The organism is Nocardioides lacusdianchii, assembly GCF_020102855.1.
Taxonomy (GTDB): Bacteria; Actinomycetota; Actinomycetes; order Propionibacteriales; family Nocardioidaceae; genus Nocardioides; species Nocardioides lacusdianchii.
The window spans coordinates 111,836-167,221 of record NZ_JADHZD010000002.1; the positions used below are offsets into that span (position 1 = coordinate 111,836).

58 protein-coding genes (2 of these 58 only partly in view) are annotated in these 55,386 nt (G+C 72.1%); 21 read left to right on the forward strand and 37 right to left on the reverse strand.

Translation table 11 applies throughout. From position 1 onward, the window contains the following. From IRX98_RS03215 to IRX98_RS03250, 8 genes are all read right to left on the reverse strand, one after another. On the reverse strand, nt 1-177 hold the 5' end (the start) of the coding sequence (locus tag IRX98_RS03215; RefSeq protein ID WP_224273803.1) for a hypothetical protein. 255 nt of this gene lie to the left of the window's left edge; 177 of the gene's 432 nt are visible here — the first part of the coding sequence; it begins with the start codon at nt 175-177; its stop codon lies beyond the left edge, outside the window. After that, complete coding sequence (gene pyrF, locus IRX98_RS03220) at nt 174-998, reverse strand: orotidine-5'-phosphate decarboxylase (protein WP_224273804.1); 825 nt, start codon at nt 996-998, stop codon at nt 174-176. Before pyrF ends, IRX98_RS03215 begins: the two co-directional genes overlap by 4 nt. Further along, nucleotides 995-1,831, reverse strand: a complete 837-nt coding sequence (locus IRX98_RS03225; protein ID WP_224273805.1) for a nitronate monooxygenase — start codon at nt 1,829-1,831, stop codon at nt 995-997. Before IRX98_RS03225 ends, pyrF begins: the two co-directional genes overlap by 4 nt. Further along, complete coding sequence (locus IRX98_RS03230) at nt 1,828-2,637, reverse strand: iron-sulfur cluster-binding protein (RefSeq protein ID WP_224273806.1); 810 nt, start codon at nt 2,635-2,637, stop codon at nt 1,828-1,830. The genes IRX98_RS03225 and IRX98_RS03230 overlap by 4 nt, the downstream gene beginning before the upstream one ends. 5 nt (nt 2,638-2,642) lie before the next feature. Beyond that, nucleotides 2,643-3,695 carry a quinone-dependent dihydroorotate dehydrogenase gene (locus tag IRX98_RS03235; RefSeq protein ID WP_224273809.1) on the reverse strand — a complete coding sequence of 351 codons (1,053 nt, stop codon included), beginning with the start codon at nt 3,693-3,695 and terminating at the stop codon, nt 2,643-2,645. Nucleotides 3,696-3,697: 2 nt separating this feature from the next. Then, nucleotides 3,698-7,075, reverse strand: a complete 3,378-nt coding sequence (carB, locus tag IRX98_RS03240; protein WP_224273811.1) for a carbamoyl-phosphate synthase large subunit — start codon at nt 7,073-7,075, stop codon at nt 3,698-3,700. Continuing rightward, nucleotides 7,076-8,263, reverse strand: a complete 1,188-nt coding sequence (gene carA, locus IRX98_RS03245; RefSeq protein ID WP_224273814.1) for a glutamine-hydrolyzing carbamoyl-phosphate synthase small subunit — start codon at nt 8,261-8,263, stop codon at nt 7,076-7,078. An 80-nt stretch (nt 8,264-8,343) separates the two neighbouring features. Next, a complete protein-coding gene (locus IRX98_RS03250; RefSeq protein ID WP_224273816.1) occupies nt 8,344-10,011 on the reverse strand; it encodes an ATP-binding cassette domain-containing protein in 1,668 nt (555 codons plus the stop codon). Between the two features lie 168 nt (nt 10,012-10,179). Here IRX98_RS03250 and IRX98_RS03255 point away from each other — a divergent pair, with 168 nt between their 5' ends. Further along, complete coding sequence (locus IRX98_RS03255) at nt 10,180-11,418, forward strand: acetyl-CoA hydrolase/transferase family protein (RefSeq protein WP_224273818.1); 1,239 nt, start codon at nt 10,180-10,182, stop codon at nt 11,416-11,418. 3 nt (nt 11,419-11,421) lie between these two features. On the opposite strand, the gene IRX98_RS03260 is transcribed toward IRX98_RS03255, so the two are convergent. Then, the gene (locus IRX98_RS03260) at nt 11,422-12,270 is read right to left on the reverse strand and encodes a VOC family protein (RefSeq protein ID WP_224273821.1); all 849 of its coding nucleotides are present in this window, start codon (nt 12,268-12,270) and stop codon (nt 11,422-11,424) included. Nucleotides 12,271-12,302: 32 nt separating this feature from the next. On the opposite strand from IRX98_RS03260, the gene IRX98_RS03265 reads away from it, so the two are divergent. Both IRX98_RS03265 and IRX98_RS03270 read left to right on the forward strand, forming a co-directional pair. After that, entirely contained in the window at nt 12,303-13,028 is a 726-nt protein-coding gene (locus IRX98_RS03265) for a VOC family protein (protein WP_224273823.1), read from the forward strand. Between the two features lie 86 nt (nt 13,029-13,114). Then, on the forward strand, nt 13,115-13,765 hold the full coding sequence (locus tag IRX98_RS03270) for a hypothetical protein (protein WP_224273825.1): 651 nt from the start codon (nt 13,115-13,117) through the stop codon (nt 13,763-13,765). Nucleotides 13,766-13,767: 2 nt separating this feature from the next. Here the strand turns inward: IRX98_RS03270 and IRX98_RS03275 are convergent, their stop codons facing one another. Genes IRX98_RS03275 through pyrR form a run of 3 tightly spaced genes read right to left on the reverse strand, consistent with a single transcriptional unit; the run spans nt 13,768 to nt 16,549 of the window. Then, the gene (locus IRX98_RS03275; protein WP_224273826.1) at nt 13,768-15,036 is read right to left on the reverse strand and encodes a dihydroorotase; all 1,269 of its coding nucleotides are present in this window, start codon (nt 15,034-15,036) and stop codon (nt 13,768-13,770) included. Beyond that, on the reverse strand, nt 15,036-15,974 hold the full coding sequence (locus IRX98_RS03280; protein ID WP_224273827.1) for an aspartate carbamoyltransferase catalytic subunit: 939 nt from the start codon (nt 15,972-15,974) through the stop codon (nt 15,036-15,038). Before IRX98_RS03280 ends, IRX98_RS03275 begins: the two co-directional genes overlap by 1 nt. Then, nucleotides 15,971-16,549, reverse strand: a complete 579-nt coding sequence (gene pyrR / locus IRX98_RS03285; RefSeq protein ID WP_224273828.1) for a bifunctional pyr operon transcriptional regulator/uracil phosphoribosyltransferase PyrR — start codon at nt 16,547-16,549, stop codon at nt 15,971-15,973. The genes IRX98_RS03280 and pyrR overlap by 4 nt, the downstream gene beginning before the upstream one ends. Nucleotides 16,550-16,705: 156 nt before the next feature. Here pyrR and IRX98_RS03290 point away from each other — a divergent pair, with 156 nt between their 5' ends. After that, the gene (locus IRX98_RS03290) at nt 16,706-17,305 is read left to right on the forward strand and encodes a class I SAM-dependent methyltransferase (protein WP_224273829.1); all 600 of its coding nucleotides are present in this window, start codon (nt 16,706-16,708) and stop codon (nt 17,303-17,305) included. A 102-nt stretch (nt 17,306-17,407) separates the two neighbouring features. Here IRX98_RS03290 and IRX98_RS03295 read toward each other — a convergent pair whose 3' ends face one another. Next, complete coding sequence (locus IRX98_RS03295; protein ID WP_235744734.1) at nt 17,408-18,688, reverse strand: acetyl-CoA C-acetyltransferase; 1,281 nt, start codon at nt 18,686-18,688, stop codon at nt 17,408-17,410. Nucleotides 18,689-18,829: 141 nt separating this feature from the next. Between IRX98_RS03295 and IRX98_RS03300 the strand changes: the two genes are divergently transcribed. After that, nucleotides 18,830-20,164, forward strand: coding sequence for a 3-oxoacyl-ACP reductase (locus IRX98_RS03300; protein WP_224273832.1), 1,335 nt, complete (start codon nt 18,830-18,832; stop codon nt 20,162-20,164). Then, the gene (locus IRX98_RS03305) at nt 20,164-21,045 is read left to right on the forward strand and encodes a MaoC/PaaZ C-terminal domain-containing protein (RefSeq protein WP_224273833.1); all 882 of its coding nucleotides are present in this window, start codon (nt 20,164-20,166) and stop codon (nt 21,043-21,045) included. Before IRX98_RS03300 ends, IRX98_RS03305 begins: the two co-directional genes overlap by 1 nt. A 2-nt stretch (nt 21,046-21,047) precedes the next feature. On the opposite strand, the gene IRX98_RS03310 is transcribed toward IRX98_RS03305, so the two are convergent. Both IRX98_RS03310 and IRX98_RS03315 read right to left on the reverse strand, forming a co-directional pair. After that, on the reverse strand, nt 21,048-21,911 hold the full coding sequence (locus tag IRX98_RS03310) for an acyl-CoA thioesterase (protein WP_224273834.1): 864 nt from the start codon (nt 21,909-21,911) through the stop codon (nt 21,048-21,050). Further along, nucleotides 21,911-22,855 carry a PAC2 family protein gene (locus tag IRX98_RS03315; RefSeq protein ID WP_224273835.1) on the reverse strand — a complete coding sequence of 315 codons (945 nt, stop codon included), beginning with the start codon at nt 22,853-22,855 and terminating at the stop codon, nt 21,911-21,913. The genes IRX98_RS03310 and IRX98_RS03315 overlap by 1 nt, the downstream gene beginning before the upstream one ends. Before the next feature lie 117 nt (nt 22,856-22,972). Here IRX98_RS03315 and IRX98_RS03320 point away from each other — a divergent pair, with 117 nt between their 5' ends. The 6 genes from IRX98_RS03320 to IRX98_RS03345 all read left to right on the forward strand — a co-directional run bounded on the left by IRX98_RS03320 (nt 22,973) and on the right by IRX98_RS03345 (nt 29,852). Then, nucleotides 22,973-24,184, forward strand: coding sequence for a thiolase family protein (locus tag IRX98_RS03320; RefSeq protein ID WP_224273836.1), 1,212 nt, complete (start codon nt 22,973-22,975; stop codon nt 24,182-24,184). Continuing rightward, a complete protein-coding gene (locus IRX98_RS03325; RefSeq protein WP_224273837.1) occupies nt 24,181-26,268 on the forward strand; it encodes a 3-hydroxyacyl-CoA dehydrogenase NAD-binding domain-containing protein in 2,088 nt (695 codons plus the stop codon). The genes IRX98_RS03320 and IRX98_RS03325 overlap by 4 nt, the downstream gene beginning before the upstream one ends. 230 nt (nt 26,269-26,498) lie before the next feature. Continuing rightward, entirely contained in the window at nt 26,499-27,032 is a 534-nt protein-coding gene (locus IRX98_RS03330) for a SigE family RNA polymerase sigma factor (protein ID WP_224273839.1), read from the forward strand. Further along, nucleotides 27,029-28,096: a WD40 repeat domain-containing protein gene (locus IRX98_RS03335; RefSeq protein ID WP_224273841.1), complete on the forward strand. Its 1,068-nt coding sequence runs from the start codon at nt 27,029-27,031 to the stop codon at nt 28,094-28,096. Before IRX98_RS03330 ends, IRX98_RS03335 begins: the two co-directional genes overlap by 4 nt. Nucleotides 28,097-28,176: 80 nt before the next feature. Next, on the forward strand, nt 28,177-29,724 hold the full coding sequence (locus IRX98_RS03340) for a sodium-dependent transporter (protein WP_224273843.1): 1,548 nt from the start codon (nt 28,177-28,179) through the stop codon (nt 29,722-29,724). Next, entirely contained in the window at nt 29,724-29,852 is a 129-nt protein-coding gene (locus IRX98_RS03345) for a methionine/alanine import family NSS transporter small subunit (protein WP_224273844.1), read from the forward strand. The genes IRX98_RS03340 and IRX98_RS03345 overlap by 1 nt, the downstream gene beginning before the upstream one ends. A gap of 32 nt (nt 29,853-29,884) precedes the next feature. On the opposite strand, the gene dxs is transcribed toward IRX98_RS03345, so the two are convergent. Genes dxs through IRX98_RS03380 form a run of 7 tightly spaced genes read right to left on the reverse strand, consistent with a single transcriptional unit; the run spans nt 29,885 to nt 35,774 of the window. Further along, on the reverse strand, nt 29,885-31,789 hold the full coding sequence (gene dxs / locus IRX98_RS03350) for a 1-deoxy-D-xylulose-5-phosphate synthase (protein WP_224273845.1): 1,905 nt from the start codon (nt 31,787-31,789) through the stop codon (nt 29,885-29,887). 16 nt (nt 31,790-31,805) lie between these two features. Further along, entirely contained in the window at nt 31,806-32,744 is a 939-nt protein-coding gene (locus tag IRX98_RS03355) for an SMP-30/gluconolactonase/LRE family protein (protein ID WP_224273846.1), read from the reverse strand. Beyond that, nucleotides 32,741-34,021 (reverse strand): NUDIX domain-containing protein, encoded by a 1,281-nt coding sequence (locus IRX98_RS03360; RefSeq protein WP_224273847.1) that lies wholly within the window; start codon nt 34,019-34,021, stop codon nt 32,741-32,743. Before IRX98_RS03360 ends, IRX98_RS03355 begins: the two co-directional genes overlap by 4 nt. A gap of 20 nt (nt 34,022-34,041) precedes the next feature. After that, nucleotides 34,042-34,458 carry a hypothetical protein gene (locus tag IRX98_RS03365; RefSeq protein WP_224273848.1) on the reverse strand — a complete coding sequence of 139 codons (417 nt, stop codon included), beginning with the start codon at nt 34,456-34,458 and terminating at the stop codon, nt 34,042-34,044. A gap of 31 nt (nt 34,459-34,489) precedes the next feature. After that, a complete protein-coding gene (locus IRX98_RS03370) occupies nt 34,490-35,071 on the reverse strand; it encodes a GNAT family N-acetyltransferase (RefSeq protein ID WP_308044397.1) in 582 nt (193 codons plus the stop codon). Nucleotides 35,072-35,074: 3 nt separating this feature from the next. Further along, the gene (locus tag IRX98_RS03375) at nt 35,075-35,479 is read right to left on the reverse strand and encodes a YjbQ family protein (RefSeq protein WP_224273850.1); all 405 of its coding nucleotides are present in this window, start codon (nt 35,477-35,479) and stop codon (nt 35,075-35,077) included. Continuing rightward, nucleotides 35,469-35,774, reverse strand: coding sequence for a thiamine-binding protein (locus IRX98_RS03380; RefSeq protein WP_224273852.1), 306 nt, complete (start codon nt 35,772-35,774; stop codon nt 35,469-35,471). The genes IRX98_RS03375 and IRX98_RS03380 overlap by 11 nt, the downstream gene beginning before the upstream one ends. A 163-nt stretch (nt 35,775-35,937) precedes the next feature. Between IRX98_RS03380 and IRX98_RS03385 the strand changes: the two genes are divergently transcribed. Beyond that, nucleotides 35,938-36,774, forward strand: a complete 837-nt coding sequence (locus IRX98_RS03385; RefSeq protein ID WP_224273854.1) for an alpha/beta fold hydrolase — start codon at nt 35,938-35,940, stop codon at nt 36,772-36,774. 67 nt (nt 36,775-36,841) lie between these two features. Here the strand turns inward: IRX98_RS03385 and IRX98_RS03390 are convergent, their stop codons facing one another. The 5 genes from IRX98_RS03390 to IRX98_RS03410 all read right to left on the reverse strand — a co-directional run bounded on the left by IRX98_RS03390 (nt 36,842) and on the right by IRX98_RS03410 (nt 42,902). Beyond that, nucleotides 36,842-37,486 (reverse strand): thioredoxin-like domain-containing protein, encoded by a 645-nt coding sequence (locus IRX98_RS03390; RefSeq protein WP_224273856.1) that lies wholly within the window; start codon nt 37,484-37,486, stop codon nt 36,842-36,844. Between the two features lie 9 nt (nt 37,487-37,495). After that, nucleotides 37,496-37,996, reverse strand: a complete 501-nt coding sequence (locus IRX98_RS03395) for a SigE family RNA polymerase sigma factor (RefSeq protein ID WP_224273858.1) — start codon at nt 37,994-37,996, stop codon at nt 37,496-37,498. Then, nucleotides 37,983-39,356 (reverse strand): hypothetical protein, encoded by a 1,374-nt coding sequence (locus IRX98_RS03400; RefSeq protein ID WP_224273860.1) that lies wholly within the window; start codon nt 39,354-39,356, stop codon nt 37,983-37,985. The genes IRX98_RS03395 and IRX98_RS03400 overlap by 14 nt, the downstream gene beginning before the upstream one ends. Before the next feature lie 104 nt (nt 39,357-39,460). Then, entirely contained in the window at nt 39,461-40,066 is a 606-nt protein-coding gene (locus IRX98_RS03405) for a hypothetical protein (protein ID WP_224273861.1), read from the reverse strand. Nucleotide 40,067: 1 nt separating this feature from the next. Continuing rightward, complete coding sequence (locus IRX98_RS03410) at nt 40,068-42,902, reverse strand: aconitate hydratase (RefSeq protein ID WP_308044391.1); 2,835 nt, start codon at nt 42,900-42,902, stop codon at nt 40,068-40,070. A 140-nt stretch (nt 42,903-43,042) separates the two neighbouring features. On the opposite strand from IRX98_RS03410, the gene IRX98_RS03415 reads away from it, so the two are divergent. Beyond that, on the forward strand, nt 43,043-43,576 hold the full coding sequence (locus tag IRX98_RS03415) for an AAA family ATPase (protein WP_224273863.1): 534 nt from the start codon (nt 43,043-43,045) through the stop codon (nt 43,574-43,576). 12 nt (nt 43,577-43,588) lie between these two features. Here the strand turns inward: IRX98_RS03415 and IRX98_RS03420 are convergent, their stop codons facing one another. After that, nucleotides 43,589-43,945, reverse strand: a complete 357-nt coding sequence (locus tag IRX98_RS03420; RefSeq protein ID WP_224273864.1) for a hypothetical protein — start codon at nt 43,943-43,945, stop codon at nt 43,589-43,591. A 25-nt stretch (nt 43,946-43,970) separates the two neighbouring features. On the opposite strand from IRX98_RS03420, the gene IRX98_RS03425 reads away from it, so the two are divergent. Next, nucleotides 43,971-44,273, forward strand: a complete 303-nt coding sequence (locus IRX98_RS03425) for an MmcQ/YjbR family DNA-binding protein (RefSeq protein ID WP_224273865.1) — start codon at nt 43,971-43,973, stop codon at nt 44,271-44,273. A 124-nt stretch (nt 44,274-44,397) separates the two neighbouring features. Next, on the forward strand, nt 44,398-44,763 hold the full coding sequence (locus IRX98_RS23315) for a DUF5655 domain-containing protein (RefSeq protein ID WP_224273868.1): 366 nt from the start codon (nt 44,398-44,400) through the stop codon (nt 44,761-44,763). On the opposite strand, the gene IRX98_RS03435 is transcribed toward IRX98_RS23315, so the two are convergent. Continuing rightward, nucleotides 44,745-45,962 carry a class I SAM-dependent RNA methyltransferase gene (locus IRX98_RS03435; RefSeq protein ID WP_224273870.1) on the reverse strand — a complete coding sequence of 406 codons (1,218 nt, stop codon included), beginning with the start codon at nt 45,960-45,962 and terminating at the stop codon, nt 44,745-44,747. The two genes, IRX98_RS23315 and IRX98_RS03435, sit on opposite strands and share 19 nt — an antisense overlap. Beyond that, complete coding sequence (locus tag IRX98_RS03440; RefSeq protein ID WP_224273872.1) at nt 45,959-48,010, reverse strand: APC family permease; 2,052 nt, start codon at nt 48,008-48,010, stop codon at nt 45,959-45,961. Before IRX98_RS03440 ends, IRX98_RS03435 begins: the two co-directional genes overlap by 4 nt. Before the next feature lie 56 nt (nt 48,011-48,066). Here IRX98_RS03440 and IRX98_RS03445 point away from each other — a divergent pair, with 56 nt between their 5' ends. Both IRX98_RS03445 and IRX98_RS03450 read left to right on the forward strand, forming a co-directional pair. After that, the gene (locus tag IRX98_RS03445) at nt 48,067-48,729 is read left to right on the forward strand and encodes a potassium channel family protein (RefSeq protein ID WP_224273874.1); all 663 of its coding nucleotides are present in this window, start codon (nt 48,067-48,069) and stop codon (nt 48,727-48,729) included. Between the two features lie 32 nt (nt 48,730-48,761). Beyond that, nucleotides 48,762-49,427: a potassium channel family protein gene (locus IRX98_RS03450; protein ID WP_224273876.1), complete on the forward strand. Its 666-nt coding sequence runs from the start codon at nt 48,762-48,764 to the stop codon at nt 49,425-49,427. A 42-nt stretch (nt 49,428-49,469) separates the two neighbouring features. On the opposite strand, the gene IRX98_RS03455 is transcribed toward IRX98_RS03450, so the two are convergent. From IRX98_RS03455 to dut, 4 genes are read right to left on the reverse strand one after another with little or no spacing between them, the layout of a single operon-like run. Further along, the gene (locus IRX98_RS03455) at nt 49,470-50,198 is read right to left on the reverse strand and encodes a DUF3159 domain-containing protein (RefSeq protein WP_224273878.1); all 729 of its coding nucleotides are present in this window, start codon (nt 50,196-50,198) and stop codon (nt 49,470-49,472) included. Beyond that, a complete protein-coding gene (locus IRX98_RS03460) occupies nt 50,195-50,557 on the reverse strand; it encodes an OB-fold nucleic acid binding domain-containing protein (RefSeq protein ID WP_207085251.1) in 363 nt (120 codons plus the stop codon). Before IRX98_RS03460 ends, IRX98_RS03455 begins: the two co-directional genes overlap by 4 nt. A gap of 8 nt (nt 50,558-50,565) precedes the next feature. Next, complete coding sequence (locus tag IRX98_RS03465) at nt 50,566-51,204, reverse strand: DUF3710 domain-containing protein (protein WP_224273880.1); 639 nt, start codon at nt 51,202-51,204, stop codon at nt 50,566-50,568. 39 nt (nt 51,205-51,243) lie between these two features. Further along, a complete protein-coding gene (dut, locus tag IRX98_RS03470; protein ID WP_372456010.1) occupies nt 51,244-51,681 on the reverse strand; it encodes a dUTP diphosphatase in 438 nt (145 codons plus the stop codon). 84 nt (nt 51,682-51,765) lie between these two features. Between dut and IRX98_RS03475 the strand changes: the two genes are divergently transcribed. Continuing rightward, complete coding sequence (locus IRX98_RS03475; RefSeq protein WP_224273884.1) at nt 51,766-52,212, forward strand: DUF3093 domain-containing protein; 447 nt, start codon at nt 51,766-51,768, stop codon at nt 52,210-52,212. A gap of 21 nt (nt 52,213-52,233) precedes the next feature. After that, entirely contained in the window at nt 52,234-52,560 is a 327-nt protein-coding gene (locus tag IRX98_RS03480; protein ID WP_224273886.1) for a DUF4235 domain-containing protein, read from the forward strand. A gap of 76 nt (nt 52,561-52,636) precedes the next feature. Here the strand turns inward: IRX98_RS03480 and IRX98_RS03485 are convergent, their stop codons facing one another. The 3 genes from IRX98_RS03485 to IRX98_RS03495 form a co-directional block, all read right to left on the reverse strand. Next, nucleotides 52,637-52,927 carry a DUF4193 domain-containing protein gene (locus tag IRX98_RS03485; protein ID WP_056600397.1) on the reverse strand — a complete coding sequence of 97 codons (291 nt, stop codon included), beginning with the start codon at nt 52,925-52,927 and terminating at the stop codon, nt 52,637-52,639. Between the two features lie 230 nt (nt 52,928-53,157). Next, complete coding sequence (locus IRX98_RS03490; RefSeq protein ID WP_224273887.1) at nt 53,158-53,967, reverse strand: inositol monophosphatase family protein; 810 nt, start codon at nt 53,965-53,967, stop codon at nt 53,158-53,160. Then, on the reverse strand, nt 53,964-55,076 hold the full coding sequence (locus IRX98_RS03495) for a ferrochelatase (protein WP_224273888.1): 1,113 nt from the start codon (nt 55,074-55,076) through the stop codon (nt 53,964-53,966). The genes IRX98_RS03490 and IRX98_RS03495 overlap by 4 nt, the downstream gene beginning before the upstream one ends. Before the next feature lie 33 nt (nt 55,077-55,109). On the opposite strand from IRX98_RS03495, the gene IRX98_RS03500 reads away from it, so the two are divergent. Then, a protein-coding gene (locus IRX98_RS03500; protein ID WP_224273889.1) for an MFS transporter crosses the window boundary here: on the forward strand, nt 55,110-55,386 show its 5' portion. It continues 920 nt past the right edge of the window; 277 of the gene's 1,197 nt are visible here — the first part of the coding sequence; its start codon is at nt 55,110-55,112; its stop codon lies beyond the right edge, outside the window.

Below are 55,386 nucleotides of genomic sequence, written 5' to 3' on the forward strand. Positions count from 1 at the left end.
CTCGGCCAGGTCGTCGTAGGCCTCGAGCGCGTCGAAGATCGCCGCCATGTCCTCGGAGGCGGCCACCTCGGTCAGCGCCGCCTGGTGTCCCTCGACCCGCTCGCAGTAGTCCTCCTGCGGGTCACCGGAGCATCCCGCGGCGAGCGGGAGCAGGAGGAGCACGGCGAGCAGTCTCACGCCCCCAACCCTTGCACGGCGTCGGTGCCGCGCAGGGCGGCCTCGCGCAGTGCGCCGACCTCGGGTCCGGCAGCCAGGACCTCACGCGACGAGCTGGGCAGCGCCCACCTCGCGGAGTCGCCGAAGATCCGGAGCAGGTCGGCGACCGTGCCGCCCTGGGCGCCGTAGCCGGGCACGAGGAACGGACCGTTGATGTCGAGGTCCTCGTCGGTCGCACCGATGGTGGCGCCGACGACCGCGCCGAAGGAGCCCACCGGCTCGACCCCCGCGTTCAGCCCACGGAGGTGGTCCAGGACGGTCCCGGCCACCGTGCGCCCACCGGCGCCGGCGTGCTGGACCTCGGGACCCTCCTTGTTGGAGGTCAGGGCCAGGACGAACAGCCCGCCGCCGTGGCGGTGGCACGCCTCGACCATCGGGTCGAGCGACCCGAAACCGAGGTAGGGACTGGCGGTGATCGCGTCGGAGCCGAGCGGCGAGGCCGGGTCGAGATAGGCATCGGCGTAGGCCTGGCTGGTCGAGCCGATGTCGCCGCGCTTGACGTCGAGCAGCACCAGCGCGCCGGCGTCGCGGGACTCGGCGATGACGCGCTCGAGCACCGCGATCCCCCGGCTGCCGAAGCGCTCGTAGAACGCGCTCTGCGGCTTCACCACGCTGACCACCGGTGCCACGGCCTCCACGACGGTCAGCGCGAAGCGCTCCAGGGAGGCGACGTCGTCGGTCAGGCCCCACTGCTCGAGCAGCGCCGCGTGCGGGTCGATGCCGACGCAGAAGCGGCCGCGCTCGTCGATCGCGCGGGCGAGGCGGGTGCCGAACGGGGTCATGCGTCCTCCTGGGGGTCGGCTGCGAGGTCGGCCCGCAGCCGGGCGACGGTGGTCGGGTCGTGGAGCAGGGCGGTGCCGACCTGCACGGCGGTGGCGCCGGCGGCGAGGTAGGTGCGGGCGGAGGCGAGGTCGCGTACGCCGCCGCAGGCGATGACGGGCATCGCGGGCAGCGACCGGTGCACCTCCGCCACGCAGCGCAGCGCGACGGGGCCGACAGCGGGGCCGCTGAGTCCGCCGGCCCGTCCGTCGGGGAACGCGGCGGGGACGGCGTTGCCGACCACGACGGCCGTGGCGCCCGCCTCGTGGCACGACCGCGCGCCCTCCACGATCCGCGAGACGTCAGGCCGCAGCTTGGCGAGCACCGGCCGGTCGGAGGGGAACTCGCGCCGCACCGCCGCGATGACGCTGGCCGCGTGGTAGGGCTCGCGCACCTCGAAGAGCCCGGCCCCGACCTCGTCGGGCGCGCCGACGTTGACCTCGAGGCCGGCCACGCCGGGGGCCCGGCTCAGGCGCCGCGCCAGGTCGGCGTACTCCCCCATCGTCGCGCCGGCGATGGACACCAGGACCCGCGCGCCGGCCCGCACGAGCCACGGCAGCTCGGTGGCCAAGAAGTGCTCGAGACCGGGATTGGGCAGGCCGACGGCGTTGACCAGCCCGCCCGGCACCTCGACGAGACGCGGGCCGGCGCCGCCCGCGCGCGGGTCGAGTGTCAGCGAGCGGGTGACGAAGTCGAGGCCGGCGAGGCCATCGGGGCCGGAGAAGGGCTCGAGCTCACGACCCGTGCCACCGCAGCCGGCGGCGACCATGACCGGTCCGGGGACGTACGCACTCACAGCGCATCCCACCGCACGCGGTCGCCCCTGATGACGGGACCCTCGGTGCAGGCGCGCACGACGCGGTCCACGCCGTCCTCGCCGGCCACCGGGAGCGGGCAGCCGTGGCACAGCCCGGTGCCGCACGGCGTCGGGGACTCCAGGGCCACCTGGCTCCACGCACCTGCCCGCTCGGCGGCCGCGGCGCAGGCGCGCAGCACGTCGGTGGGGCCGGCGGCGTAGACGACGTCGGCGCCGGCGCGGCGCAGCAGGTCGTCGACGTGGTCGGCGACCTGACCGCGCTGTCCGACCGATCCGTCCGCGGTGACGACGGTGACGGACCGCACCGCCCGGCGTGCCTCCAGGGCCGACAGCAGGTGGGACTCGTCCGTAGCCGAGACCACGAGGGACACCGCGCACCCCCGCTCGCGCAGGCGCTCGGCGAGGGGGAAGAGCGGCGCGGCGGCGTAGCCCTCTCCGACGAGGAGGCAGGAGACCGCGTCCTTCGGCAGCGCGAACGCGCGTCCCAGTGGACCGGTGATCGCCACCTTCGCCCCGACGGGCTGCGCCGCCAGCCAGGAGGTGCCCTCCCCGCGAGGCTCGAGCACCACGTCGAGGGTCGGGCCGAAGGCGCTCGAGGCGCGCACCCGGTGGATCCACAGCGCCCGGCGGGCGACGTGGCCCGGGACGCTGACCGCGACGAAGTTGCCCGCCCGGAACCGCTCGGGCACCCCCGGCGCCGTGAGGGTCAGGTGGCGGTGCGCGCCGACGCGCTTGGTCACCACCACCTCCCCCTCGACGTGGACGGGAGTCCTCACCTCAGCCACGGGCATCAGTCATCCGAGGCGAGTCCCCGCACGATCCGACGCGGCCACAGCGGGCCCTCGTAGACGAAGGCGGTGTAGGCCTGCAGGAGGTCGGCGCCCGCGTCGAGGCGCCGCCGGGCGTCGTCGACGGTCGTGATGCCACCGACACCGATGAGGGTGAGGTCGCGACCCACGCGACTGCGCAGGAGACGCACGACGTCCTCCGAGCGCTGCGTCAGCGGCCGACCGCTCAGCCCGCCGGCACCCACCCGCTCCACGTCGGCCGCGCTGCTCGCGAGGCCGTCGCGGCTGATCGTGGTGTTGGTGGCGATGATGCCGTCGAGACCGCTCGCGAGCGCGAGGTCGGCGACGGCGAGGACGTCGTCGTCGCTGAGGTCCGGGGCGATCTTGACCAGCAGCGGCACCCGGCGCGCGGGGCTGACCTCGTCGGCGCGACGGCGTACGGCGGCGAGCAGGGGCTCGAGCTTCTCGACGGCCTGGAGGTCGCGCAGGCCCGGGGTGTTGGGCGAGGACACGTTGACCACGAGGTAGTCGGCGTGGGGCGCCAGCAGCCCGGCCGACTTCTCGTAGTCACCGACGGCCTCGTCCTCGGGGACGACCTTGGTCTTGCCGATGTTCACACCGAGGACCGTCGACCCGCCGGCTGCCCGCCACGCGGCGAGGCGCTTCGCGACGACCTCGGCCCCGTCGTTGTTGAAGCCCATCCGGTTGACGATCGCGCGGTCGGCGGTGAGCCGGAACAGGCGCGGCTGCGGGTTGCCCGGCTGCGCCTCCCCGGTGACCGTGCCCACCTCGACGTGGCCGAAGCCGAGCGCGGCCAGCCCGTCGATGCCCACCGCGTTCTTGTCGAAGCCGGCCGCCAGGCCGAGCGCGTGCGGGAAGGTGATCCCCATCGCCTGCACCTGTGCAGACGCGCCCGCTCGACCCTCCTGACGAGCACCGATGATCCTGCTCGTGACGGGTCGGGCCACCCGGATCGCCCGGAAGGCCGCGTGGTGGATGCGCTCGGCGTCGAAGCGGGTCAGGCCCCGCTCGAAGAGCACGTCGTAGGGACGCACCCTCACGCCTCCCCGGCCGGGGCCGACGGGCGCAGCTGCGCGGCCCAGTCCTGCAGGGAGCGCACGCCGATGTCGCCGCGCCGCATCGCCTCCAGGCCCTGCACGGCTGCCCCGAGGCCCTGGATCGTGGTGATGCAGGGGATGTCGGTCGACACCGCGGCGGTGCGGATGTCGTAGCCGTCCATGCGCGGGGAGCCACCGCTGGTCGCGCCGTGGGGCGTGTTGATGACCAGGTCGACCTCGCGGGCCCAGATGCGACCCACGATGGTCGGCTCGCCGTCGGGGCCCTCGCCCTCGGAGTGCTTGCGCACGACCGTGGCCGTGACGCCGTTGCGCCGCAGCACCTCGGCGGTGCCGGCCGTGGCGAGGATCTCGAAGCCCATGTCGGCGATCTGCTTGACCGGGAAGATCATGTGGCGCTTGTCGCGGTTGGCGACCGACACGAAGACCTTGCCCGACAGCGGGAGCGAGCCGTAGGCCGCGGCCTGGGCCTTGGCGAAGGCGGTGCCGAAGAACGCGTCGAAGCCCATCACCTCACCGGTCGAGCGCATCTCGGGACCGAGCAGCGCGTCGACGGTGCGGCCGTCGGCGGTCTTGAAGCGGTCGAAGGGCATGACCGCCTCCTTGACCGCGATGGGCGAGCCGTCGGGCAGGTGCCCGCCGTCACCGGTGGCCGGGAGGACGCCGATCGCGCGCAGGTCGGCGATCGACTCCCCCAGCATCACCCGGGCCGCGGCCTTGGCGAGCGGGGTGGCGGTCGCCTTCGACACGAACGGCACCGTCCTCGACGCACGCGGGTTGGCCTCGAGGACGTAGAGCACGTCGGAGGCCAGGGCGAACTGGATGTTGAGCAGGCCGCGGACGTCGAGCCCGCGGGCGATCGCCTCGGTCGAGCGGCGGATCCGGTCGATCTCCTCGCGCCCCAGCGTGATCGGCGGCAGCGCGCAGGACGAGTCGCCGGAGTGGATGCCGGCCTCCTCGATGTGCTCCATCACGCCGCCGAGGAAGAGCTCCTCGCCGTCGAAGAGCGCGTCGACGTCGATCTCCACCGCGTCGTCGAGGAAGCGGTCGACCAGCACCGGCTGGCGCTCGTTGATGAGCCCGTTGGCGACGTACTTCTCCAGGTAGGCCTCCAGGGCGGCGTCGTCGTAGACGATCTCCATGCCGCGCCCGCCCAGGACGTAGGAGGGGCGCACCAGGACCGGGTAGCCGATCTCGTGGGCGATGCGCTGCGCCTGGGGGTACGACGTCGCGGTGCCGTGCTTGGGCGCCGGCAGGTTGGCGTCGGCCAGAACGCGGCCGAAGGCGCCGCGCTCCTCGGCGAGGTGGATCGACTCCGGCGAGGTGCCGACGATCTTCACGCCTGCGTCGGCGAGGCCCTGCGCGAGGCCGAGCGGCGTCTGGCCGCCGAGCTGGCAGATCACTCCCGCCACCGGTCCGGCCTGCTGCTCGGCGTGGACGATCTCCAGCACGTCCTCGAGCGTGAGCGGCTCGAAGTAGAGCCGGTCGGAGGTGTCGTAGTCGGTGCTGACGGTCTCCGGGTTGCAGTTGACCATGATCGTCTCGTAGCCCGCGCCTCCCTCCTCGCCGCCGAGGGCCAGCGAGGCGTGCACGCAGCTGTAGTCGAACTCGATGCCCTGGCCGATGCGGTTGGGCCCCGACCCCAGGATGATCACGGCCTCCTTGCCCTCCGCACGCGGCTGAACCTCGCTCTCCTCGTCGTAGGACGAGTAGTGGTAGGGCGTGCGGGCGGCGAACTCGGCGGCGCAGGTGTCGACGGTCTTGAAGACCGGCCGGATGCCGAGCGCGTGGCGCACACCGCGCACGACGTCGGCGCTCAGGCCGCGGATGCGACCGATCTGCTCGTCGGAGAAGCCGTGGCGCTTGGCCAGGCGCAGCAGGTCCGGCGTGAGCTCGGGGGCGTCGATGAGCTGCACCGCGACCTCGTTGATGAGCGCGAGCTGGTCGACGAACCACGGGTCGATCGCGGTCGCGTCGAAGATCTCCTCCGGCGTCGCGCCGGCCCGGATCGCGTCCATGACCTTCTTGAGCCGGCCGTCGTGCGGGACGCTGATCTCCTCGAGCAGGGCCGCCTTGGTCGTCTCCGAGGCGAGGTCGTCGTCGAAGTGCTTGTGCCAGTCGAAGGGCGCGTGCTTGCTCTCCAGCGAGCGCAGGGCCTTCTGCAGCGCCTCGGTGAAGTTGCGACCGATCGCCATCGCCTCGCCGACCGACTTCATGTGCGTGGTCAGCGTCGGGTCGGCCTCGGGGAACTTCTCGAAGGCGAAGCGCGGGACCTTCACCACGACGTAGTCGAGCGCGGGCTCGAAGGAGGCAGGCGTGCTCTGCCCGTCCTCACGCGCGGTGATGTCGTTGCGGATCTCGTCGAGGGTGTAGCCGATGGCCACCTTGGCCGCGATCTTGGCGATCGGGAAGCCGGTGGCCTTGGAGGCCAGCGCCGACGAGCGCGAGACGCGGGGATTCATCTCGATGACGATCAGACGGCCGTCGGCGGGGTTCACGGCGTACTGGATGTTGCAGCCCCCCGTGTCCACGCCCACCGCGCGGATGATGCCGATCGCGAGGTCCCGCATCTTCTGGTACTCGCGGTCGGTGAGCGTCATGGCCGGCGCGACCGTGATCGAGTCGCCGGTGTGCACGCCCATCGGGTCGAGGTTCTCGATCGAGCAGACGATGACCGTGTTGTCCGCGCTGTCGCGCATCACCTCGAGCTCGTACTCCTTCCACCCGATGATGGACTCCTCGAGGAGCACCTCGGTGGTCGGGCTGGCCGCCAGGCCGGAGCCGCCGATGCGGCGCAGGTCGGCCTCGTCGTAGGCCATGCCCGAGCCGGTGCCGCCCATCGTGAAGGAGGGGCGTACGACCATGGGGTAGCCGAGGTCGTCGGCGGCGGCCAGCAGGTCGTCCATCGAGTGGCAGATCATGCTGCGGGCGGACTCGCCGCCGAGCTGCTCGACGATCTTCTTGAACTGCTGCCGGTTCTCGCCGCGCTCGATCGCCTCGATCGAGGCGCCGATCAGCTCGACGCCGTACTTCTCGAGGATGCCGGCCTTGTCGAGGGCCATCGCACAGTTGAGCGCGGTCTGGCCGCCGAGGGTCGCCAGCAGCGCGTCGGGGCGCTCCTTGGCGATGACCTTCTCGACGTACTCCGGGGTGATCGGCTCGACGTAGGTCGCGTCGGCGAACTCGGGGTCGGTCATGATCGTGGCCGGGTTGGAGTTGACCAGGACGACCCGCAGACCCTCCTGGCGCAGCACCCGGCACGCCTGGGTGCCGGAGTAGTCGAACTCGCAGGCCTGGCCGATGATGATCGGCCCGGAGCCGATGACCAGGACGCTTTTGATGTCGGTGCGCTTGGGCATCTACTTCTCCTCGGTCGTCGAGTAGCCGTGAGGAACGAGCGGCGTATCGAGACGCCTCTCGGTCATGAGGTCGCAGAAGCGGTCGAAGAGGTACGCCGCGTCGTGCGGGCCGGCGGCGGCCTCCGGGTGGTACTGGACGGAGAAGGACGTCAGCGCGCCGGAGGCGTCACGGAGCTCGAGGCCCTCGACGACGTCGTCGTTGAGGCACACGTGGCTCACCGTGGCCTCGCCGAACTCGGTGGTGGTCGAGCCCTCCAGCGGCGCGTCGACCGCGAAGCCGTGGTTGTGCGCGGTGACCTCGACCTTGCCGGTGGTGCGGTCCATCACCGGCTGGTTGATGCCGCGGTGGCCGTACTTGAGCTTGTAGGTGCCGAAGCCGAGCGCGCGGCCGAAGAGCTGGTTGCCGAAGCAGATCCCGAAGTAGGGGATGCCGGCGCGCAGCGCGCCCCGGAGGAGCTCGACCTGCGCGGTCGTGGCCGCCGGGTCACCGGGGCCGTTGGAGAAGAACAGGCCGTCGGGGGCGACCGCCTGCACGTCGGCGAGGCTCGCGGTCGCGGGCAGCACGTGCACCTCGATGCCGCGCTCGCTCATCATCCGCGGGGTGTTGGCCTTGATGCCGAGGTCGACCGCGGCGACCGTGAAGCGCTTGGTGCCCTGTGCCGGGACGACGTACGCCTCGGCGGTGGAGACCGACTCGCTCAGGTTCAGGCCCGTCATCTCCCCCGACTCCCGCACCCGCTCGAGCAGGCGCTCGGGATCGGTCTCGAGCGTGGAGATGCCGACCCGCATCGCACCGCGCTCGCGCAGGTGGCGGGTCAGCGCGCGGGTGTCGACACCGCTGATGCCGACCACGCCCTGGGCGCGCAGGTCGTCGTCGAGGGTGCGCTGGCTGCGCCAGTTCGACGGCACCCGGGCGGGGTCGCGGACGACGTAGCCGGCGACCCAGATGCGCGAGGACTCGCGGTCCTCGTCGTTCATCCCGGTGTTGCCGACGTGCGGAGCCGTCATGACGACGACCTGGCGGTGGTAGCTGGGGTCGGTGAGCGTCTCCTGGTAGCCGGTCATGCCGGTCGAGAAGACCGCCTCGCCGAAGGTCTCACCCTCGGCACCGAAGGACTCACCGCGGAAGGTGCGCCCGTCCTCGAGGACCAGGAGCGCTGCGGTCAGATTCTTGGCAGGCAGAGCCATGCCGTACCTCCTTCTCCGCCTCACGGGACGGATCGTTAAAGGATGTTCGAGCCGCCGCCGACCTTACCAGCGAGGCGACGTCACGACGGCATCGTGTCCACGCCCGCGAGGCGTCGGCCGAGCGTGCCCGGCCACGCCGTCAACGCCAGCTCCGGTCCCTCCCACCGTCGCCGCAGCCAGCGGTCGTGCGAGGCGACCACGATCCCTCCCGGAGACGTCGCCAGCGCCTGCTCCAGCTCGCCGGCCAGGGCCAGCGACACGTGGTTGGTCGGCTCGTCGAGGAGCAGCAGGTCCGGCGACGCGGCGATCGCGACGGCCAGCGCGAGCCGGCGCCGCTGGCCCACGGACAGGTGGCCGACGGCGGTCCGGTGGTCGCGCGGGTGGAGCAGCCCGAGCTCGCGCAGAGGAGGTGGGTCGACGAGTGCGCGCACCGCGTCGTCGTACGCCGCCCGCGCGGAGCGCGCCGGGTCGGCGACCTGCGGGTCCTGGGTCAGCTCGCGCACCGTGCGGGCGGCCACGTCGACCGACCCTGCCGTCAGCGGGAGCCGACCGGACAGGACCCCGAGCAGGGTGGACTTGCCCGACCCGTTGGCGCCCGTGACGAGCAGGTGCTCCCCCGCTGCGAGGTCGAGGCGCTCGAGCCGGAGCCGTCCGGCGACCTCGACGTCGCGCGCGTGCACGAGCCGTCCGGTGGCGCCCGTGGCCAGGTCGCCGCGGAAGACCAGCGGAGCCGGAGGCTTGCGCACCTGGTCGCGCTCGGCCTCCTCGAGGCGGCGGTGCGCGTCCCTCCTGCGCCGTGCCAGCGTCCGGTCGACCCGGCCGCCCTTGAAGGAGTAGATGAACTTGTCGCCGTCGCTGGGACCACGGTCGTGGGCGATCGCGTCCGAGCCGATCCGTGTGCCGGCGCGCAGCCGGTGCAGCTCCTCCTGCTGGGCGGCGTACGTCTCCTCCCAGCGGCGGCGGGCCTCGGCGCGAGCGGCTTCGTAGGCGCTCCACCCGCCTCCGAAGCGTCGACCGCCCGCGCCGTCGGTGCCCAGCGCGCCGGCATCGAGGTCCACGAGGTCGGTGCACACGTCGTCGAGCAGGACCCGGTCGTGGCTGGCCAGCAGGACCACGCCGGGCAGCTCGCGCAGGAAGGTGGTGAGCACCTCGATCGCGTCGTCGTCGAGGTGGTTCGTCGGCTCGTCGAGCAGCAGGCAGCCCGGGCGGGTCGTCATGATCGTGGCGAGGGCGAGGCGGGTGCGCTGGCCACCGGACAGGGTGCGCACCGGCCGTGCGGGGTCGAGGCCGTCGAGCCCGAGGCGGGCTGCTGCCTGCGCCGCCCGTCGGTCGGCGTCCCACGCGTCGTGGGCCAGGGCCAGCTCGAGCGCCTGCTCGTAGGCCCGAGCACCCTCGACCGTCGTGACGTGAGCGGCGAGGCGCTCGACGTCGGCCACGGCCGTGCGGAGCGGCGCGAGCGTCATCGCGAGGACCCAGGCCACCGTCGCAGAGCCACGGAACGGCGCCTCCTGGCCGAGCAGCACCAGGTCGTCGGGCGCGGCGATGCTGCCGGACACCCGCGCACGGGCGGGCAGCCGTCCCGCGACGGCGCGCAGCAGGGTCGACTTCCCGACGCCGTTCTCGCCGACGAGGCCGATGCGCCGACCGGGCTGGGCGACGAGGTCGATCCCCGACAGCACCGCGCGGTCGGGGTAGGTCACCGACAGTCCGGAGACGACGAGGGGGGCGAGCAGGGTGCGGGCAGGCATGCGGGACGACCTTCGGGCAGGAGGGTGACTCGCCGGGCCTCTGGCGCACTGGTGCGCCGCCGCGGACGCGAGTCGGGTCAGTCCTGGATCCACATGATGACCAACAGCCTACGGCGGAAGGGCCGGAGGTCCCACTGGTTTTCCGCCCCGGGCTGGCACGCTGGGCCCATGCGTGTCGTCGAGATCGACCAGGCCGTCCGTGAGGTGCGTGAGCACTGCGCCGCCCTCTCCCACTCCCCGCGGGTGGTCACCAGCGGCAACTTCGCGACGCCGGTGACCGTGCTCGGCCCGGTGCTGGCCGAGCTGCCCGAGGCACGCCTGCACGCCCTCAACGCCCAACGCGACCTGCCCGTGCACGACGGCATCGTCCCGGAGACGACCTTCGTCGGCCCGGGCTTCCGCCGTCATCCGCGCCTGTCCTACGTGCCGTGCCGGCTCTCCATGGTCCCGCGCCTCTTCCACGGCCCCCTCGCGCCCGACGTCGTGGTCGTGCACACGACGCTGCCGCACAACGGGCGGGTCTCCCTGGGCCTGGAGGTCAACGTGCTGCCCGCAGCGATCGAGGCCGCCCGCGAGCGCGGCGCCCTGGTCGTCGCCCAGCTCAACCCGCGGATGCCGTGGACCTTCGGCGACGCCGAGATCTCGATCGAGGACGTGGACCTCGGCGTCGAGGTCGACGCGGCCCTCACCACCCACGTCGCCCGCGCCCCCAGCGACGACGCCCGCCTCATCGGCTCGCGCGTCGCCGCGGAGATCGGTGACGGCGCGACGCTCCAGGCAGGCATCGGGGAGGTCCCGGACGCCACCATCGCCGGCGTCCTCGACCGACGCGACCTGCGGATCTGGACCGAGATGTTCAGCGACGGGGTCCTCACCCTCGAGAAGGCAGGCGCGCTCGACCGCGGCACCCCGGTGCGTACGTCGTTCGTCTTCGGCAGCCAGGAGCTCTACGACTGGGTCGACGACAACCCGCGGGTGCGGATGCTGCGCACGGAGACCACCAACTCCCCGGCCGCCATCGCCCAGCAGCCGGCGATGACCTCGATCAACACCGCGCTCCAGGTCGACCTCTTCGACCAGGCCAACGCCTCGCGGATCGGGGCCCGGATCTACAGCGGCTTCGGCGGCCAGACCGACTTCACGGTCGGCGCCAGCCACTCCCCAGGCGGCCGGGCCTTCATGGCGCTGCGCAGCTGGCACCCGCGTGCCGACGTCTCGACGATCGTGCCCCTGGTGGACGAGCCGGTGACGTCCTTCCAGCACGGAGCCGTCGTCACCGAGCAGGGCGTGGCGTGGATGTGGGGCCGGAGCGAGCGCGAGCAGGCGCACAACCTCATCGAGCACGCCGCCCACCCGAGCGTGCGCGACGACCTCTGGGAGGAGGCGCGGGAGCTGGGCCTGGCGTGAGGCTCAGGTCCAGCGGGCGCGCATCACGTCGTACGGACCTGCGGGCTCGTCCTGGTCCTCGGGGACGACGTTGCGCATGACCATCCCGACGCCCGCCGGCGCGTCGAGCACCACGTCGACCTCCCAGCGCCACCCGGGCGCGTAGTCGTAGCCGACGGTGGTCGCCGGGCCGCGCGTCGCGCCGGTGAGCAGGGTCAGGTCACGCTGGTGCCAGGTGTCGGTCCACGCGGCAGTGACGGCGCCGTCCGGCGCGGGGGCGCCGAGCAGCAGGCTGCCGGCCTGCTCGCCGTCCTCGGGGTGCAGCCAGGTGTAGGTCAGCAGCTGCGCGCCCCCGGCCGCGGCGTCGAGGGCGAGCGTGGACGGCGCGGCGACGAGGTCGTCGGTCGGCATCATCCGGAAGGCGCAGGTCCCGGTGAACCTGCCGCGCGGCGCGTCCGCCGACGGCGCCACGAAGACGCAGAAGACGTGACCGGCGGGGCTGGCGTAGGCCCGCAACGGCTCGTCGGGGTCGTCGGTGCGGTCGAGGCGGAGCTCGCCGCCCAGCGAGAGGACCCGCTCGTGGGCCTCGTCGAGCTCCTCGCGCGTCGCCACGATCGTGTCGAGGTGGCTCACCGACGGGTGTCCGGGCTCCGGCCAGCGGGTGGGCGTCATCGCGTCGACCTCCTGGATCGCCAGACCGCGGCCGCCGTCGGCGTCGAGGAGCACCAGCCAGTCGGCGTCGTCGCCCCCGTCGTCGGGCACCTCGTCGCCGGCGCGGTAGGCGAGCCCGAGCAGCCGGCGCCAGAACTCCGCCTCCGCACGCACGTCGACCGCGTCGAGGACGGTGTGGAGCAGGTTCGGGACGTCACTCATCTCGTGACTGTACGACGTGTGAGGATCGGCCCATGGTCCCGTGGATCCAGCTCTTCCTCGACACCCCGGCTGCCTCCTTCGACGAGGCCGTGGACTTCTGGGCCGCGGTCACCGGCTGGCAGTCCTCCGAGCGGCGTGGCGAGGACGGGCAGTTCCTCACGCTCCTCCCGCCGACCGGAGCGGCGTACGTCAAGCTGCAGGCCGTGGACGAACCGGCCGGGATCCACCTCGACCTGGACACCCACGACCGCCCGGCGAGCGTCGCGCTGGCCCGCGACCTCGGCGCGACCACCGCCTGGACCTACCACGACGTCGAGGTGATGCGCTCGCCCGGCGGCTTCGTCTTCTGCCAGACGCTGGTGGAGGGCGACCCGGTGCTCGCGCGCGACGGCGCCACGATCCTCGACCAGGTCTGCCTCGACATCCCTGGCGAGCACTGGGACACCGAGACGGCCTTCTGGAGCGAGCTGACCGGTCGCGAGCTGCAGGAGGCGTCGTCGTCGGGCTTCGCCCGGCTCGTCGCCCCCGACCAGCCGCGGATCCTGCTCCAGCGCCTCGACGAGCCCGAGGGCCCGGTGCGCGCGCACCCCGACCTCGCCACCGCCGACCGGCCCGGCGACACCGACCGGCACGTGGCGCTGGGCGCGAAGGTCGTCGCCGTCCACGACCGGTGGACCGTGCTCCGGGCCCCGGGAGGGCAGGTCTACTGCCTCACCGACCGGGATCCCTCGACCGGCATGGTCCGGCCTCGGGTGTGACCCGTCCCACGTCCCGTGGTGTCGTCGTGCGAACCCTCGGTATGTAACTCTGAGTTGCACCAGCCCCGACCCGGACGAGGACACCCGTGACGCGAACGACCGGCGCGCTGCGCCTCCTGCTCCTGGCGCTGCTCCTCCTCGCACCGCCCCTCGCCGCCGCACCCGCGCAGGCGGACGGCCTCGCGCTCCCGGTGCAGTGCGAGACCGGCGAGGAGACGGTGCTGGCCTGGGACGACCTCGCCTACGACCTGCGCGGCACCTGCGGCGTCGTACGCGTCACCGCCGACGGCGCCACGGTCACCATGCCGTCGGCCACCCGTCTGGTCGTCGAGGGCGCCGGCAACGCCGTCACCGCCAAGCCGCTGGCCGACCTCGAGGTCGTCGGGGCAGGCACCACGGTCACCACGCCGAGCGTGCAGCACCTGACGGTGTCGGGGTCCGGCTCGAGCGTCGACGTGGCCGGCCTGGTCGAGCACGCCGAGCTGACGGGCAGCTCGTCGGTCCTCTCCGCGGACACGATCAACCTCCTCCGCCTGCGCGGGTCGGACGCGGTCAGCGCGCGCAAGGCGTTCCGCACCCGCATCACCGGGTCGGACAACGTGCTGCGGCTGAACCGGTCCGACCGGCTCGTGCTCACCGGGGACCGCAACGCGGTGACCGTCGCGCGCGGGCGTACGACGCTGCGCGACCGTGGTGCGGACAACGTCCTCGACCTGCGGCCGCGACGCCGCCGCTGACGTCAGGCCAGGTGGCCGTCGCGGACCGTGACCCGACCGCCGTAGACGGTGTGCACCACCCGTGACCTCAGCGTGCGCCCGTGCCACGGGTTGTTGCGAGACAGCGACGCCGATGCCTCCCGGTCGACAGTGACCTCGGCATCGGGCTCGACCAGCACGACGTGGGCGGGAGCCCCCGTTGCCAGCGCCCGGCCCTGGTCGGCCAGGCCGGCGATCCGTGCCGGTGTCGTCGACATGACCCGCGCGACGTCGGCCCACGAGAGGTCCGGCATGGCGGTGCGCACGACCGCGAGCGCCGTCTCGAGGCCGACCATCCCGAAGGCGGCGTCGACGAAGGCGTGCTCCTTGTCGTGGCGCGCGTGCGGCGCGTGGTCGGTGGCGACCGCGTCGATGGTGCCGTCGGCCAGCGCCGTGCGCAGCGCCTCCACGTCCTCCTGCGGTCGCAGTGGCGGGTTGACCTTGAAGGTCGGGTCGTAGCCGGCGAGCAGGTCGGTGGTCAGCAGCAGGTGGTGAGGCGTGACCTCCGCGGTCACCGAGATGCCTTGCGCCTTCGCCCAGCGGAGCACCTCGACCGAGCCTGCGGTCGAGACGTGGGCGACGTGGACGCGCGACCCGGTGTGCCGCGCGAGCATCACGTCGCGGGCCACGATCACCTCCTCGGCGATACCGGGCCAGCCCGGCAGCCCGAGGCGGCCCGACAGCTCGCCCTCGTGGCAGCACGCGGACGGTCCGGCGAGGGCCGGGTCCTGCGAGTGCTGCGACACGACGCCGCCGAACGCCTTGACGTACTCCAGCGCCCGCCGCATCACGCGGGCGTCGTGGACGCACTTCCCGTCGTCGGAGAACACCGTGACGCCGGCGCGCGAGCGGTGCATCAGGCCCAGCTCCGCGAGCTCCTCGCCGGCCAGTCCGCGTGTCACCGCGCCGACGGGCTGCACGTGGACGAGACCGGCCTCCCGGCCGAGCTCCCAGACCCGGGTGGCGGCCTCGGCGGTGTCAGTCACCGGCGAGGTGTTGGCCATCGCCAGGACGGCGGTGTAGCCGCCCAGCGCCGCGGCCTGCGAGCCGGTGAGGATCGTCTCGGCGTCCTCGCGTCCCGGCTCGCGGAGGTGGGTGTGGAGGTCGACGAGCCCGGGCAGCGCGACGAGCCCGTCGGCGTCGATCACCTCGGCGCCGTCCGGCGCGGAGTCGACGAGGACGCCCGCGTCGTCGACGTAGAGGTCCGTGGTCTGCTCGCCGAGCAGCGAGGCTCCCTTGATCACCAGCGACATCAGGCAATGCCTCCTTCGGACTCTCCTGCGAGCAGGTGGTAGAGCACGGCCATCCGGATCGCCAGGCCGCTGGAGACCTGCTCCAGCACGGCCGACTGGGCCGCGTCGGCGGCGTCGGCGGCGATCTCGAGACCGCGGTTCATCGGACCGGGGTGGCAGATCGGGACGTCCGGCCCGAGCAGCGCGAGCCGGTTGCGGGTGAGTCCGTAGCCGACTGTGTACTCCCGCGCGCTCGGGAAGAACGCCCCCGACATGCGCTCGCGCTGGACCCGCAGCATCATCACCGCGTCCGCCTCCGGCAGCACGGCGTCGACGTCGTACGACGTCTCGAAACCCGCCGCGGCCGACCACGCCGCGATGCCGCTGGGCATCAGCGTCGGCGGAGCCACGACCGTGACACGCGCACCGAGCTTGGTCAGGCACTGCACGTTGGACCGGAAGACCCGGCTGTGGGTCAGGTCGCCGATGATCGCGACGTGGCGTCCCTCGAGCGACCCGAGCCGGCGCTGGAGCGTGTAGGCGTCGAGCAGGGCCTGGGTCGGGTGCTCGTGCATGCCGTCGCCGGCGTTGACCACCGACGCGTCGACCCACTCGCTCACCTGGAGCGCGGCGCCGCTGGCGGGGTGGCGGATGACGAGGCCGTCGACGCCCATGGCGCAGACCGTGAGCACGGTGTCGCGCAGGCTCTCGCCCTTGGACGCGCTCGAGCCCTTGGCGCTGACGTTGATGACGTCGGCGGACAGCCACTTGCCGGCGATCTCGAACGACGACCGCGTGCGGGTGGAGTCCTCGAAGAACATGTTGACGACCGTGCGCCCGCGCAGCGCGGGCAGCTTCTTGACCTCGCGGTTCTGCACGTCGTGCATGTCGGCCGCGGTGGCGAAGAGCATGTCGATGTCGTCGCGCGACAGGTCGTCGACGGAGAGCAGGTGCTTCACGAGATCGTCACCTCGTCGGTGCCGTCGACCTCGCTGAGCCGGACGCTCACCCGCTCGGCCAGCGCGCTGGGCAGGTTCTTGCCGACGTGGTCGGCGCGGATCGGCAGCTCGCGGTGGCCACGGTCGACGAGCACCGCGAGACGTACGGCGGAGGGTCGGCCGAGGTCGGCGAGGGCGTCGAGCGCAGCGCGGATCGTGCGACCGGAGAACAGCACGTCGTCGACCAGGACGACGACCTTGCGGTCGATGCCGCCGGGCGGGAGCGCGGTCTTGTGGGCGCGACGGGTGGGCTGTGAGCGCAGGTCGTCGCGGTACATCGTCACGTCGAGCTCGCCGACGGCCACGGGGGTTCCCTCGACCGCGGCGATCCTCTCCGCGATGCGGCGCGCCAGCGGCACGCCACGGGTGTGGAGCCCGAGCAGGACCAGGTCGGTGGCGCCCTTGTTGCGCTCGAGCAGCTCGTGGGAGATGCGGGTCAGCGCCCGGGAGATGTCACGGGCGTCGAGGACGGTGCGATCCGCCCTCTCGGGACTGGTGTCGCGGGCCGGGTGGTCGGCCTTGTCGGGGGCAGGCATCTGCGCGCCGGACCTCCTTCTCCGCCTCACGGGACGGCTCGTTAAAGGATGTCGATCGGCTCAGACCCTAGCAGCCGGAAGCAGTGCATCGGCTGCGGCAGGAGTACCGTCGGGAGGGAGCGGTACTTTCCGTCTCACGCAGGTCAGGAACTGAACATGGGCATCGGCTACGCCACCGCATACCGCACGGGGATCATCCCCTGGGAGAAGGCAGGCCGTACCGGCCGACCGACCCTCGAACGACTCCTCGACCGCGAGGAGGCCGACCGCCCCGACGGGATCCGCCGCGCCATCGACCTCGGCTGCGGCCGCGGCGCGCACACCAAGCTGCTGCTCGACCGCGGCTGGGACGCGATCGGCGTCGACGACGTACGCCAGGCAGTGGACACCGCCGTCCACCGCAACGGCCTCGACGACGCACGCTTCGTGATCGGCGACGTGCGGCACCTGGTCCACTCCGGGGTCGGCTCCGGCTTCGACCTCTTCCTCGACGTCGGCTGCTTCCAGGGACTCGACGACCCGGGCCGAACCCTCATGGCCGGCGGCGTCACGGCGCTCGCGCTGCCCGGCTCCACCGTGCTGGTGCACGCCGCCCCTCCGCGGCCGTGGCCGTTGAAGTCGCGGGGCGCCACCCGGCACGACCTCGAGGGTGCCTTCCGCGGTTGGACGGTCGCGGCTGTGCCGGACGACCCCGCGGCCCCCGACGGCTCGAACGCGCGCGGCCGCACGAGCACCTGGTTCCGCCTCACCCGCTGACCGGGCGCTTCCTCGCGCTGGACATCGCCGACCGGGCACCTCCTTCCGCTGCAGTGGAAGGAAGCGCCCGGTCGGTGCTCCGTGGCGGAACGAAGTGCCCGCTCAGCGCTCGAGGATGGCGACGACGCCCTGCCCGCCGGCGGCGCAGATCGAGATCAGCGCTCGCCCCGACCCCTTCTGGGCGAGCAGCTTCGCAGCCACCGGCAGGATCCGGCCGCCGGTGGCGGCGAACGGGTGTGCTGCGGCGAGCGACGAGCCGGTGACGTTGAGCTTCTCGCGGTCGATCGAGCCCAGGGGCGCGTCGAGGCCGAGGCGCTCCTTGCAGAACACCGGGTCCTCCCATGCCGCCAGCGTGGAGAGCACCTGCGAGGCGAAGGCCTCGTGGATCTCGTAGTAGTCGAAGTCCTGGAGCGTCAGCCCGTTGCGCTCCAGCATCCGGGGGACGGCGTACGCCGGTGCCATGAGCAGGCCCTCGTGTCCGTTGACGTAGTCGACGGCGGCCGTCTCGGCGTCCACGAGGTGTGCCAGCACCGGCAGGCCGCGCTGCTCGGCCCACTCGTCGCTCGCCAGGAGCACCGCCGAGGCGCCGTCGGACAGGGGCGTGCTGTTCCCTGCGGTCATCGTCGCTGCCGCTCCGCGACCGAAGACCGGCTTGAGGGTCGCGAGCTTCTCGACCGAGGAGTCGGGGCGCAGGTTGTTGTCGCGCTCGACGCCGCGGAAGGCGGTGATGAGGTCGTCCTGGAAGCCCTCGTTGTAGGACCGGGCGAGGTTGTGGTGCGAGCGCGCGGCGAGCTCGTCCTGCGCCTCGCGGGTGATGCGCCACTCGAGGGCCGTCAGGGCGGCGTGCTCGCCCATCGAGAGGCGGGTGCGGGGCTCGCCGTTCTGCGGGATGTCGAGGCCGATGTCGCCGGGGCGGATGGCGCCGAGGGCCTTGAGCCGGCTGGCGGTGTCCTTGGCGGAGTTGACCCGCATCAGCTTCTTGCGCAGCTTGTCGCTGATCGCGACCGGGGCGTCGGAGGTGGTGTCGGTGCCTCCGGCGATGCCGGCGTCGATGACGCCGAGGGCGATCTTGTTGGCGACCTGGATGGCGGCCTGGAGGCCGGTGCCACACGCCTGCTGGATATCCGTGGCGGGGGTCTCCGGCGCGAGCGCGGAGCCGAGCACCGACTCGCGGGCCAGGTTGAAGTCGCGCGAGTGCTTCAGCACGGCGCCGGCGACGACCTCGCCCAGGCGCTCGCCGCGCAGGTCGAAGCGGTCCACGAGTCCGTCGAGGGCGGCGGTGAGCATCTCCTGGTTGCTGACGCCGGCGTAGACGGTGTTGGAGCGGGCGAAGGGGATGCGGTTGCCGCCGACGACGGCGACGGGGCGCGTGGTGGTCTGCATGTCCATATCCTTGCCGGTGCGGCCCTCGGCGCCAACCGCGTGAGGGCCACGTCACGAAAAGTGGACGACGAGTTGCACAACCAGTTACATGTCGTCTGCCCACCCGAGCACCCGCACCCAGCGAAGAGGGATCCCGCCACCATGAGCGACCGCTACCAAGGCTTCGTGTCCACCTCGATCGGCCAGCTGTTCGTCAAGAACCTCGGCCTGCCCAACCCGACCGCGCTGGAGCGCTGGAGCGACGGCGCCGCCCTCGTCGACGGGCTCGTCGTGCGCGGTGGTGCCGGACGCCTGGCCGAGGTGCTCCCCACCACCCTCGACGGCCTCGGCATCGCCTCCGCGACCGAGCTCGCCGACGGCGCCCGCGCCAAGGCCCTCGTCTTCGACGCCACCGGCATCACCGACACCACTGGGCTGCTCGCGCTCCAGGAGTTCTTCACCCCGCTGATGCGTCGGCTCGAGTCGTGCCCCCGCGTGGTCGTGATCGGTACGCCGCCGGAGCTGGCGTCGGGCTCCGAGCGCGTCGCACAACGAGCGCTGGAGGGCTTCACCCGCTCGCTCGGCAAGGAGATCGGCCGCGGCGGCACCGTCCAGCTCGTCTACGTCGCGCCGGCCGCCGACGGGGCGATCAGCTCGACCCTCGCCTTCCTCCTGTCGCCCAAGTCGGCGTACGTCTCCGGCCAGGTCGTGCGCATCGGCGCCCACGGCGCCACCGCGGCCGACCAGGTCGACGACTGGACCCGGCCGCTGGCCGGCAAGGTCGCGGTCGTCACGGGCGCGAGCCGCGGCATCGGCGAGGAGATCGCCCGCGTGCTGCACCGCGACGGCGCCACTGTCGTCGGTGTCGACGTGCCGCAGGCCGCCAGCGAGCTCCAGACCCTGATGGCCGAGCTCGACGGCGACCACCTCGTCCTCGACATCACCGCCAAGGACGCGCCGCAGCGCATCGCCCACCACCTGCGCGAGCACCACGGCGGCGTCGACGTCGTCGTGCACAACGCCGGCATCACCCGCGACAAGAAGCTCGCCAACATGGCCGAGGACCGCTGGAGCAGCGTCGTCGCGGTCAACCTCACCGCTCCCGAGCTGATCACCCGCGAGCTCCTCGACACCGGCGTGCTCAACGACGGCGGCCGCATCATCGGCGTCGCGTCGATCGCCGGCATCGCCGGCAACGTCGGCCAGACCAACTACGCCACGTCCAAGGCGGGTGTGATCGGCCTCGTGGAGAGCCTGCGCGACGAGCTCGACCGCGGCATCACCGTCAACGCCGTCGCACCCGGCTTCATCATCACGCAGATGACCGCGGCCGTGCCGTTCGCGACCCGCGAGGTCGGCCAGCGCCTCAACGCCATGTCACAGGGCGGCCTGCCGGTCGACGTCGCCGAGACGATCGCCTGGTTCGCCAGCACCGGCTCGGGCGCGGTCAACGGCAACGTGGTCCGCGTGTGCGGCCAGATGATGCTGGGCGCCTGATGGTCGCCGCCAAGGAGCTCACCGGCGAGCCCGGTCGCGTCGGCACCCTGCTGCGCGCAGCGCTCCCCGTCGTTCCAGGCGCCAACCTGCTGCCCGGCGTGCGCAAGGCACCCGCCGCCGACTTCACGGGGCTGGCCTACCGGCGCGAGGGCGTCGTGGCCGAGCGCGCCCGCGTCGACGCGTACGCCGCCGTGTGCGGCTTCCCGCGCAAGGACGTCGTGCCGCTGACGTTCCCGCACATGCTCGCGTTCCCGCTGCACATGGCGATCATGAGCGACGCAGCCTTCCCCTACCCCGCCATCGGCATGGTGCACGTCGAGAACGCGATCACCGCCCATCGCGCCATCGGCGTCGGCGAGGCGCTCGACGTGACCACCGAGGTGGGCACTGCACGCCCGCACGCCAAGGGCGTGCTGCTCGACTTCGTCACCACCGCCTCGACCGACGGGGGCACGGTGTGGGAGTCGACGTCGACCTACCTGCGCCGCGGACGGTCGGTCGACGGCGACGCGGCCCCCGGCCTCGTCGTCACTGATCCGCCCACCGGTGGCATCGAGTGGCGTCTGCCGGGCGACTTGGGCCGCACCTATGCAGCGGTCTCGGGCGACGCGAACCCCATCCACCTCTACCCCCTGACCGCGAAGGCGCTGGGCTTCCCGCGGCAGATCGCCCACGGCATGTGGACCCTGGCGCGGAGCGTGGCGGCCATCGAGAACCGTCTCCCCGACGCGGTCACGGTCGAGGTGGCCTTCAAGAAGCCGGTCTTCCTGCCGGGCACCGTCAGGTTCGCGGCCCGGCAGGACGAGCCCGGGTGGACCTTCGGGCTGACCAGCCCGAAGGACGGCTCACCGCACCTGGTGGGGCGTACGACGACGCCCTGAGCTCAGCGGCCGTCGCGCAGGCGGATGAGGCCCTCCTGGGCCACCGTCGCCACGAGCTCGCCGGACTGCGAGAAGACCCGGGCGAGCGCCAGGCCGCGGGCGCCACCGGCGAACGGGGAGAACTGGTCGTAGAGCCACCACTCGTCGGCCCGGAACGGCTTGTGGAACCAGATCGTGTGGTCGAGCGAGGCCGGCTGGAGCCGGGGCGAGGCGATGTGGATGCCGTGCGGCACCAGCGCCGCTCCGAGCAGCGTCAGGTCGCTGGCGTAGGTGAACGCCGCCGTCTGGGTGGTCGGGTCGTCGGAGAGCGCTCCGTCGACCTTGATCCACAGGCGCGCCCGCGCCGGGGCCTCGGGATCGTCGGCGATCCCGTGGCCGGTGATGCCGACATGGCGAATGTCGAGGGCGGACCACTCGCGCTCCCAGTGTGCCGCCGCCTCGTCGCCGCGCTGGCGTGCCAGCTCGACCAGGGGCATCCCCTCGTCCGGACCGACGACCTCGGGCATCCGGTCCTGGTGCTCGAGACCGGGCTCGGGGATCTGGAAGTTGGCCGTCATGTAGTAGATCGGGCGGCCGTGCTGGCGCGCGGAGACCCGGCGCGTGGCGAAGGACCGCCCGTCACGGATCCGCTCGACGTCGTAGACGATCGGCACGGTCGTGTCGCCGGGACGCAGGAAGTAGGAATGGAGCGAGTGCAGCACGAACTCGCCCTCCACGCTGCGCGTCGCAGCGACCACGGCCTGGGCCGCGACCTGTCCGCCGAAGACCCGCTGACGCTCGGTGCGCGCCTGGGCGCCCCGGAAGAGGTCGACCTCGAGCGTCTCGAGCTCCAGGAGCTTGACGAGCTCCTCGGCACTGCCGGCCATCAGCGGTCCTCCCATCCGGTGGCAGGTCCGTCGCCGTCGTCCTTGGGACGGTCGTCGAGCTCGGCGAGGAACGCCTCGAAGTCGCGCCCGATCTCCTCGCCCGTCGGCAGCGGCTCGTCGCCGGCCAGCAGGGACGTGCCTGCGGCCTCGGCCTCGCGGAAGGAGTCGTACTGCTGCTCCAGGCCGCGTACGACGTCGCCGACCTCGTCGTGGGTGGAGAGGTAGCGGTCGACCTCGGTCTCGGTGATCTCCGCGGCCTCGCGCAGATCGCTGAGGTCGACGGTCAGCCGGCCACCGATCTCGACGTGCTCCAGCAGCACCAGCGCGGCCTGGGGGTACTCCATCTGCGCGAGGTAGTGGGGGATGTGCGCGACGAAGCCGAGCGCGTCGAGGCCCCACTCCCCCAGCCGGATCTCCAGCAGCGCCTGGACGCTCGCCGGGACGCGGAGCTCGCCCTGCCACGGGCTCTCGCCGGGCACCAGGTCGGGACGGTTGGCGTGTGGGGTGATCGCGATCGGACGCGTGTGCGGCACCGCCATCGGCACCGCTCCCAGGGTGACCACGCGGGAAACGCCGAAGTGCTCGATCACCTCGCGCACGGCGCGGGCGAAGGCCTCCCAGCGGGTGTCGGGCTCAGGACCGGTGAGCAGCAGGAAGGGCGTACCGCCGGTGTCGCGCAGCGCGCGCACCACCAGGCGCGGCGCCTCGTAGTCGGTGTAGTGGTCGCGCACGAACGACACGGGCGGGCGGCGGGCGCGGTAGTCGTGGAGCGAGTCGACGTCGAAGGTCGCCACGACCTTGCCGTCGGAGAGTCCCGTGAGGTGCCGTGCGGCGAGCTCGGCCGACTTCCCGGCGTCGAGGAACCCGGTGAGGACGCAGACCATGGTCAGGTCCTCACCCGACACCTCGGCGTCGTCGACGATGTGCACGAGTCGTTCGACCATGGGGTGAGCCTAGTGACACCGGGCCAGTGACCCGACACACACCCGCCCCTGTGGGCAGGCGTTGTTACTCAGGGGTAACCTGACCACGCCCTGTCCCCCTCCACCTGGGAGTAGCCAGTGTCCCGTCCACAGCGTGAGGTCGTCTTCGTCGACGGCGTACGCACCCCGTTCGGCAAGGCCAAGGGCCAGTACGCCGAGACGCGGGCCGACGACCTCGTCATCAAGTGCATCCGTGAGCTGATGCGCCGCAACCCCTCCCTCCCGCCCGAGCGGGTCGACGAGGTCGCGGTCGCCGCCACCACCCAGATCGGCGACCAGGGCCTGACCATCGGCCGCACCGCCGCCCTCCTCGCCGGACTGCCCCAGAGCGTCCCCGGCTACTCCATCGACCGCATGTGCGCCGGTGCGATGACCGCGGTGACCAACACCGCGTCCGGCATCGCCTTCGGTGCCTACGACGTCGCCATCGCCGGCGGCGTGGAGCACATGGGCCGCCACCCCATGGGTGAGGGCGTCGACCCCAACCCGCGCATCCTGTCCGAGCGGATCGTCAACCCCGACGCGCTCGTGATGGGCAAGACCGCGGAGAACCTCCACGACCGCTACCCCACGATCACCAAGCAGCGCGTGGACGAGTACGCCGTGCGCAGCCAGCAGAAGACCCAGGCGGCCTACGACGCCGGCAAGATCCAGCCCGACCTCGTGCCCGTCGCGACCCGCTCGGCCGAGGCCGGCTGGGGCCTGGCGACCACCGACGAGCCGATGCGCCCGGGGACGACGATGGAGTCCCTCGCCGGGCTCAAGACGCCGTTCCGCTCGCACGGCAACGTCACCGCGGGCAACGCGGCCGGCATCAACGACGGCGCCACCGCCGCGCTGCTCGCCGACGAGGAGACCGCGCGCGAGCTCGGCCTGCCGGTCAAGATGCGCCTGGTGACCTACTCCTTCGTGGGCGTGGAGCCCGAAGTGATGGGTGCCGGCCCGATCCCCGCCACGGAGAAGGCGCTCAGGCTCGCCGGTCTCACCATCGACGACATCGAGGCCTTCGAGGTCAACGAGGCCTTCGCCGTGCAGGTGCTGGCCTTCCTCGAGCACTTCGGCATCGCCGACGACGACTCCCGGGTGAACCCCTACGGCGGTGCGATCGCGATGGGCCACCCGCTGGCCTCGTCCGGCGTACGCCTGATGAACCAGCTCGCACGCCAGTTCGAGGAGCGCCCCGAGGTCCGCTACGGCCTCACCACCATGTGCATCGGCATCGGCATGGGCGGCACCGTGATCTGGGAGAACCCCCACTGGAACGGCTCGACCGAGGGAGACAGCAAGTGAGCACCACCCCCGACTCCAGCATCTTCGAGCGCGCGCAGGCGATCGTGTCCGACGCCGAGCGCGTGACGCAGGCGCACCTGCGCACGGTCTCCCTGCCCGGCGCGACGATCGGCCTGATCACCCTCGACAACGGCGAGGACCACACCAAGCCCAACACGTTCGGCCCGGCCTCGCTGCTGGCGCTCAACGAGGCGATCGACGCGGCCCTGGCCGACGACGCCATCGACGCGATCGCAGTGACCGGCAAGCCGTTCATCCTCGCGGCGGGCGCGGACCTCACCTCGATCCAGGGCGGCGGCCCCGGCGCCGTACGCACCGTGGCCGAGCTCGGGCACGCGGTCTTCCGCAAGCTCGGCGAGGGCGGCAAGCCGTCGTTCGGCCTGATCAACGGTCTCGCCCTCGGCGGCGGCCTCGAGGTCGCGCTGCACTGCACCTACCGCACCGTCATGGACTCCGCCCCCGCGCTGGGCCTGCCCGAGGTCATGCTCGGCCTGGTGCCCGGCTGGGGCGGCGCGTGGCTCGTGCCGAACCTCGTCGGCGCCGACAAGGCCGTCACGCTGATCCTCGAGAACCCGCTCAACCAGGGCAAGACGCTCGGCGGGCAGGCGGCGTACGACCTCGGCCTGGCCGACGCGGTCTTCGGTGGGGCCGACTTCCTCGAGCAGTCGCTGCTCTGGGCGGCATCCGTCCTGCGCGGCGAGACCGTCGTCGAGCGCCCCGAGGTCGACCGCGGGGACGCCTGGGACGCTGCGATCAAGCGCGCCGAGGGCATCGTCGCCGCCAAGACCGGTGGTGCGTCCCCGGCCGCCGCGAAGGCGGTCGAGCTGATCGCCGCCGCGCGTGACTCCGACCGCGATGCCGGCTTCGCCGCCGAGGACGACGCCCTCGAGGCTATGTCGCAGACGGCCGAGCTGCTGGCCTCGCTCTACTCGTTCGACCTGGTGCAGAAGCGTGCGAAGCGTCCTGCCGGTGCCCCCGACAAGTCGCTGGCCCGCCCGGTGACCAAGGTCGGCATCGTGGGCGCGGGACTGATGGCCAGCCAGCTCGCGCTGCTGTTCGTACGCCGCCTCGAGGTGCCGGTCGTGCTGACCGACCTCGACCAGGAGCGTGCCGACAAGGGCGTGGCCTACGTCCACGCCGAGATCGACAAGCTGCTCGCCAAGGGCCGGATCAACCAGGACAAGGCCAACCGCCACAAGGCGCTGGTGTCCGGCGAGACCGACAAGCAGGTCGCCTTCGGTGACGCCGACTTCGTCATCGAGGCCGTCTTCGAGGAGATGTCGGTCAAGAAGACCGTCTTCGCCGACGTCGAGAAGGTCGTCAGCGCCGAGTGCGTGCTGGCCACCAACACCTCGTCGCTGTCGATCACCGAGATGGCCGCCGACCTCGAGCACCCCGAGCGGGTCGTCGGCTTCCACTTCTTCAACCCGGTCGCGGTGATGCCGCTGCTGGAGATCGTCAAGGGCGACGCCACCGACGACGCGACGCTCGCCACGGCCTTCGCCACCGGCAAGGCGCTGAAGAAGACCTCGATCCTGGTCAAGGACAGCCCGTCCTTCATCGTGAACCGCCTCCTGGGACGCTTCATGAGCGAGGTCGGCCGCATCGTCGACGAGGGCACGCCGGTCTCCGTGGCCGACAACGCCTTCGCCGGCATTGCACCGATGCCGCCGTTCGTGCTGCTGTCGCTGGTCGGCCCGGCCATCGCGCTGCACAACAACGAGACGCTGAAGGGCGCGTTCCCCGACCGCTTCTACGTCTCCCCCGCCCTCCAGCGGATCGTCGAGGCGCGCAAGCCGGCCTACTACGGCCCCGACGGCAACCTCGACCCCGAGGTCGAGGCCATGCTCGAGAAGCCGTCCTCGCCGGTGGTCCTCACCGCCGAGGAGGTCCGCGAGAAGACGCTGGCCGGCCTCGCCGAGGAGGCCCGCCTGATGCTCGACGAGGGTGTCGTGGCAGCGCCGCAGGACATCGACCTGGCCATGATCACCGGCGCCGGGTTCTCCTTCTGGAACGGCGGGCTGACCTTCATGCTCGACGTGCGGGGCATCTCGGAGAAGGCGACCGGCAAGCGGTTCCACTGATCCGTACGACCACCGCTGGGCGGTGCGTGAGGAGGGTTTCCGGACTCCGGAATCCTCGTCACGCACCGCCCTTGGCGTGCCAGGAGCGCGACACGCCGGTCAGCGGGGGCTCAGGAGGATTCGCGCGCCTGACAATCCTCCTCACCCACCGTTCGCTGCACGCGACGAACCAGAACGACCCCCCACGTCGTCGGTAGGGGTGACCCACTCCCACCCACGAGGAGCACCCGATGACCCGACGCGACCCGGCGGCCTTCGCCGAGTTCGTGGCTGCGCGGTCCGCGGCGCTGCACCGCACGGCGTACCTGATGGTCGGCGAACGCCAGCTGGCCCAGGACCTGTTGCAGGAGGCGCTGACCAAGACGTACGTCGCCTGGCCGCGGCTGCGCGACCCCGCGAAGGCCGAGGCCTACACCCGCAAGGCGATCACGACGACCGCGATCACGTGGTACCGCCGGCGCAGCTGGGGTGAGCGCCCCACCGACGTGGTGCCCGAGCGGCCCCGCGCCGACCACGTCGACGACCTCACCACCCGCGAGCTCCTCTGGGAGGCGCTGCAGTCCCTGCCGCCGCGGCAGCGGGCCGCGATCGTGCTCCGCTTCTACGAGGACCTGTCGGAGGCCCGCACCGCCGAGCTCCTCGGCTGCGCCCCCGGCACCGTCAAGAGCCAGGTGCACGCCGGGCTCCGCAAGCTCCGCGACCACCTGGGCGAGCGCGCCGACGACGCCGGCCTCCCCCTGCACCTTCTGGAGGTGTCCCGATGACCGGGCTCCTGACCGACCTCATGCACGACCGCGCCGACCACCTCGACGCCCCCGACCTCGACCTGGCTGGCATCACCCGCGACGGCGACCGGCGCGTACGCCGTCGGCGTACGACTCTGGTGGGCGGCATCGCGGCAGCGGTCGCGATCGGCGTGGTCGCCATTCCGTCGCTGGCCGGTGACGGCGGTGGCGGTCGCGAGGCACGCGACCTCGTCGCCGACGGCACCGCGGCAGCTCCGGTGCCCCTGTCCTGGACCACCGGCAGCACGCTCCGGCGCTCCGGCGCCCCTGACGTCGACCTGGGCGTGGACGTACGGGCGTGGGTGTGGGTCGGCGAGGCCGTCGCCCTCACCGACGACGGGCGCCGCGTCCTGCTCTGGGACGACGGCTCGCTCGAGGAGGTGGGAACGGTGGCGACGCCCGACCCCGACGACGCCGAGCTCGTCGCCGACGGCGCACGCGTGGCGTGGGTCGACCCGGACCGACGGCTGGTGCTCCTCGACACGGCCTCCGGCGAGACGAGCACGCAGGACGTCTCCAGCGCCGGGGACGTACGCGTCACCGCACTGGACGGTGACACGGTGTACGCCGTCGGCGGCGACGGCGACGGCGTGCTGGCGTGGGACACCCGCACCGGGGAGGTCGAGGTCCTCGACCCGTCCGGGAAGGCGGTCGTCATCGACGCCGAGGACGGGACGCTGCTGCGGGCCCTGCCGGGTCGCCGGGCACGGGTCGAGGGCCCCGGTCGCGACCTGACGCTGACCACGGACAGCTTCGCCAACCTCTCGCCCGACGGGGCCCACGTGGTCGCGGAGAGCAACGACGAGGGAATCCTCCTCGACACCTCGACCGGCGACCGGGTGCCGCTGGCGACCGGCTACGACTGGGCGCTGCCCTTCCAGTGGCTGGATGCCGACGCGGTGGCGGTCCTGGCGTTCTCGTTCGGGGAGGACACCGAGGAGCCGTTCCTGGTCAGGTGCGTGGTGTCCACGGGCGCGTGCGACGAGGGCGAGCCGCTCGAGCCCGGCTTCCAGCTGCCGGCGGGACTCCACTTCGCGCAGTGAGCGAGGCGGGCGGCGACGCCGGCTCCGGCAGGTCTCTGACATGCTGGCCCCTCCGACGTCGTCGTCTGCCGGGAGGCACCATGAGCCAGGTCGTCGAACACTCCGAGGAGAACCGCGGGGCGTTCAGCTCGCGGAAGGTCTTCATCCTCGCCGCCATCGGCTCCGCCGTCGGTCTCGGCAACATCTGGCGCTTCCCCTACGTCGCCTACGAGAACGGTGGCGGGGCGTTCCTCATCCCCTACCTCATCGCGCTGCTGACCGCGGGCCTCCCGTTCCTCCTGCTCGACTACGGGCTCGGCCACCGCTACCGCGGCTCCGCCCCGCTGGCCTTCCGCCGGGCCCACAAGGCCGCTGAGGGGCTGGGCTGGTGGCAGGTGGGGATCTGCTTCGTGATCGCGGTCTACTACGCCGCCGTCATCGCGTGGGCGGCGCGCTACGCGTTCTTCTCCTTCGACAAGGCCTGGGGCGACGACCCCGAGGGCTTCCTCTTCGGCACCTACCTCCAGGCCGGCGACCCGGGCATCGGGCTCGACTTCGTCAGCGGGGTGACCATCCCGCTGGTGCTCGTCTGGGTTGCCGTGCTCGCGATCATGGCCCTCGGCGTCCAGAAGGGCATCGGCGCGGCCTCGGTCGTCTTCATCCCAGTCCTGTTCATCGCCTTCATCGCGCTCGTGGTGGTCGCCCTGACCCTCGACGGCGCCTCCACGGGCCTCGACGCGCTCTTCACGCCCGACTGGAGCGCGCTGGGCGAGACCAGCGTGTGGATCGCGGCCTACGGGCAGATCTTCTTCTCGCTGTCGGTCGGCTTCGGCATCATGATCACCTACGCCTCCTACGTCGGTCGGCGCAGCGACATGACCGGGTCGGGCCTGGTCGTCGGCTTCGCCAACTCCGGCTTCGAGCTGCTCGCCGGCATCGGCGTCTTCGCGGCGCTGGGCTTCATGGCCACGGCGGCCGGTGTGCCCGTCGACGAGGTGGCCACGGACGGCCTCGGCCTGGCGTTCATCGCCTTCCCCGCGATCATCAGCGAGGCGCCCGCGGGCGCGCTGATCGGCGTGCTGTTCTTCGGCTCGCTCGTCGTGGCGGGTGTCACCTCGCTGGTCAGCGTCATCGAGGTCGTCATCTCGGCGGTCCGCGACAAGTTCGAGATGTCGCGCGTCGGCGCCTCGATGGCCGTCGGCGTCCCGGCTGCGCTGATCAGCATCGTGCTGCTCGGCACCACCACCGGCGTCTACGTCCTCGACATCATCGACCACTTCATCAACCGCTTCGGCATCCTGCTGGTCGCGGTGGTGAGCATGCTGGCGCTGTCGTGGGCGTTCCGGAAGACGGGCCTGCTGCGCGAGCACCTCAACCGCGACGGCTCGGTGAAGATCGGGCGCTGGTGGGAGCTGCTGATCGGCGTCTTCGCCCCCGCCGCCCTCACGTTCATCCTCGCCAACGAGCTCGTGGACAACCTCCGCACGCCCTACGAGGGCTACCCCACGTGGATGCTCAACACCCTGGGCTGGGGTCTTGCCGTGGCCGTGATCCTGATCGGGTTCCTGGCCGCGCGCCTGCCCTGGCGCGACACCACCTTCTTGGGCGATCCGGAGATCAAGGCCCGCCAGGACGAGAGGAGCAACTGATGTCCACCTCGGCCATCGTCATGATGCTGGTCGCGATGCTCGTCCTCTGGGGAGGACTGGCCCTCGCGATCTGGAACATCAACCGCTACACCGGCGAGGAGCCGGGGCAGGTCGAGCGCGACCTCTGACGGCGTACGCCGCCTCCCGGGCGGCACCCGGGTCAGGCGGGGTGCTCGACCTCGACCAGCGTGAGTCCCTGGTCGAGCGCTGTGACGTCCTCGACGACGTGACGCGCGATCGTCTGCGCGTCGAGGCCGATGCGGGCGAGGATCGCGTCGCGCTTCGCGTGGTCGAGGAACTCCTGCGGGATGCCGTGGAGGCGGAACGGCGTACGCACGCCGGCGTCGTTCAGGGTCTGGAGCAGCACCGCGCCACATCCGCCCACGCGTCCGTTGTCCTCGACGCTCACCACGAGGCGGTGCTCACGGGCGAGCTCGATGATGGCGGGGTCCACGGGCTTGACCCAGCGCGGGTCGACCACCGTCACGCCGATCCCCTGGGCCGTCAGGCGTGAGGCGACGTCGACGGCCGTCGTGGCCATCGACCCGACAGCGACGATCAGCACGTCCTGTTCGCCCTCGCGCACCAGCACGTCGGCACCGCCGGCCCGGTCGATCGCGGGCACGTCTGCCGGCGGCGGGCCCTTCGGGAACCGGAGGACCGTCGGGGCGTCGTCGACCTCGACCGCCTCGTCGAGCAGCTCGTGGAGACGGGTGACGTCGCGCGGCGCGGCCAGGCGCAGGCCCGGCACGACCTGCAGGATCGACATGTCCCACATGCCGTTGTGGCTGGCCCCGTCGTCCCCGGTGACCCCGGACCGGTCGAGCACGAAGGTCACGCCGCACCTGTGCAGCGCGACGTCCATCAGCACCTGGTCGAAGGCGCGGTTGAGGAAGGTCGCGTAGACCGCGAACACCGGGTGCAGACCGCCCATGGCGAGCCCGGCTGCGGAGGTGACGGCGTGCTGCTCGGCGATGCCGACGTCGAAGGTGCGCTCGGGGAACTTCCGGGCGAAGGCGTCGAGCCCGACCGGGTGCATCATCGCGGCGGTGATGGCCACGACGTCCTCGCGGCGCTCGCCGAGCTCGACGACCGCCTCGGAGAAGTGGTCGGTCCAGATCTTGCCCTTCGGCTTCTCCGCGCCCGTCTGGACGTCGAAGGGCCCGGGGGCGTGGAACTGGTCGGCCTCGTGGCGCATCGCGGGGTCGTAGCCCTGGCCCTTGCGGGTCAGCGCGTGCACGATGACCGGCCCACCGAAGCGCTTCGCCTGGGCCAGCGCGTGCTCCATCGCGACCCGGTCGTGCCCGTCGACGGGTCCGACGTACTTCAGGCCGAGGTCCTCGAAGAGGCCCTGCGGTGCCAGGGCGTCCTTCATGCCCTTCTTCACCGCGTGGAGCGCGTCGTAGGCCGCGTGGCCGACCCCCGGCACCTGGTTGAGGCGCTTCTTGACCAGGTCGAGGACCTGCTCGTAGCGCGGGTTCGTGCGCAGCGCCGTCAGCGCGGTCGCGAGGCCGCCGATCGTCGGGGTGTAGGAGCGCTCGTTGTCGTTGACCACGATCACGAGGCGGCTCGACCGGGCGATGGCGATGTTGTTGAGCGCCTCCCACGCCATCCCGCCGGTCAGGGCGCCGTCACCGATGACGGCGACCACGTGGCGGTCGTCGCCGCGGATGGCGTACGCCTTGGCGAGGCCGTCGGCGTAGGACAGCGAGGTGGAGGCGTGGGAGTTCTCCACGATGTCGTGGTCGGACTCGGCCTGGCTCGGGTAGCCGCTCACGCCGCCCTCCTTGCGGAGCGTGGAGAAGTCGGCGTAGCGGCCGGTGACGAGCTTGTGCACGTAGGACTGGTGGCCGGTGTCGAAGACCACGCGGTCGTGCGGGGACTCGAAGACGCGGTGGATCGCGAGCGTCAGCTCGACCACGCCGAGGTTCGGGCCGAGGTGTCCGGAGTTGGTCGCGACCGTGCGGATCATCACATCGCGGATCTCCGCGGCGAGCTCGTCGAGCTGCTCCGACGAGAGTCCACGGAGGTCGCGCGGGGAGCCGATCGAGTCGAGGAGTGCCATGGGGCCTGAGTCTATTTCATGGCAGGTCGAGGACCGCCACCGACGGCTCGTGCAGGCTCCCCACCCACACCTTCCCGTCGTGCTCCCGCACCCCCGTGACCATGTGGTAGCCGGGCCCGCTGGCGGGTGGCCGGAGGTCGAGGTCGTGCACGAGGCGGCCGTCGTCGTCGTAGGCCTGGACCCGGATCGTCTGCTTCGGCTTGGGCTGGAGCGCCGCCGGGATCCGCGTGACCGCCTTGCGCAGCACCATCGGCGCCGAGCCGAGGCGCTCGACGAGCGGGTCGACCGGGCTGGCCACGGCCACCCAGATGAGGCCGTCGCTGCCGCGGCTGATGTTGTCGGGGTAGCCGGGCAGGTCGGTGACCAGGTGGTCGCGCTCCCCCGCGCGCGGGCCGGTCAGCCAGAGGCGTACGACGGTGCGCCCGCGGCACTCGGCGACCGCGACGAAGGACTCGTCGGCCGCCAGCGCAACCCCGTTGGCGAACCGCAGGCCCTCGAGCACCACGGTGAGGGTGCCGTCGGGGTCGAGCCGCAGGAGGCGGCCGGTGGCGGTGTCCTGGACGAAGTCGTCCTTCCACTGCGCGACGCCGTAGTGCAGGGACGAGTCGCTGAACCAGACGGTGCCGTCGCCCGCCACGGCCGCGTTGTTGCAGAACCTCATCGGCCTGCCGTCGACCCGGTCGAGCAGCAGCTCCACCTCTCCGGTCGACCGCGAGACGCGGAGCACGCCGCGCTCGGCGTCGCAGACGAGGAGGTGGTCGTCGCCCAGGAGCTCGAGGCCCAGCGGGCGTCCTCCGGTGTCCGCCACGCGCCGCACAGCGCCCGTCGCGGGGGCGAGCGCCCAGATCGCTCCGTCCTCGGTGCCGGTCCAGACGGTGCCGTCGGGTGCGACGACCACGTCCTCGGCACCCATCGACGGGACGGGGTGGACGGTGAGCGCCGGCTGCGGGGTCATGGCGCCATCGTGGCGTAGAGATCGCTGTCGAGGAAGGCCGGCACGATGTCGGTGGCAGCGGAGGTGAGGTCGAGCCCGCGCGCGACCTCGGGGTCGACGAAGACGATCTGGCGTCCCTCGCGGCAGTCGATGTCGGCGTCGGTGAGGTCGGTGGCCGCGACGAAGACCTGCATCCGGTCCCAGGTGCCGTAGGCCTCGCGGTGGTCGACGACGAACTCGCCGAGGAGTTCGAGCGCGCCGGGCTCCAGGCGTACGCCGGTCTCCTCCTCCAGCTCGCGGAAGGCGGCGGGCTCGAAGTCCTCGCCCGGGTCGAGGTGACCGCCGGCCAGGCCCCACTCCTCCGGGTCGATGCGCGGGTGCTCGTCACGCTCCTGGAGCAGGATCCAGCCGCGCCGGTCGACCAGGATCACGCCGGCGAAGCGGTGCTGCTCCGCAGCCGGGACGAAGGGGTGCGCCTCGGCCCAGGTGGCCAGCACCGGCGCGACCATGGCGGTGGACGGGACGAGGTCCACGTCGGGCAGTGGATCGGCCTCGACGAAGACCATCTGCCGGCCCTCGTGGCACTCCACGTCGCGGTCGCTGAGCGTCGTACGGGCGGCGAAGGCGTGGAACCAGAAGGTGCCGCGGTCCTCGGTCACCAGCTCGAAGCGACCCAGGTCGGTGAGGTCCTCGGGGACGAGCACGACGCCGGTCTCCTCCGCCAGCTCGCGCACGGCACCGTCGAGCGGCTCCTCGCCCTCCTCCAGACCGCCACCGGGGAAGCACCACATGTCCGGCCAGAGCGGGGCGTGCTCGTCGCGCTCCTGCATCAGCACCCGTCCGCGCGGGTCGAGCAGGGTCACCTGGACGAAGTCGGTGCGGACCGCCGTCGCCCGCCACGCCAGGACGGCGTCGAGCGTGAGCTCGACCGCCCGGTGGAGCGGACGTCCCGCGAGGTCGTCGGGGTCGACGAACACCATCTGCCGGCCCTCGCCGCACACCACGTCGTGGTCGCCGACGGCCATCCGCACGGCGAACAGCTCGAACTCGTCGTCCCCGCCGCACCCCTCGCTGCGGAAGCGCCGCACGCCGAGGGACTCGAGGCGATCCGGCGCCACGACCAGGCCGGTCTCCTCGTGGAGCTCACGGACCGCGGCAGTGCGGAAGTCCTCGCCGGCCTCGAGGTCGCCGCCGGGATAGCCCCACCGGCCCGGCTCGTGGAGCGCGTCGTCACCCCGCTCCTGCACCAGCAGGCGACCGCGCGGGTCGACGACGGCCACGGCCCCGAAACGATGCATCGTGCGACCCTAGCCAGCCCTCACATCCGCACGCGGTAGCGGCGACCGCGCAGCGCGTCCTCGACCAGGCCGACCTCACGGCGTACGCCCTGGAGCCGGGCGTCCTCGAGCTGGAAGGTCTGCACGGCCGCAAGGACGACGGCCTCGTCGGCCACGTCCTTGAGGTCGCCGCGGATCTCGCTCAAGCCGCGACTGGTCGCGAGCTGCTGCGCCTCGACGTGGAGCACCGCGAAGCGGGCCAGGACGACGACGTGGCGCCGCAGGCCCGGGAAGCGGCGGTAGTCCGGCGGGCACAGGTCGAGCAGCCAGCTCGCCGCGGTCGCCTCCCAGTCGGGAGCGTCCGGTGGTCGCACCTGCCGCGGCCAGCCCGGCGGGGCCACCCCGCGGTGGCCCGGTGGCGGCGTGGGCCGCTGGCGGGGCTGGGGAGCAGGGAACATGACTCCATCGTATCGAACAGATGTTCGAAGGCTAGCCCGGATCGACCGCCGCCTCCACCGCGGCGAGGTCGGGATCGCGGAGTCCGACGAGGTCGCGGCGCCACCACACGTCGGGATAGACCAGCCGACCCGTCATCCACGGTTCGTGGGCCGGCAGCAGCACCACGCGGCACGCCTGGTCGGGGATGCGCACGGACGGGCGGTCGAGGCCGTGCTCGGAGGCGGCATCCCAGCCGCGGGCGGCGTAGAAGTCGGGCGATCCCTCGAGGAAGACCAGCGGCGCACCGTCCTCGGCGGCTGCCTCGACCGCGGCGGCGAGGAGCGCGGTCCCGATGCCGGTCCCCTGCCTCTCGGGGCGTACGCCGAGCGGGCTGAGGACGAGCACGTCGACGAGGCGCTCGCGTGCGTCGAGCCACGCCCGCGACAGCGCGACGTAGCCGTGCACGCCGTCCTCGTCCTCGGCGAGCAGCTCCACGCGCAGGTCCTCGAAGGACCGCAGGAGGGCGAGCACGTCGATGATCGAGGTCGCCTGGTCACCGAAGGACTGCTCGACGACCTCCTCGACGGCGGCGGTGTCCTCCGGTCCGGCGGACCGGATGTCCAGGTCGGTCAGGACTCAGCCCTCCAGGAAGGACCAGCGCACCTCGCGCCGGTCGTTGTCGACGTTGAGGTCGACCAGGCAGATGCTCTGCCAGGTGCCGAGGGCGAGCGCACCGTCGAGCACCGGCACCGTGCAGTGCGGCGGCACGATCGCCGGCATCACGTGGGAGCGGCCGTGCCCGGGCGAGCCGTGGCGGTGGCGCCAGCGGTCGTCGGCCGGCAGCAGGTCCTGCAGCGCAGCCAGCAGGTCGTCGTCGGACCCGGCACCGGTCTCGATGATCGCGATGCCCGCGGTCGCGTGCGGGACGAAGACCTGGAGCAGGCCGTCGCCGCGACCGGCCACGAAGTCCGCGGCGTCACGGGTCAGGTCGAGCACCACCTCATCACTGCCGGTGCGATAGGTCCGGACCTCACTCTCCATCGCGCAGCGCCTCCTCGATGCGCTCGACCTTGGCGGTGAGCTGACCGTCGTAGCCGGGACGGATGTCGGCCTTCAGCACGAGGCCGACGCGCGGGGAGACCTCGGCGACGACGTCGACGGCCCGCTTGACCACGGCCATCACCTCGTCCCACTCCCCCTCGATGTTGGTGAACATGGCGTTGGTCTCGTGGGGCAGGCCCGACTCGCGGACGACGCGTACGGCGGCGGCGACCGCCTCGGTGACCGACCCGGTGGGGTCCTGGGCGACGGGTGAGATGGAGAAGGCGACGAGCATGCCGCAACGCTAGGACATCGCCGTGCAGCGGCGTCCCCCACCTCCGGGGCGCGTCGGGACCTGCACACCTGTTCGGGTGGAACACCCCATCCGCGCCCGTGCCTACGTTCGAAGGACCTACGAGTGGCCCCGACCACGGGGCCGCCGAACGATGGGACACCACGTGCCTGACGTCACCGCAAGCTCCGGCCTGCTGAGCTCCACCAAGGTCCACGTCGAGGACTCGGGCGGCAGCGGCCGCCCGGTCGTCCTCATCCACGGCTGGCCGCTGTCCGGGGAGTCCTGGAGCGAGCAGGTCGGCGCCCTCAGCGCAGCCGGCTACCGCGTCGTCGCCTACGACCGGCGCGGCTTCGGCCGCAGCGACGAGCCGTCCAAGGGCTACGACTACGACACGCTCGCCGACGACCTCGACGGCATCCTGTCCGAGCTCGACCTCACCGACGTGACGCTGGTCGGCTTCTCCATGGGCGGCGGCGAGGTCGCGCGCTACATCGCCCGCCACGGCCAGGACCGCGTCCACTCGGCCGTGTTCGCCGCCGCGGTGCCGCCCTTCCTCATGAAGGGCGACGACAACCCCGACGGCCCCCTCACCGAGGACGCCGCCAACGAGATGGAGCAGGGGCTGAAGGACGACCGCACCAGCTTCTTCGACGGCTTCACCAAGGACTTCTTCACCGCGAACGGTGAGCTCAAGGTCACCGAGGACCAGCGCCAGGACGCCATCGCGCTGGCCCACCAGAGCGACCAGACCGCCGCGCTCGGCTGCATGGAAGCCTTCGGCACGACCGACTTCCGTGACGACCTCACCAAGATCACGGTCCCGACGCTCGTCATCCACGGCGACGCCGACGGCATCGTTCCGCTCGAGGGCTCCGGCCGGCGCACGCACGAGGCGGTCGCGGGCTCCGAGCTCGTCGTCGTCGAGGGCGCGCCCCACGGCTTCAACGTGAGCCACGCCGAGGAGTTCAACCGCGCGCTGCTGGACTTCCTCGCGCGCTGATCCACCCGGGTCTCGATACGCCCGCTCGCTGGCGCTCGAGACCTACTCGACCACCGAGGGAACAGGATCAGGCGTTCGCGCCCTGGCCCGGCAGCGCACCCTGCGGGTCGGGCGTCCCGCCCTGGCAGCTCGCGCCGAACTCCGGCGCGGTGTGTCCGTCGCCGTACTCCTCGAGGAAGAGGCCGAGCCGCTCGTCGTCCGCGCCGTCGAGCGCGAGCTGGGCCTCCCAGACCGTGACGACGACCGGCGACGGCAGGTCCTCGTGCGGCGACATGATGCCGTTGTCGGGCAGCTGGTCGGCGAGCGCGTCGAGGTCGGACTGCGACAGCTCGGGGTCGTGCGTGATCCAGACGGTGCCGTGCTCGAGGTCGTGGACGGCGTTCTCGTCGCGCACCGGTTCGTCGTACACACCGCATGCCAGCCAGATGGGGGCGTGCGCCCCGCCGGCCGGCGGCGTCTGGGGGTAGGTCACCTCGCCGCTGGTGTGGGCGCGGTCGTCGATGACGAAGGTCTCGACCTCGCTGAGGTCCATCGCCCGCTGCTCCGCCTCGTCCCCGCGGACGGCCCGGTCGACGAGCGGTGCGGCCAGTGCCGCGCCCATCACCAGCGCCGCGCTGACGCCCGCGAGCACGAGCGGCAGGCGACTCGCGCGGGACGTCGCCACCTCCGTGGCCGGCGGCGGCACGTCGTACGAGGTGTCGGGGTCGCTCACGGCGTCAGGCTACCGACGTACGCCCAGCGCCTCGACGCCCTCCTCGGCGGGGAGCGCCTGCCGCAACCTGGCCAGCCCGTCGCGGGCTTGCGACTTCACGGTCCCCGGCGCGATCCCGAGCGTGGACGCGATCTCCGCCTCGGACAGCCCCTCGTAGTAGCGCAGCACGAGCACGGCGCGCTGGCGGGGCGCGAGCGCGGCCAGCGCATGCCGTACGGCGAGGAGCTCGGCGTGGTCCGGGTCGTGCGCGAGCACCTCGGGCAGGTCGTCGGTGGTGTGCTCGCGCCAACGCCTGCGCCGCCAGCGCGAGATGTTCTCGTTGACCATTACCCGGCGGACGTAGGGCTCCGGGTTGTCACTGATGCGCCGCCACTGCGGGACGACCTTCACCAGCGCCACCTGCACGAGGTCCTCGGCATCCTGCGCATGCCCGGTCAGGAGGTACGCCGTCCGCAGCAGCGCCGCCTGCCGGGCGAGGACGAACTCGCTGAAGCCCTCAGGCGTCGCCACGTCGCCTCCTGGCCCGTACGACGAGACGCCACGCGACGAACGTGCCGGCGAGGAGCCCAAGCCCCACCAGCCGCGGATCGGGGGCGAAAGGTGCGTCGGGCGCGGGCACGACCTCGGCGGCCCACGCGTCGGCAGCGACCTGCGGAGCGTTGCCGGAGAACTCCAGCAGAGGAGCTCGCTCGCCCGAGCCCACGTCGAGGGACCACGCCCGGAGCGGCTGCGGAGGTCGTCCGTCCTCGACCGGAGCATTGCTGAGCACCACGAGCTCATACCGCGAGCGCCAGCCGGCGACCCCCTGCTCCTCGATGCCTTCGAGCGCCTCGAGCTCGACCGCACGGTCCGTGACGGCACCCACCAGGACGGGCTTCGGAGCACCGTCGAACACACTCGCATCAGGCATCAGCAGCGTTGCGAGACGGGTGCCGTCTGGACTCACCGTGGCCTCCGTCGTCCCTGCCTCCCGGGGTGATCCGGCAGGTAGGACCAGGCGGAGCGTGCGCGCCCCGGCGTCCGCCGCCACGACCCGGACCCGCCTGCGACCCTGGCTGTCGACGAAACCCTGAGGGCCGTCCTCGACCGAGTTCGTGGACACGAGCGCAGACTCACCGGTCGGCTCGGTGCGTTCGTCGGTGCTCACGTCCCAGGTGCGGACGACGACGTCAGACGCTCTCATCCCGGTCTCGCCGACAGGCGAGATGGGCCCGGCTGACCACCAGAGCTCGTCCCCGGCCCACGCCAGGCCGCTGGTCGCCAGCCCGTGCTCCGAAGGGACGGTCCAGACGTCTCGCGAGCCGGTGCGCAGGTCGAGCACCGCGACGCCGACGGCCGGAGCCGGGACCTCCTCGGACGAGCCACTCATCGTCAGCGGCTTCCCCGGCACCTCCCCGGTCACCCAGTACGCCAGCCGCCACCCGTCCGCCGAGAGCGCTGGGGTGTCGAACACGTCCGCTGCGACCGGCAGCTCGAGGAACCGCGACTCCCCCGTCGACGCCGAAACGCCCCACCAGGCGTTGCGGATCGACCAGAGACCGTCCCTGATGCCGCTGCCGACCGCCGAGAGCCGTCCCGGGTTGCTCGGGAAGGCCGGCTCCCAGCCGCCCGGCTGCCGGATCAGGTCCGGGAGGACCATCCGTTCGTCGGTGCGTGCGGGCTCGACCTGCTGGACTCGCTCCACCAGCAGCGGGGTGGTCGTGGCTCCCGCGAGACCGACGAGCACGAGTGCGGCCGCGACACCGCCGGCCCTGACCCGCTGCCTGCGCCGGCCCCGCGTCCAGAGGGCGTCGGGGTCGACACCCGTGCCGGGGGCGCCAGCGGCGAGTCGCTGGAGCCTGTCGACGACGTCGGTGGGTGGTGCGGACATGGGTGCTCCTCGAGTGGACGGTCAGCCTCACACGTCCACACGCCACGACCCGTGCATTCGGTGGGGTCCGGGTCTCGATACGCCCGCTCGCTGGCGCTCGCGGACTACTCGACCACCGAGCGGCCCAGGGCGGCCCGGACCACCTCGGCCCGCGCGGCGAGCTCCTCGGGAGGTGTCGGCGGGAGCATGTCGGCCCAGACCGGCAGGTTGGAGCCGCGGAGCTGGAGCACGCCGAGGGGGCGGGCGAGCAGGGTCACCGAGAGGTGGCCGGTGCCGTTCTCCCACTTGTTGATGTGGACGTTGCCGACGCCCTCGAGCGCGCGGAGGGCGGCGTACGTGCGACCGAGCAGGCGGCCCATCTCGACGTGTCCGTCGTCGTCGAGGTCGTCGAGCACCTCGTGGGTGCGGGACACCACGTTGGCGACGAACGGCAGGGAGGTGCCGCCGGGACGGATCACGGCGAGCCGCTCCCCCGTGTGCAGCACCAGGTCGTCACGGCCGAGCGCCGTGCAGGTCTTGCAGTCCTCCGGCGCCTTGCGGCGGTCGGGCTCCGGATCTGCGTAGTCGACGAGCGGGCGTGGGCGCAGGCCCTCGCGCGCGAACGGGAAGACCTCCCAGTCGGCCATCGGACCGAGCGGCAGACGGCCGCCGTCCCCACCGGTGGTGGTGGGGTCGACGGCCGCCTGTGCCCTCGTGAGGAACTCGCGCAAGTCAGCCCTTGAGCAGGTTCCGCAGGACGTATTGCATGATCCCGCCGTTGCGGTAGTAGTTCGCCTCGCCGGGGGTGTCGATGCGCACGGTGGCCTCGAACTCGCTGGTCTCGCCGTGCGCCATGTCGGTGCCGGGAGCGGGCTCGACCTTGACCGTGACGGTCTTCGGGGTCGTGCCGTCGTTGAGCTCGGTGATGCCGGAGATGGAGATGATCTCCGCACCGGTGAGGCCGAGGTCGTCGGCGGTCTTGCCCTCGGGGAACTGCAGCGGGATGACGCCCATGCCGATGAGGTTGGAGCGGTGGATGCGCTCGTAGGACTCGGCGATGACGGCCTTGACGCCGAGCAGCGCGGTGCCCTTGGCCGCCCAGTCGCGCGAGGACCCGGAGCCGTACTCCTTGCCCGCCAGCACGACCAGCGGCGTGCCGGCCTCCTGGTAGCTCGCGCTCGCCTCGTAGACGCTGGTGACCTCGCCGTCCTTCGTGAAGTCCTTGGTCACACCGCCCTCGGTGCCGGGCGCCAGCTGGTTGCGCAGGCGGATGTTGGCGAAGGTGCCGCGGATCATGACCTCGTGGTTGCCGCGGCGCGAGCCGTAGGAGTTGAAGTCCCGCTGCTCCACGCCGTGCTCGGCGAGGTAGTGACCCGCCGGGCTGTCCTTCTTGATCGCACCTGCCGGGCTGATGTGGTCGGTCGTGACCGAGTCACCCAGCTTGAGAAGCACGCGGGCGCCGACGATGTCGGTGACCGCCTCCGGCTCGTCGGGCATGCCGTCGAAGTAGGGAGGACGGCGGACGTAGGTGGAGTCCTCGTCCCACTCGAAGGTGTTGCCCTCGGGGGTGGGGAGCGACTGCCAGCGCTCGTCGCCCTTGAAGACGTCCGCGTAGGACTCGCCGAACATGTCGGCGGTGATCGCGCTGGCGATCGTCTCCTCGATCTCCTGCGGGCTCGGCCAGATGTCCTCGAGGAACACGTCGTTGCCGTCCTGGTCCTGACCCAGCGGGTCGCCGAACAGGTCGACGTCCATCGAGCCGGCCAGGGCATAGGCCACGACGAGCGGCGGGGACGCGAGGTAGTTCATCTTCACGTCGGGGTTGATCCGGCCCTCGAAGTTGCGGTTGCCCGACAGAACCGAGACGACCGCGAGGTCGGCCTCGTTGACGGCGGCGGACACCTCGGGGATGAGGGGGCCGGAGTTGCCGATGCAGGTCGTGCAGCCGTAGCCGACGAGGTTGAAGCCGAGCTTGTCGAGGTACGGCGTGAGCCCGGAGCGGTCGTAGTAGTCCGAGACGACCTTGGAGCCGGGCGCGAGCGAGGTCTTGACCCACGGCTTGCGGGTCAGGCCCTTCTCGACGGCCTTCTTCGCCAGCAGCGCGGCGCCGATCATCACGCTCGGGTTGGAGGTGTTGGTGCACGAGGTGATCGCAGCGATCACGACGGCGCCGTGGTCGATCTCGACCTCCTGGCCGTCGAGCGAGACCTTCGTCCTCTTCGTGGGCCGACCGGCGTCCTTCGGCGCGTCGGCGTGGACGGGCTTGCCGTTGCCGCCCTCGTGGCTCGGGGCGTCGGAGGCCGGGAACGACTCCTCGAGGGCCTCGTCGTAGCCCGAGGCCTTCGCCGCGTCGTCCGGGTCGCTGTCGCCCTCGTCGACGTAGTCGGCGAGCGCGGCGCGGAAGGAGTCCTTCGCAGCCGAGACCTCGACGCGGTCCTGCGGACGCTTCGGTCCGGCGAGCGACGGCACCACGGTCGACACGTCGAGCTCGAGGCGCTCGCTGTAGCGCGGCTCGGCGCTCGGGTCGTGCCAGAGGCCCTGCTCCTTGGCGTACGCCTCGACGAGCGCGAGCTGCTCCTCGGAGCGACCGGTGAGGCGGAGGTAGTCGACGGTCTGCTCGTCGATGGGGAAGACGGCGATGGTCGAGCCGAACTCCGGGCTCATGTTGCCGATCGTGGCGCGGTTGGCGAGCGGCAGCGCGGAGACGCCCTCGCCGTAGAACTCGACGAACTTGCCGACCACACCGTGCTCGCGGAGCATCTCGGTGATGGTGAGCACCAGGTCGGTGGCGGTCGAGCCGGCGGGCAGCTCGCCGGACAGCTTGAAGCCCACGACGCGCGGGATGAGCATGGAGACCGGCTGGCCGAGCATCGCGGCCTCGGCCTCGATGCCGCCGACGCCCCAGCCGACCACGCCGATGCCGTTGACCATCGTGGTGTGGGAGTCGGTGCCGACACAGGTGTCGGGGTAGGCGACGCCGTCGCGCACCATGACCACGCGGGCGAGGTGCTCGATGTTGACCTGGTGCACGATGCCGGTGCCGGGCGGGACGACCTTGAAGTCGTCGAAGGCGCCCTGGCCCCAGCGCAGGAACTGGTAGCGCTCGCGGTTGCGCTCGTACTCGATCTCGACGTTGCGCTCGAACGCCTGCGGCGTGCCGAAGACGTCGGCGATGACGGAGTGGTCGATGACCATCTCGGCCGGGGCGAGCGGGTTGATCTTGGTAGCGTCGCCGCCGAGCTCGGCCATCGCCTCGCGCATCGTGGCGAGGTCGACGACGCAGGGCACACCGGTGAAGTCCTGCATGATCACGCGCGCCGGCGTGAACTGGATCTCCTGGTCGGGCGCGGCGCTGGCGTCCCAGCCGGCGATCGCCTTGATGTGGTCGGCGGTGATGTCCGCGCCGTCCTCGGTGCGGAGCAGGTTCTCCAGCAGCACCTTGAGCGAGAAGGGCAGGCTCTCGACGTCGAGACCCTCACCCTTCACCGCGTCGAGGCGGTAGATCTCGTAGGACTGTCCGTCCACGTCCAGGGTGCTCTTGGCACCGAAGCTGTCCTGACTGGCCATCAGCCACATCTCCTCGGGAGTTCGGCGGGTCTGCGTCCATCTTGCCGTCGCACCCTGAGGTGCGGGAAGGAAGGCGACCCTTAGTTCTGACGTCGCAATATCTTGACGTCAAGATATCACAGTCGGTCTAGCCTCTGCCCGTGCCCACGCTCCTCCACCTCAACGGCCCCTCCGGGGTCGGCAAGTCCACCCTCGCCCGCGCCTGGGCCGATCGCCACCCCGGGACGCTCCTGTGCGACATCGACGAGCTGCGGTCGTGGGTCTCTGGCTGGGAGTCCGACTTCGTCGGCACCGGTGAGGCGGTCCGCCAGACCGCGCTGGCGATGATGGCGGCGTACCTCCGCACCGGCCGGGACGTGGTGCTCCCCCAGCTCATCGTGACCCCGTCACAGGCCGAGCGGTTCGAGGTGGCGGCGGCCGAGGCCGGAGCGGCGTACGTCGGCGTGGTGCTCGACGTCGCGCCCGACCTGCTGCTCGAGCGCCTCCACGCGCGTGCCGTCACGCCCGTGACCGCCGTCGTCTCGCGGATCATCAAGGAGCGCGGCGGCGACCCCCTCGTCCTCGAGGGACGGCAGCAGCTGCTCGACCTCGCGCCGGTCCACGGGTGGACGGTCGTGGACGCGACGGACATGGAGTCCGCACTGGCTGGGCTGGCGCACGCCGTACGAGCGTGACCCGAGTGTGCATCAGTCGATGCCGGCCTTCTGGTCAAGACCTTGCAGCAGGTCGTGGGCGGCGAGCTCGACCGCCTTGTGCCGCCACTCCGAGGCTCGGTAGACGCAGGCGATGAGCCCGCTGCGGTGCACCCGCCGCAGGTCGCCGTACCCGAACGCGTAGCGGGCCTTGGTCCCGTCGTTGGCGCCCTCGGTGAGACCGAGGTGCCACGCGGCGTAGTCGTCCCACGAGTGGTTCTCGAGGTAGGCGTTCTCCGCCTCGGCACGCGGCTGCACGACGCCCCAGTCGCTGTCCAGGACGTACTGCCTGCCCTCGATGAGTCGGCGGGCGTGGGCGACTGCAGCCGGGTTGACGGCGTAGGTGGCCATGCCTGCACCCTGCCATGATCGACCGATGGACTCTGCCGCGATCGAGGAGCACCTCGCCGGACTGGAGGGCGTGCGTATGAGCACCGACGGGGGCCGCGCGACGTGGCGCGTCGGCGGTCGGCTGGTGGCCCGGCTCGAGGACACGGAGACGCTCGTCGTCCGCTGCCTGTCCGCCGACCGCGAGCGGTTCGTGGCCGAGGACCCCGACGCGTTCTACGTCACGCCGGCTGTCGAGGCGCACGACAAGGTGCTCGTGCACCTGCCGAAGGTTGACGACGACGCCGTACGCCGTGCGTTGACGGCCGCCTGGGGGCTGCAGAAGCACTGATCACCGGCGTCGGCGAGCTGCGGGGCCCGACTGTAGTTCGGGGTGACGGTTCTCCAAGGAGGTCTGCTCTCCAAGGAGGTCTGCCGCACTCGACGTGGCGCGTCGTCAGGAACAGGCTGGCCCCGTGGTCACCGAGAACCCTGCCGTCCAGTTCTTCGTCGGTCATCCCGCGGGCAGGGCCGTCGCCGAGGCCGCGGTCCGGGCAGCCGACCACCTCGGTCCGCACGAGGTGCGGGTCTCCCGCAGCCAGGTGGCGTTCCGCCGACGAGTCGGCTTCGCCTACCTCTGGCGCCCCGGTCAGTACGTCTCCAGCGACGTCCCCGCCGTCCTGTCCGTCGCCCTGCCGCGCCGAGACGGCAGCCCCCGGTGGAAGGAGGTCGTCCATCCCTCGTCCGGGGTGTGGATGCACCACCTCGAGCTGCACTCATCGGCCGAGGTCGACGACGAGGTGGGGGCCTGGCTCCAGGATGCCTACGACGCAGCGCGATGACGCGGCTGCAGCAGCGCGACGCACTCGACATGATGCGTCATCGGGAAGAGGTCGAAGGCCCGGATCGCGGTGAGCTCGTAGCCGTGCTCGGCGAAGATCGCGACGTCGCGCCCCAGCGCGGCGGGGTCGCAGGCGACGTACGCCACTGCGCGGGGACGGCGGTCGACGACCTGCTCGACCACGGCCCGCTTGGCGCCCTCCCGGGGAGGGTCGAGGACGACGAGGTCGAAGGGCTCGTCGAAGCCGTCGCGCAGCACCTTGTCGGTGGGACCGCACTCCACAACCGCGGCCTCGAGCGCGGACAGGTTGCCACGCGCGTGCTGGCACGCCGCCCGGTCGCCCTCGACGGCCACCACGCGCGCGCCGGTCACCTCGCCGACGAAGCGCGCGAAGAGGCCGACGCCGGAGTAGAGGTCGAGGGCCCGCTCCCCGGGCCGCGGTGCGAGCAGGTCGAGCACCGCCTCGACGAGCACGCGGGGCGCCTCGGGGTGGACCTGCCAGAAGCCGTCGGCCGCCGCGGTGAACGCGTGGGTCGCCCCCGCCGCGGACACCTCGTGGTGGACCAGGCCCTGGGCCGACACCTCGTCCGGACCGACGGGCTCGTCGGCGTCGGCGGGACGCGCGCCCTCGGCGGCGATCAGGCAGTCGTCGATCGCGACGAGCTCGTGGGAGCGGTGGGCGCGCATCGCGGGCCGGCCGTCGGGGAGCACGGCGTAGCGCTGGCGGGTGCGCCACCGCAGTCCGTCGTCGGCGCGCCCCGGCACCGGCACCGCCTCCACCCGGAGTCCGGTGACGAGCGGTGACGACGCGTCGAGACGACCGAGGCGCACGAGCTGCTCGCGGACCACGGCGGTCTTCAGGTCGCGCTGGGCGGGCACGGCGACGTGCTGGAAGTCGCAGCCGCCGCACAGCCCGGGACCGGCGTACGGGCACGGCGCCTCGACCCGGTCGGGCGAGGGCGACACCACGGACACGGCGTCGCCGCGCCAGAAGCGGTCGCCGTCGGTGCCCTCGGTGATCTCGACGACCACGCGCTCGCCCGGGATCGCGTGACGCACGAACACGACCCGGGACTCCGGCTCGGGAAGGCGGGCGACGCAGTGGCCGCCGTGGGCCACCGGACCGACCTCGGCCTCGAAGCGCTCCCCCACCCGCGAGCGCCCGCGGGGCTTGCGGGGGCGGTAGGTGCCGCGACTCACAGGTCGTCCCGGATGTCGGAGGGACGCTCGGACGTGACACGGCCGCGGCGCAGGTCACCGGCGTGGACCCGCACCTCGTCGCGCTCCTCGCGCTCCCGGGCGACCAGGGAGGACCGGAGCTGGTAGGGCACGGAGATGACCATGACACCCGGGGTGAAGAGCAGGCGCCCCTTGAGGCGCAGGGCGGTCTGGTTGTGGAGCAGCTGCTCCCACCACCGCCCGACGACGTACTCCGGGATGTAGACCGCCACGACGCCGCGCGGGCTGGCCCGCCGGATCTCCTGGGTGTACTCCACGATCGGGCGCACCACCTCGCGGTAGGGCGAGTGCAGCACCTTGAGCGGGATGTCGAGGTGGCGCTCGTCCCACTCCTCGAGGAGCCGGTTGGTGGCCCGGGCGTCGATGCTGACGTAGATCGCCTCGAGCACGTTGGGGCGTGTCGCGCGGGCGAAGGCCAGCGCCCGCAGCGTCGGCTTGTGGAGCTTCGATGCGAGCACGATGGCGTGGACGCGCGTCGGCATCACCTTGTCCTGCTCGTCGGCGGCGAGCTCGAGCTCGACGCGGTCGTAGTGGCGCCCGATCGCCCGCATGACCACGAAGAAGAAACCCATCGCCAGGATCGTGATCCAGGCGCCGGCGAGGAACTTGGTGACCACCACGATGACGAGCACGACGGCGGTCATGCAGAGGCCGAAGGTGTTGATCGCACGCGACCGCATCATCCGGCGACGTGCGACCGGGTCCGTCTCGGTCCGCAGGTGCCGTGTCCAGTGGCGGATCATGCCGAGCTGGCTGAGGTTGAAGGACACGAAGACGCCGACGATGTAGAGCTGGATCAGCTTCGTCACCTCGGCGTCGAACGCCCAGATCAGCAGCATGGACATGGCCGCGAGGAAGACGATGCCGTTGCTGTAGGCCAGGCGGTCGCCCCGCGAGCCCAGCGAGCGCGGAGCGAGCCCGTCCTGGGCCAGGATCGAACCGAGCACCGGGAAGCCGTTGAAGGCCGTGTTGGCGGCGAGCACGAGGATGATGCCGGTGACCGTGACCACGAAGTAGAAGCCCGGAGGGAAGTGGTCGAAGACCCCGGCGGCGATCTGGGAGATCACCGGGTGCTGCTCGTAGCCGGCCGGGAGCGCGTCGCCCGAGGCCGTGCGCAGCCGGTCGAGCTCGTGCGGGTCGACGTAGCGGATGGCCATCTGGTTGGCGAGGACGATGACGCTCATCATCATCGAGATGGCGATGAGGCCCAGCATCAGCAGCGTGGTGGCTGCGTTGCGGCTCTTGGGCTTGCGGAAGGCGGGTACGCCGTTGCTGATCGCCTCGACGCCGGTGAGCGCGGCACAGCCCGACGAGAAGGCACGCGCCAGCAGGAACATCAGGCCGATCTGGGTCAGCGGCTCGTCCCACCCCGGCTGCGCCTCGATGAGCAGTCCGGCGCTCTCCGCCTGCGGCAGGTCACCGGACAGCAGGCGCAGCAGGCCGTAGGCGCACGTGCCGAGGATGGCGACCATGAAGAGGTAGGTCGGCACCGCGAAGAACGACCCCGACTCGCGCACGCCGCGCAGGTTCATCGCCGCCAGCAGCGCCACCGCGACGACACCGACGGTCGCCTCGTGGCCGATGAGCGGTGGGATCGCGCCGGCGGCGTACTGCGAGGCCGAGGAGATCGACACCGCGACGGTCAGCACGTAGTCGACGAGCAGCGCGCTGGCCACCGTCAGGCCGGCGTTGCGACCGAGGTTGACCGATGCCACCTCGTAGTCGCCGCCGCCCGAGGGGTAGGCGTGGACGGTCTGGCGGTAGCTCGCCACGACCGTGAGCATCACCAGCGCGACCGCGAGGCCGATCTTCCACGACCAGACGTAGGTCGAGGCGCCGGCCACGGCCAGCATGATGAAGACCTCGTCGGGGGCGTAGGCCACCGACGACAGCGCGTCGCTGGCGAAGACGGGCAGCGCGATCCGCTTGGGCAGCAGGGTCTCCCCCAGCTGGCTGCTGCGCAGCTTGCGACCCAGCAGGATCCGCTTGGACACGTCGCCGACACTCACAGGCCGGAAGCCTAGACCCGCACGCGCCGATATCCTCGCTGGGATACGGTTCCGGTGTGCACGTCGTGATCATGGGCTGTGGCCGCGTCGGTTCGACGCTCGCCCGCAGCCTCGAGGACCGCAACCACACCGTGTCGATCATCGACAGCGAGCCGGACGCGTTCCGGCGTCTGGGTCCGGAGTTCAACGGCGACAAGATCACCGGCTACGGCTTCGACCAGCAGGTGCTCGAGAAGGCCGGCATCCGTCGCGCCGACGCGTTCGCCGCGGTGTCCAGCGGCGACAACTCCAACATCATCGCCGCCCGGGTGGCGCGCGAGACCTTCGGCCTCCAGCAGGTCGTGGCCCGCATCTACGACCCGGGCCGCGCCGAGGTCTACCAGCGCCTCGGCATCACCACGGTCGCCACGGTCAAGTGGACCGCCGACCAGGTGCTGCGCCGGATCCTTCCCGCGGGCGCCGAGCCCGACTTCCGGGACCCCTCGGGCACCATCCGCGTGGACCACGTGCCGATCCCGGAGGCGTGGATCGGCAACCGGACGGTCGAGTTCCAGATGCAGTCGCGCAGCCGCATCGCGTGGATCGACCGGCTCGGTGAGGGCATGCTGCCGACCCGCGAGACCGTGCTGCAGGAGGGCGACATGCTCCACCTGGTCATGCGCGAGGAGCACGCGGCACACGCCTACGCCACGCTCGAAGCCGGCCCCGAAGCCGACTGACCCGACCCCAGACTGAAGCAGGAGCACCACACATGCGCGTCGCCATCGCCGGAGCCGGAGCCGTGGGTCGCTCGATCGCCCGGGAGCTGATCGAGAACGGTCACCAGGTCCTGCTGATCGACAAGGCCTCCTCGGCGATCCGACCCGAGCGGGTCCCGCACGCGGAGTGGCTGCTGGCCGACTCCTGCGAGCTGTCCTCGCTCGCCGAGGCTCAGCTGGGCAAGTGCGACGTCGTCATCGCCGCCACCGGCGACGACAAGGCCAACCTGGTGACCTCGCTGCTCGCCAAGACCGAGTTCGGCGTGCCGCGCACGGTGGGGCGGGTCAACCACCCCAACAACGAGTGGCTCTTCACCGAGGCGTGGGGCGTCGACGTCAACGTCTCCACCCCGCGCATCATGTCGGCGCTGGTCGAGGAGGCCGTCTCCATCGGTGACCTCGTGCGCCTGTTCACCTTCCGTCAGGGCAACGCCAACCTGGTGGAGCTCACCCTGTCGGCCGACTCCCCCTACGTCGGGACCCCGAGCGGGCTGGTGCCCTTCCCGGACAACTGCGCGCTGGTCACGATCCTGCGCGACGGGCAGGTCTACACCCCCGACGCCGAGCAGCCGCTGGAGTCCGGCGACGAGCTGCTCTTCGTGGTCCCGGCCGAGGTCGAGACCGAGCTCGAGCAGCTGCTCTCCCCCGGCCACCGCTGAGCCCCACGGCGCGGGCCGTCAGCAGCGCAGCGGCGTACGCCGTCAGGCAGGCGTCGCGTCGCCGGTGGCCGGCGTGACCGGTGTCCGGTTGCGCGAGAGCAGCCACACCATCGTGCCGAGCGCGGCCAGCTGGAGCGGCCAGCCGAGCACGATCTTGAGCACGCCGAGCGCCGCCACGGCTGCGTCGGGATCGATCGACCCGGAGCTGCCGGCCAGCCAGATCGGCGCCTGGATGACCACGCGGAGCACGCAGGGGGCGACCAGCAGCCAGGTGAGACGGCTGCACAGCTTCACGACCTGGCGGTCGGAGTGCCAGGCGGTGGGGTCGCCGGTGATGCTGCCGACCATGAAGCCGACCAGCGGCCACCCGATGACGCAGGTGAAGCCCAGCACCAGGGCGTAGCCGCCGTTGTAGAGGATGCCGGGGAGGAAGTAGGCCAGCGCCTGGTCCTGCTCGGAGCCGCCGGCGGCAGCGGAGCGGTAGACGAAGTACCACCCGATGCCGATGCCGAACAGCGCGTTGACCACGAACTGCACCGTCGAGCGCTGCACGAGCCGGATCACGAGCAGCACGAGCGCCGCGCCGACGCTGACGTAGATCGCGGTGTCGAGGTCGCGCATCGTGAGCCACGTCAACGTGAAGAGGATCGTGGGGACGGCCGCCTCGGCCATGCCCCGGCGCCCGCCGAGGGCCTTGGAGAGCTGCTGGCGCACCACGGCCTCGACCGTGTCGGTGTCGGCCGCGGGTGCGGTCTTCGTCGGCTCGCTCACGGGCGCAACTCGTAACGCGGGTTGAACATGATCGGAACGCCGCTCTGGCGACCGATGCAGCCGGCAACGGTCATCGCCCGGCCGGGGCCGATGCCGGAGATCCGGCGGCGCCCGAGCCACACCACGGTGATGACTCCGGAGCCGTCGTCGAGCTCGGCCTCGAGGGCAGGGACGCCCCCGCGGGGGCGCAGCGTCACGGTGCGGACCACGCCGTTGACCACGACGTGCTCGCGCTCGGGAGCCTCGGAGATGCAGACGGCCTCGTCGCTGGTCTGCGACTGGCGCAGGTCGCGCTGGTGGGCCTCCGAGCTGTCGGCCCACTTCGACAGCGCCTGTCGCAGGCGGCTCTTCTCGGCCACGGCCCGGCTCACCTCACCCGGCGGGCGTCGTCCGGCAGGCGGACCGGCAGCGGCTCGCCGACCGGCATCGCGCCCTCGCCACGGCGTACGACGACCTGGGCGAGGGCGTCCTCCCACTCCGAGGCGGCGTCGGGCTCGACGGCCGGGCGTCCGAGGAACGACGCGCGGAGCATCCAGCGCTCGCCGTTGATGCCGATGATGCGCGAGGGCTGGGTGGCGGCGGTGCCGTCGGGACGCTGGACCGGCATCGCGCAGACCAGCTCGGTGCCCCAGCGGCCCTCGCGCTCGGTGGCGTGACCTCCGCGGCGCGCCATGTCGGCGGCGATCTGCGGTCGGACGTCGGACCAGAGGTCGCCGTTGCGCGGGGCGGCGAAGGCCTGGAACTCGACCGCACCGTCCTGGCCGGCGAGCATCACGGCCCGCACCTGCCCGCTCTGCTCGTCGACCTGGAGCCGCAGCTCGCGGTCGGCGATCGCGGGCACCAGCACCGAGCCGAGGTCGGCGCGCTCGATGCCGTCGCCCTCCACCTCCGAGACGTCGAACGGCCCGGACGCCGTGGCGGCGGGGGTCGGCTCGTCCGCGGCGGCGGTTGCGTCGTCGGCCGTCACGGCCGGGTCGGTGGCCTCTGCCTTGCGGCGGAACTTCACGTCAGCACTCCTTGTCGATGGGCCCGAGGCGCGCGGGACTCATGCGCGCACACCCGTACCAGTAGAACCGTAGCCCCCGTCGCCCCGCACCGACTCGGGCAGCACCCCCACCTCGACGAACCGCGCCCGCTCGAAGCGCTGCACGACCAGCTGGGCGATCCGCTCGCCGCGGCGGAGCGTGACGGGCTCGACGGGGTCGTGGTTGATCAGCAGGACCTTGACCTCGCCGCGGTAGCCCGCGTCCACCGTGCCGGGGGTGTTGACGATGGACAGCCCGTGACGCGCCGCCAGCCCGGAGCGCGGGTGCACCAGCGCGACGTACCCGTCGGGCAGCGCGACTGCGATGCCGGTCGGCACGAGGGCCCGCTCGCCGGGGGCGAGGGTGACGTCGACGGTGGTGTGGAGGTCCGCGCCCGCGTCGCCCGGGTGGGCGTAGGACGGCAGCGGCAGGTCGGGGTCGAGCCGCACGACCTGGATGTCGAGCTGGACGTCGAGCTGAGTCTGGGGCTCGGGCGTGAGGTGGGCGTCGGGCACGAGGAGAGAATCTATAGGCTCTGCGCCGTGGACTACGCCGAACGCCTCACCGTCCCGCTGCGCTGGTGGGTCCAGGGCACCATGCTCGTGGCGTCGCTCTGGCTGGCCGTCCTGGCCGCGACCCCCGAGGTGGTGGCGTGGTCAGTCACGGCCGTCGCGCTCGCACTGCTGGTGGCGCTGCTCGGCACCTACGGCAGCCCGAAGGTCTCGGTCGACGGCCACACCCTGCGGGCCGGTCGGGCACACATCGCCCTCGAGCACGTGGGAGCGGCCACCGCCCTCGACGCGGAGGGCGTACGCCGGCAAGCGGGCGTGGACGCTGACGCCCGCGCCTACCTGCTCCTGCGCCCCTACCTCAAGCGCGGCGTGCGGGTCGACATCACCGATCCCGCCGACCCGACGCCGTACTGGCTGATCAGCTGCCGTCGACCCGACGCGCTCGTCTCAGCCCTAGAGGCGACGCGGACGCGCTGACGCGCTGGATAGGGTGCGTCCATGGCTTCCCAGGACTCCTCCAGCAAGTTCTACTCCGCGTTCTCGCTCGTCGCCGCGATCGGTGCGGCGGCGGTCGCCAAGAAGGGGTTGAACACCACGTGGCGCGCCGCCACCGGCAAGAATCCGCCGGCCAACCCGGCCGACCCCGACGTGAGCCTCGGCGAGGCGGTCATGTGGGCCGCCGTGAGCGGCACCCTGATCGGTGTGGCCCGGATGCTCGCCACCCGACGCGCGGCCACCTACTACGCGAAGTCCACCGGGCACCTGCCCCCGCAGCTGAAGAAGGACGGCCAGGACGCCGCCAAGGCACCCGCGCCCGAGTCCTGAGCCGCGACTCCCCCAGCACGACACAGCGCCCGCCCCTCGTGCGAGGGGCGGGCGCTGTGCGTCGTAGGTGGTCTGCTCAGATGCAGTCGCGGCAGATGAGCTTCTTCTCATCGGCCAGCTGCGAGCGGTGGTGCACCAGGAAGCAGCTCATGCAGGTGAACTCGTCGTCCTGCCGCGGCATGACCTCGACCGCCAGCTCTTCGTGCGAGAGGTCGGCACCGGGAAGCTCGAAGGACTCGGCCGCCTCGGTCTCGTCCTCGTCGACCTTGCCGGAGTTCTTGTCGTGGCGGCGGGCCTTGAGCTCCTCGATGCTCTCCTCGCTCTGGTCCTCCTCGGACTTGCGCGGTGCGTCGTAGTCGGTGGCCATCGATTCCCTCTCCCCATGCAGTGGCTCAGACCGGCCGGATCGCGGCACGGGCATGAGACCGAGTTGTTGCTCGTCGTCGGCGCCAGATTGTGCACCATGAACCGACTCCGTGGTGAGCCGGTCCGCGACGTGTCGCAGGAACCATGCGCGACCCCTCGGTATTCCCCGCGGAACGCGTGTGGTCCAGCCCGGTCGGAGCCACCCGTCGGGGCGTGGCGTGGGCCACCCCTTCAGGCGAGGAAGCCGGTGCTCCGCAGTGCATCGACGAAGTCGTCCCAACCGTCCGCGGGGGTCCCCACGACGACGTTGCGAAGGGGGAAGCCGGGGAGCCTCATCGTGCCGTCGAGCAGCTCGAAGCGGCCTCCGGCCTCGCGCAGCACGAGCCCGCCGGCGGACCAGTCCCACGGCTGCGGACCGGCCTCGACGTAGGCGTCGGCACTGCCCTCGGCGACGTGGCAGAGGTCGAGCGAGCACGACCCCATGCGGCGGATGTCGCGCACCTCCGGCAGCAGCCGCGCGACGCAGGCGGCCTGGTGCTCGCGGACGACGCGCTGGTAGCCGAAGCCGGTGAGGACCAGGCGCTCGGCCAGCGGCGGGGTGGGGCGTACGCCGATGGGGGCGCCGTCGCGGGTGGCGCCGAGGCCCCGGGCGGCGGCGTACTCGGTGCCGGTGGGGATGGCGACCACGGCACCGGCCACGACCTCGCCGTCGACCTCCGCGGCGATGGACACCGCGCAGTCGGGCAGGCCGTAGAGGTAGTTGACGGTGCCGTCGATCGGGTCGACGACCCACCGCACCCCGCTGGTGCCGGGCAGGTCGTCGCCCTCCTCGCCGAGGATCGCGTCGTCGGGCCGGGCGGCGGTGATGCGCTCGCGCACGAGCGCCTCCACGGCCCGGTCGGCCTCGGTGACCACGTCGACCGCGCTGGTCTTGGTGTCGGCCACGTCGATGCCGCCGACGCGCATCTCCCGGGCCAGCGCGGCGCCCTCGTGGGCGATGGTGCGGGCCAGGTCACGCAGTGCGGCGGGGTCGGCGCTCACGAGTCGCGACCGCACAGCGCCGGACGCGGCCCACGCGGGTTGGGGCAGCAGCCCACGCCGCAGATGTCCGGGCCGGCGGGCATGGAGCCCACGGCCGGGCGCCCGGAGGCCTCGCCACGCTCGGCTGCCGCACGCTCGAGCAGCAGGTCGCGCACCATCGCGACGAAGCGCGGGTCGATCCCGGCGGTCGCCGCGCGCACGGCCGCGATGCCGAGCCGCTCGGCGGTCTCCATCGCCTCGGTGTCGAGGTCGTAGATGACCTCCATGTGGTCGGAGACGAAGCCGATGGGCATCAGCACCACGCTGCTCACGCCGTCGGTGGCGAGCTCCTCGAGGTGGTCGTTGACGTCGGGCTCGAGCCACGGCGTCGACGGCGCACCGGAGCGCGAGCAGTAGACGAGGTCGTGGCGGTGGGCGCGACCGGTCGCCTCGTGCACCCGACGGGCCACCTCGTCGACGGCGCTGCGGTGCTGGCGGACGTAGGCCTCGCGGGGCTGGCCGAGGGGGTCCTCGGAGCCGCTCGTCTCGGCCATCGCGGTCGGGATCGAGTGCGTGACGAAGACCAGGCGGGCCCGGTCGCCACCGTCGGGGAGCTCGGCGAGCGCCGCCAGGCAGGCGTCGACGGCGGGCTCGATGAAGCCGGGGTGGTTGTAGTACTGCCGCAGCTTGTCCAGGCGCGGGGCGCCCTCGACCTGCTCGACGGCGTCGAAGAGGTTCTCGCGGTACTGCCGGCACGACGACCACGACGAGTACGCCGACGTGGCGAAGACCGCGGCCCGCTGCACGCCGTCGGCGGTCATCTGCGCGAGCGTGTCGGCGAGGTAGGGGTCCCAGTTGCGGTTGCCGAAGTAGACCGGCAGGTCGATGCCCTGCTCGGCGAGGTCCTTCTCCAGCTCCGCGATGAGCGCGCGGTTCTGGTCGTTGATCGGGCTCTTGCCGCCGAAGAGGAAGTAGTGCTCCCCCACCTGTTCCAGGCGCTCGCGGGGGATCCCCCGCCCACGGGTGACGTTCTCCAGGAACGGCACCACGTCCTCGGGCTTCTCGGGGCCTCCGAAGGAGAGCACCAGGAGCGCGTCGTACGGCTTCACGTCGGGTCCCGCAGGATTCATGGCGCCAGCCTAGGCGGGCCTACCATCACCTCGATGCTCGACTCCTACGCGCGGGTGCTGAGACGCCCGGGTGCCCTCGCCTTCAGCAGCGCCGCACTCGTCGCGCGCCTGCCCATCTCCATGGTCGGGCTCGGCATCGTGCTGCTCGTCCAGGAGCGCACCGGCTCCTACGGGCTCGCCGGCACCGTTGCCGCTGTCTTCGTGCTGGCCGAGGCGGCCTTCGCCGTCCTGCACGGCCGGTGGGTCGACCACTTCGGCCAGTCGCGCGTCCTTCCCCTCGCGATCTCGATCTTCGGTGTCGGGCTCGCGC

Bases quoted from the DNA above. Each gene is read 5' to 3' on its own strand.
- IRX98_RS03355 (WP_224273846.1), bottom strand. From the start codon at position 32,744: ATGACCCCGCAGCCGGCGCTCACCGTCCACCCCGTCCCGTCGATGGGT.
- IRX98_RS03400 (WP_224273860.1), bottom strand. From the start codon at position 39,356: ATGTCCGCACCACCCACCGACGTCGTCGACAGGCTCCAGCGACTCGCC.
- IRX98_RS03315 (WP_224273835.1), bottom strand. From the start codon at position 22,855: ATGGTCGAACGACTCGTGCACATCGTCGACGACGCCGAGGTGTCGGGT.
- IRX98_RS03275 (WP_224273826.1), bottom strand. From the start codon at position 15,036: ATGTCGCTGGTGATCAAGGGAGCCTCGCTGCTCGGCGAGCAGACCACG.
- pyrF (WP_224273804.1), bottom strand. From the start codon at position 998: ATGACCCCGTTCGGCACCCGCCTCGCCCGCGCGATCGACGAGCGCGGC.
- IRX98_RS03450 (WP_224273876.1), top strand. From the start codon at position 48,762: ATGCGCGTCGCCATCGCCGGAGCCGGAGCCGTGGGTCGCTCGATCGCC.
- IRX98_RS03485 (WP_056600397.1), bottom strand. From the start codon at position 52,927: ATGGCCACCGACTACGACGCACCGCGCAAGTCCGAGGAGGACCAGAGC.
- IRX98_RS03310 (WP_224273834.1), bottom strand. From the start codon at position 21,911: ATGGCCGGCAGTGCCGAGGAGCTCGTCAAGCTCCTGGAGCTCGAGACG.
- IRX98_RS03425 (WP_224273865.1), top strand. From the start codon at position 43,971: ATGGACTCTGCCGCGATCGAGGAGCACCTCGCCGGACTGGAGGGCGTG.
- dxs (WP_224273845.1), bottom strand. From the start codon at position 31,789: ATGGCACTCCTCGACTCGATCGGCTCCCCGCGCGACCTCCGTGGACTC.
- IRX98_RS03410 (WP_308044391.1), bottom strand. From the start codon at position 42,902: ATGGCCAGTCAGGACAGCTTCGGTGCCAAGAGCACCCTGGACGTGGAC.
- carB (WP_224273811.1), bottom strand. From the start codon at position 7,075: ATGCCCAAGCGCACCGACATCAAAAGCGTCCTGGTCATCGGCTCCGGG.
- carA (WP_224273814.1), bottom strand. From the start codon at position 8,263: ATGGCTCTGCCTGCCAAGAATCTGACCGCAGCGCTCCTGGTCCTCGAG.
- IRX98_RS03335 (WP_224273841.1), top strand. From the start codon at position 27,029: ATGACCGGGCTCCTGACCGACCTCATGCACGACCGCGCCGACCACCTC.
- IRX98_RS03250 (WP_224273816.1), bottom strand. From the start codon at position 10,011: ATGCCTGCCCGCACCCTGCTCGCCCCCCTCGTCGTCTCCGGACTGTCG.
- IRX98_RS03340 (WP_224273843.1), top strand. From the start codon at position 28,177: ATGAGCCAGGTCGTCGAACACTCCGAGGAGAACCGCGGGGCGTTCAGC.
- IRX98_RS03265 (WP_224273823.1), top strand. From the start codon at position 12,303: ATGGTCCCGTGGATCCAGCTCTTCCTCGACACCCCGGCTGCCTCCTTC.
- IRX98_RS03365 (WP_224273848.1), bottom strand. From the start codon at position 34,458: ATGTTCCCTGCTCCCCAGCCCCGCCAGCGGCCCACGCCGCCACCGGGC.
- pyrR (WP_224273828.1), bottom strand. From the start codon at position 16,549: ATGCCTGCCCCCGACAAGGCCGACCACCCGGCCCGCGACACCAGTCCC.
- IRX98_RS03380 (WP_224273852.1), bottom strand. From the start codon at position 35,774: ATGCTCGTCGCCTTCTCCATCTCACCCGTCGCCCAGGACCCCACCGGG.
- IRX98_RS03295 (WP_235744734.1), bottom strand. From the start codon at position 18,688: ATGCAGACCACCACGCGCCCCGTCGCCGTCGTCGGCGGCAACCGCATC.
- IRX98_RS03495 (WP_224273888.1), bottom strand. From the start codon at position 55,076: ATGAATCCTGCGGGACCCGACGTGAAGCCGTACGACGCGCTCCTGGTG.
- IRX98_RS03255 (WP_224273818.1), top strand. From the start codon at position 10,180: ATGCGTGTCGTCGAGATCGACCAGGCCGTCCGTGAGGTGCGTGAGCAC.
- IRX98_RS03290 (WP_224273829.1), top strand. From the start codon at position 16,706: ATGGGCATCGGCTACGCCACCGCATACCGCACGGGGATCATCCCCTGG.
- IRX98_RS03260 (WP_224273821.1), bottom strand. From the start codon at position 12,270: ATGAGTGACGTCCCGAACCTGCTCCACACCGTCCTCGACGCGGTCGAC.
- IRX98_RS03345 (WP_224273844.1), top strand. From the start codon at position 29,724: ATGTCCACCTCGGCCATCGTCATGATGCTGGTCGCGATGCTCGTCCTC.
- IRX98_RS03480 (WP_224273886.1), top strand. From the start codon at position 52,234: ATGGCTTCCCAGGACTCCTCCAGCAAGTTCTACTCCGCGTTCTCGCTC.
- IRX98_RS03360 (WP_224273847.1), bottom strand. From the start codon at position 34,021: ATGCATCGTTTCGGGGCCGTGGCCGTCGTCGACCCGCGCGGTCGCCTG.
- IRX98_RS03305 (WP_224273833.1), top strand. From the start codon at position 20,164: ATGGTCGCCGCCAAGGAGCTCACCGGCGAGCCCGGTCGCGTCGGCACC.
- IRX98_RS03300 (WP_224273832.1), top strand. From the start codon at position 18,830: ATGAGCGACCGCTACCAAGGCTTCGTGTCCACCTCGATCGGCCAGCTG.
- IRX98_RS03420 (WP_224273864.1), bottom strand. From the start codon at position 43,945: ATGGCCACCTACGCCGTCAACCCGGCTGCAGTCGCCCACGCCCGCCGA.
- IRX98_RS03375 (WP_224273850.1), bottom strand. From the start codon at position 35,479: ATGGAGAGTGAGGTCCGGACCTATCGCACCGGCAGTGATGAGGTGGTG.
- IRX98_RS03330 (WP_224273839.1), top strand. From the start codon at position 26,499: ATGACCCGACGCGACCCGGCGGCCTTCGCCGAGTTCGTGGCTGCGCGG.